Source organism: Agrobacterium sp. V1, assembly GCF_030518355.1.
GTDB classification, from domain to species: domain Bacteria; phylum Pseudomonadota; class Alphaproteobacteria; order Rhizobiales; family Rhizobiaceae; genus Agrobacterium; species Agrobacterium cucumeris.
In genome coordinates this window covers 57,672-115,342 of the sequence record NZ_JAULSF010000002.1, presented here as the reverse complement: position 1 = coordinate 115,342, position 57,671 = coordinate 57,672, and the positions used below count along the sequence as shown (strand labels likewise).

55 protein-coding genes and 2 pseudogenes (2 of these 57 cut by a window edge) are annotated in these 57,671 nt (G+C 59.1%); 19 read left to right on the top strand and 38 right to left on the bottom strand.

Annotated features, from left to right (window positions below; translation table 11 throughout):
- The 4 genes from kdpA to QSV77_RS14680 form a co-directional block, all read right to left on the bottom strand.
- On the bottom strand, positions 1–690 hold the start of the coding sequence (kdpA, locus tag QSV77_RS14695) for a potassium-transporting ATPase subunit KdpA (RefSeq protein WP_302734047.1). The gene continues 1,014 nt to the left of window position 1, outside the view; the window shows 690 of its 1,704 coding nt (coding positions 1–690); its start codon is at positions 688–690; its stop codon lies beyond the left edge, outside the window.
- A gap of 33 nt (positions 691–723) precedes the next feature.
- Positions 724–813 (bottom strand): K(+)-transporting ATPase subunit F, encoded by a 90-nt coding sequence (gene kdpF, locus QSV77_RS14690; RefSeq protein WP_035226808.1) that lies wholly within the window; start codon positions 811–813, stop codon positions 724–726.
- A 317-nt stretch (positions 814–1,130) separates the two neighbouring features.
- A complete protein-coding gene (locus QSV77_RS14685; protein ID WP_302734043.1) occupies positions 1,131–2,084 on the bottom strand; it encodes an asparaginase in 954 nt (317 codons plus the stop codon).
- Complete coding sequence (locus QSV77_RS14680; protein ID WP_302734042.1) at positions 2,081–3,541, bottom strand: amino acid permease; 1,461 nt, start codon at positions 3,539–3,541, stop codon at positions 2,081–2,083. The genes QSV77_RS14685 and QSV77_RS14680 overlap by 4 nt, the downstream gene beginning before the upstream one ends.
- Positions 3,542–3,808: 267 nt before the next feature.
- On the opposite strand from QSV77_RS14680, the gene QSV77_RS14675 reads away from it, so the two are divergent.
- Entirely contained in the window at positions 3,809–5,236 is a 1,428-nt protein-coding gene (locus QSV77_RS14675) for an aspartate ammonia-lyase (RefSeq protein WP_237681411.1), read from the top strand.
- Here the strand turns inward: QSV77_RS14675 and QSV77_RS14670 are convergent.
- The 4 genes from QSV77_RS14670 to QSV77_RS14655 all read right to left on the bottom strand — a co-directional run bounded on the left by QSV77_RS14670 (position 5,205) and on the right by QSV77_RS14655 (position 11,313).
- Positions 5,205–5,921 carry a FadR/GntR family transcriptional regulator gene (locus tag QSV77_RS14670; protein WP_142841591.1) on the bottom strand — a complete coding sequence of 239 codons (717 nt, stop codon included), beginning with the start codon at positions 5,919–5,921 and terminating at the stop codon, positions 5,205–5,207. The genes QSV77_RS14675 and QSV77_RS14670 overlap by 32 nt on opposite strands.
- Positions 5,922–6,083: 162 nt before the next feature.
- Positions 6,084–9,155, bottom strand: a complete 3,072-nt coding sequence (locus QSV77_RS14665; protein ID WP_302734041.1) for an efflux RND transporter permease subunit — start codon at positions 9,153–9,155, stop codon at positions 6,084–6,086.
- The gene (locus QSV77_RS14660; RefSeq protein ID WP_302734040.1) at positions 9,152–10,237 is read right to left on the bottom strand and encodes an efflux RND transporter periplasmic adaptor subunit; all 1,086 of its coding nucleotides are present in this window, start codon (positions 10,235–10,237) and stop codon (positions 9,152–9,154) included. Before QSV77_RS14660 ends, QSV77_RS14665 begins: the two co-directional genes overlap by 4 nt.
- Entirely contained in the window at positions 10,237–11,313 is a 1,077-nt protein-coding gene (locus QSV77_RS14655; RefSeq protein ID WP_302734038.1) for an efflux RND transporter periplasmic adaptor subunit, read from the bottom strand. Before QSV77_RS14655 ends, QSV77_RS14660 begins: the two co-directional genes overlap by 1 nt.
- Before the next feature lie 300 nt (positions 11,314–11,613).
- On the opposite strand from QSV77_RS14655, the gene QSV77_RS14650 reads away from it, so the two are divergent.
- Positions 11,614–12,228, top strand: coding sequence for a TetR/AcrR family transcriptional regulator (locus tag QSV77_RS14650; RefSeq protein ID WP_271361871.1), 615 nt, complete (start codon positions 11,614–11,616; stop codon positions 12,226–12,228).
- Between the two features lie 17 nt (positions 12,229–12,245).
- Here the strand turns inward: QSV77_RS14650 and QSV77_RS14645 are convergent, their stop codons facing one another.
- From QSV77_RS14645 to QSV77_RS14530, 24 genes are all read right to left on the bottom strand, one after another.
- Positions 12,246–13,700, bottom strand: coding sequence for an NAD-dependent succinate-semialdehyde dehydrogenase (locus tag QSV77_RS14645; RefSeq protein WP_302734037.1), 1,455 nt, complete (start codon positions 13,698–13,700; stop codon positions 12,246–12,248).
- An 11-nt stretch (positions 13,701–13,711) separates the two neighbouring features.
- Entirely contained in the window at positions 13,712–14,794 is a 1,083-nt protein-coding gene (locus QSV77_RS14640) for an ABC transporter ATP-binding protein (RefSeq protein ID WP_271361873.1), read from the bottom strand.
- Positions 14,791–15,591 (bottom strand): ABC transporter permease, encoded by an 801-nt coding sequence (locus tag QSV77_RS14635; RefSeq protein WP_302734036.1) that lies wholly within the window; start codon positions 15,589–15,591, stop codon positions 14,791–14,793. The genes QSV77_RS14640 and QSV77_RS14635 overlap by 4 nt, the downstream gene beginning before the upstream one ends.
- 1 nt (position 15,592) lies before the next feature.
- Positions 15,593–16,420, bottom strand: a complete 828-nt coding sequence (locus tag QSV77_RS14630; protein ID WP_302735255.1) for an ABC transporter permease — start codon at positions 16,418–16,420, stop codon at positions 15,593–15,595.
- Between the two features lie 107 nt (positions 16,421–16,527).
- Positions 16,528–17,538 carry an ABC transporter substrate-binding protein gene (locus tag QSV77_RS14625; protein ID WP_302734035.1) on the bottom strand — a complete coding sequence of 337 codons (1,011 nt, stop codon included), beginning with the start codon at positions 17,536–17,538 and terminating at the stop codon, positions 16,528–16,530.
- Between the two features lie 57 nt (positions 17,539–17,595).
- The gene (locus QSV77_RS14620) at positions 17,596–17,910 is read right to left on the bottom strand and encodes an NIPSNAP family protein (protein WP_302734034.1); all 315 of its coding nucleotides are present in this window, start codon (positions 17,908–17,910) and stop codon (positions 17,596–17,598) included.
- A gap of 4 nt (positions 17,911–17,914) precedes the next feature.
- Positions 17,915–19,381: an aldehyde dehydrogenase gene (locus QSV77_RS14615; protein ID WP_302734033.1), complete on the bottom strand. Its 1,467-nt coding sequence runs from the start codon at positions 19,379–19,381 to the stop codon at positions 17,915–17,917.
- 3 nt (positions 19,382–19,384) lie between these two features.
- Positions 19,385–20,425: an LLM class flavin-dependent oxidoreductase gene (locus QSV77_RS14610; RefSeq protein ID WP_302734032.1), complete on the bottom strand. Its 1,041-nt coding sequence runs from the start codon at positions 20,423–20,425 to the stop codon at positions 19,385–19,387.
- On the bottom strand, positions 20,422–21,360 hold the full coding sequence (locus QSV77_RS14605) for a flavin reductase family protein (protein ID WP_302734031.1): 939 nt from the start codon (positions 21,358–21,360) through the stop codon (positions 20,422–20,424). Before QSV77_RS14605 ends, QSV77_RS14610 begins: the two co-directional genes overlap by 4 nt.
- Positions 21,357–22,202: an alpha/beta fold hydrolase gene (locus QSV77_RS14600; RefSeq protein ID WP_302734030.1), complete on the bottom strand. Its 846-nt coding sequence runs from the start codon at positions 22,200–22,202 to the stop codon at positions 21,357–21,359. The genes QSV77_RS14605 and QSV77_RS14600 overlap by 4 nt, the downstream gene beginning before the upstream one ends.
- Before the next feature lie 11 nt (positions 22,203–22,213).
- The gene (locus QSV77_RS14595) at positions 22,214–22,816 is read right to left on the bottom strand and encodes an amino acid synthesis family protein (RefSeq protein WP_006316014.1); all 603 of its coding nucleotides are present in this window, start codon (positions 22,814–22,816) and stop codon (positions 22,214–22,216) included.
- A 117-nt stretch (positions 22,817–22,933) separates the two neighbouring features.
- Complete coding sequence (locus QSV77_RS14590) at positions 22,934–24,112, bottom strand: iron-containing alcohol dehydrogenase (RefSeq protein ID WP_302734028.1); 1,179 nt, start codon at positions 24,110–24,112, stop codon at positions 22,934–22,936.
- Between the two features lie 98 nt (positions 24,113–24,210).
- The gene (locus tag QSV77_RS14585; RefSeq protein WP_302735254.1) at positions 24,211–24,942 is read right to left on the bottom strand and encodes an amino acid ABC transporter ATP-binding protein; all 732 of its coding nucleotides are present in this window, start codon (positions 24,940–24,942) and stop codon (positions 24,211–24,213) included.
- A gap of 29 nt (positions 24,943–24,971) precedes the next feature.
- The gene (locus QSV77_RS14580; RefSeq protein WP_046799979.1) at positions 24,972–25,661 is read right to left on the bottom strand and encodes an amino acid ABC transporter permease; all 690 of its coding nucleotides are present in this window, start codon (positions 25,659–25,661) and stop codon (positions 24,972–24,974) included.
- A gap of 75 nt (positions 25,662–25,736) precedes the next feature.
- Positions 25,737–26,597 carry a transporter substrate-binding domain-containing protein gene (locus QSV77_RS14575; protein ID WP_065117328.1) on the bottom strand — a complete coding sequence of 287 codons (861 nt, stop codon included), beginning with the start codon at positions 26,595–26,597 and terminating at the stop codon, positions 25,737–25,739.
- A gap of 183 nt (positions 26,598–26,780) precedes the next feature.
- Entirely contained in the window at positions 26,781–27,476 is a 696-nt protein-coding gene (locus QSV77_RS14570) for a GntR family transcriptional regulator (protein WP_065117327.1), read from the bottom strand.
- A 158-nt stretch (positions 27,477–27,634) separates the two neighbouring features.
- Entirely contained in the window at positions 27,635–28,519 is an 885-nt protein-coding gene (purU, locus tag QSV77_RS14565; RefSeq protein WP_302734027.1) for a formyltetrahydrofolate deformylase, read from the bottom strand.
- Between the two features lie 88 nt (positions 28,520–28,607).
- On the bottom strand, positions 28,608–29,915 hold the full coding sequence (gene glnT, locus QSV77_RS14560; protein WP_302734026.1) for a type III glutamate--ammonia ligase: 1,308 nt from the start codon (positions 29,913–29,915) through the stop codon (positions 28,608–28,610).
- Between the two features lie 85 nt (positions 29,916–30,000).
- Positions 30,001–31,329, bottom strand: a complete 1,329-nt coding sequence (locus QSV77_RS14555; RefSeq protein WP_046799983.1) for an FMN-binding glutamate synthase family protein — start codon at positions 31,327–31,329, stop codon at positions 30,001–30,003.
- A 16-nt stretch (positions 31,330–31,345) separates the two neighbouring features.
- The gene (locus QSV77_RS14550; protein WP_302734025.1) at positions 31,346–32,032 is read right to left on the bottom strand and encodes a GXGXG domain-containing protein; all 687 of its coding nucleotides are present in this window, start codon (positions 32,030–32,032) and stop codon (positions 31,346–31,348) included.
- A 37-nt stretch (positions 32,033–32,069) separates the two neighbouring features.
- A complete protein-coding gene (locus tag QSV77_RS14545; protein ID WP_302734024.1) occupies positions 32,070–32,975 on the bottom strand; it encodes a glutamine amidotransferase family protein in 906 nt (301 codons plus the stop codon).
- A gap of 100 nt (positions 32,976–33,075) precedes the next feature.
- Entirely contained in the window at positions 33,076–33,882 is an 807-nt protein-coding gene (locus QSV77_RS14540) for a hypothetical protein (protein ID WP_302734022.1), read from the bottom strand.
- A 25-nt stretch (positions 33,883–33,907) separates the two neighbouring features.
- On the bottom strand, positions 33,908–34,573 hold the full coding sequence (locus QSV77_RS14535; protein ID WP_302734021.1) for an XRE family transcriptional regulator: 666 nt from the start codon (positions 34,571–34,573) through the stop codon (positions 33,908–33,910).
- Positions 34,574–34,621: 48 nt separating this feature from the next.
- Positions 34,622–35,596: a GlxA family transcriptional regulator gene (locus tag QSV77_RS14530; RefSeq protein ID WP_302734020.1), complete on the bottom strand. Its 975-nt coding sequence runs from the start codon at positions 35,594–35,596 to the stop codon at positions 34,622–34,624.
- A 90-nt stretch (positions 35,597–35,686) separates the two neighbouring features.
- On the opposite strand from QSV77_RS14530, the gene QSV77_RS14525 reads away from it, so the two are divergent.
- The 4 genes from QSV77_RS14525 (at position 35,687) to QSV77_RS14510 (ending at position 40,791) form a co-directional block, all read left to right on the top strand.
- Positions 35,687–36,937: a sarcosine oxidase subunit beta family protein gene (locus tag QSV77_RS14525; RefSeq protein ID WP_302734019.1), complete on the top strand. Its 1,251-nt coding sequence runs from the start codon at positions 35,687–35,689 to the stop codon at positions 36,935–36,937.
- A gap of 77 nt (positions 36,938–37,014) precedes the next feature.
- Complete coding sequence (locus tag QSV77_RS14520) at positions 37,015–37,290, top strand: sarcosine oxidase subunit delta (protein ID WP_065117318.1); 276 nt, start codon at positions 37,015–37,017, stop codon at positions 37,288–37,290.
- The gene (locus tag QSV77_RS14515; RefSeq protein ID WP_302734017.1) at positions 37,287–40,250 is read left to right on the top strand and encodes a sarcosine oxidase subunit alpha; all 2,964 of its coding nucleotides are present in this window, start codon (positions 37,287–37,289) and stop codon (positions 40,248–40,250) included. Before QSV77_RS14520 ends, QSV77_RS14515 begins: the two co-directional genes overlap by 4 nt.
- Complete coding sequence (locus QSV77_RS14510; protein WP_302734016.1) at positions 40,243–40,791, top strand: sarcosine oxidase subunit gamma; 549 nt, start codon at positions 40,243–40,245, stop codon at positions 40,789–40,791. The genes QSV77_RS14515 and QSV77_RS14510 overlap by 8 nt, the downstream gene beginning before the upstream one ends.
- A 10-nt stretch (positions 40,792–40,801) precedes the next feature.
- Here the strand turns inward: QSV77_RS14510 and QSV77_RS14505 are convergent, their stop codons facing one another.
- On the bottom strand, positions 40,802–41,842 hold the full coding sequence (locus QSV77_RS14505; RefSeq protein ID WP_110758178.1) for a LacI family DNA-binding transcriptional regulator: 1,041 nt from the start codon (positions 41,840–41,842) through the stop codon (positions 40,802–40,804).
- A gap of 148 nt (positions 41,843–41,990) precedes the next feature.
- Here QSV77_RS14505 and QSV77_RS14500 point away from each other — a divergent pair, with 148 nt between their 5' ends.
- The 7 genes from QSV77_RS14500 (at position 41,991) to QSV77_RS14470 (ending at position 49,086) form a co-directional block, all read left to right on the top strand.
- A complete protein-coding gene (locus QSV77_RS14500) occupies positions 41,991–42,956 on the top strand; it encodes a substrate-binding domain-containing protein (protein WP_302734015.1) in 966 nt (321 codons plus the stop codon).
- A gap of 105 nt (positions 42,957–43,061) precedes the next feature.
- The gene (locus QSV77_RS14495) at positions 43,062–44,066 is read left to right on the top strand and encodes an ABC transporter permease (RefSeq protein ID WP_302734014.1); all 1,005 of its coding nucleotides are present in this window, start codon (positions 43,062–43,064) and stop codon (positions 44,064–44,066) included.
- 9 nt (positions 44,067–44,075) lie between these two features.
- A complete protein-coding gene (locus QSV77_RS14490) occupies positions 44,076–44,897 on the top strand; it encodes an ATP-binding cassette domain-containing protein (protein ID WP_302734013.1) in 822 nt (273 codons plus the stop codon).
- Between the two features lie 23 nt (positions 44,898–44,920).
- A complete protein-coding gene (locus QSV77_RS14485) occupies positions 44,921–45,823 on the top strand; it encodes a sugar phosphate isomerase/epimerase family protein (protein ID WP_302734012.1) in 903 nt (300 codons plus the stop codon).
- An 80-nt stretch (positions 45,824–45,903) separates the two neighbouring features.
- Positions 45,904–47,076 carry a Gfo/Idh/MocA family protein gene (locus QSV77_RS14480; protein ID WP_302734011.1) on the top strand — a complete coding sequence of 391 codons (1,173 nt, stop codon included), beginning with the start codon at positions 45,904–45,906 and terminating at the stop codon, positions 47,074–47,076.
- A gap of 82 nt (positions 47,077–47,158) precedes the next feature.
- Positions 47,159–48,100: a sugar phosphate isomerase/epimerase gene (locus QSV77_RS14475; RefSeq protein WP_302734010.1), complete on the top strand. Its 942-nt coding sequence runs from the start codon at positions 47,159–47,161 to the stop codon at positions 48,098–48,100.
- Between the two features lie 56 nt (positions 48,101–48,156).
- Entirely contained in the window at positions 48,157–49,086 is a 930-nt protein-coding gene (locus QSV77_RS14470; protein WP_302734009.1) for a sugar phosphate isomerase/epimerase, read from the top strand.
- Between the two features lie 164 nt (positions 49,087–49,250).
- On the opposite strand, the gene QSV77_RS14465 is transcribed toward QSV77_RS14470, so the two are convergent.
- Entirely contained in the window at positions 49,251–49,634 is a 384-nt protein-coding gene (locus QSV77_RS14465; protein WP_302735301.1) for a hypothetical protein, read from the bottom strand.
- Here QSV77_RS14465 and QSV77_RS14460 point away from each other — a divergent pair.
- A complete protein-coding gene (locus QSV77_RS14460) occupies positions 49,524–50,456 on the top strand; it encodes an agmatine/peptidylarginine deiminase (RefSeq protein WP_302735253.1) in 933 nt (310 codons plus the stop codon). The genes QSV77_RS14465 and QSV77_RS14460 overlap by 111 nt on opposite strands.
- A gap of 132 nt (positions 50,457–50,588) precedes the next feature.
- Here the strand turns inward: QSV77_RS14460 and QSV77_RS14455 are convergent, their stop codons facing one another.
- Complete coding sequence (locus QSV77_RS14455) at positions 50,589–50,951, bottom strand: hypothetical protein (RefSeq protein WP_302735252.1); 363 nt, start codon at positions 50,949–50,951, stop codon at positions 50,589–50,591.
- Between the two features lie 319 nt (positions 50,952–51,270).
- Between QSV77_RS14455 and QSV77_RS14450 the strand changes: the two are divergent.
- Positions 51,271–51,491: pseudogene (locus QSV77_RS14450) on the top strand (IS6 family transposase); the annotation flags it as partial.
- 291 nt (positions 51,492–51,782) lie between these two features.
- On the opposite strand, the gene QSV77_RS14445 reads toward QSV77_RS14450, so the two are convergent.
- On the bottom strand, positions 51,783–52,157 hold the full coding sequence (locus tag QSV77_RS14445) for a VOC family protein (RefSeq protein ID WP_302734008.1): 375 nt from the start codon (positions 52,155–52,157) through the stop codon (positions 51,783–51,785).
- Positions 52,158–52,196: 39 nt separating this feature from the next.
- Positions 52,197–53,003 (bottom strand): helix-turn-helix domain-containing protein, encoded by an 807-nt coding sequence (locus tag QSV77_RS14440; RefSeq protein ID WP_302734006.1) that lies wholly within the window; start codon positions 53,001–53,003, stop codon positions 52,197–52,199.
- A 432-nt stretch (positions 53,004–53,435) separates the two neighbouring features.
- Here QSV77_RS14440 and QSV77_RS14435 point away from each other — a divergent pair, with 432 nt between their 5' ends.
- The 3 genes from QSV77_RS14435 to QSV77_RS14425 are packed head-to-tail and all read left to right on the top strand — an operon-like array spanning position 53,436 to position 56,547.
- Positions 53,436–55,466 (top strand): FUSC family protein, encoded by a 2,031-nt coding sequence (locus tag QSV77_RS14435; RefSeq protein ID WP_302734005.1) that lies wholly within the window; start codon positions 53,436–53,438, stop codon positions 55,464–55,466.
- A complete protein-coding gene (locus QSV77_RS14430; protein ID WP_080843179.1) occupies positions 55,463–55,672 on the top strand; it encodes a DUF1656 domain-containing protein in 210 nt (69 codons plus the stop codon). Before QSV77_RS14435 ends, QSV77_RS14430 begins: the two co-directional genes overlap by 4 nt.
- Positions 55,669–56,547 carry an HlyD family secretion protein gene (locus QSV77_RS14425; protein ID WP_302734004.1) on the top strand — a complete coding sequence of 293 codons (879 nt, stop codon included), beginning with the start codon at positions 55,669–55,671 and terminating at the stop codon, positions 56,545–56,547. The genes QSV77_RS14430 and QSV77_RS14425 overlap by 4 nt, the downstream gene beginning before the upstream one ends.
- Positions 56,548–56,760: 213 nt before the next feature.
- Here the strand turns inward: QSV77_RS14425 and QSV77_RS14420 are convergent.
- Positions 56,761–57,206: pseudogene (locus QSV77_RS14420) on the bottom strand (transposase).
- 127 nt (positions 57,207–57,333) lie between these two features.
- Here QSV77_RS14420 and istA point away from each other — a divergent pair.
- On the top strand, positions 57,334–57,671 hold the 5' end (the start) of the coding sequence (istA, locus tag QSV77_RS14415; protein ID WP_302734003.1) for an IS21 family transposase. It continues 1,183 nt past the right edge of the window; the window shows 338 of its 1,521 coding nt (coding positions 1–338); the start codon lies at positions 57,334–57,336; its stop codon lies beyond the right edge, outside the window.

The following is a 57,671-nucleotide window of genomic DNA, read 5'->3' as shown; positions in this document are numbered from 1 at the left end:
CTTGATCGCCAGCTGCGATGCCACCGGGCCGACCGCAATCGTCTGCTGCGCACCTTCGAGCGTTTGTGCCGTGACATAGGCACCGAGCGTCTGCGGCACGCCGAGCCACACATAGACAAGGGTCAGTACGATGCAGAGGGGCAAAAGCACGTAGAGCGTCGCACGGATCATATCCACCCAGAAATTGCCGATGGCCTTGCCCGAAGCACGCGAAAAGGCGCGGATGAGGCCGATGGCAATTGCCATGCCCGTGGCGCCGGAAACAAAATTCTGCACGGTCAAACCAGCCATCTGGGTCAGATAAGACATGGTGCTTTCGCCGCCATAATTCTGCCAGTTGGTATTGGTGACAAAGCTGACCGCCGTGTTGAACGACAGTTCCGGCCCGACGGCCGGCATTGCCTGCGGATTATAAGGCAGCACGGCCTGAAAACGCATCAGTGCGTAAAGCAGGGCAAAACCGAGGAGGTTGAAGAGCAGCATGGAGAACGCATAGGTCGTCCAGTGCTGTTCCTCGCGCTCGCTTGTTCCGGCAAGGGCATAAAGGCCGCGCTCGACGGGGACAAGAACCGGCGAAAGCAGGGTGCGTTCACCACTAAAGACACGCGCCATATAGAAGCCGAGCGGCTTCACCAGCGCAAAAATGATCCCGCAAAACAGCAGAATCTGAAACCATCCATTGAGGGTCATTGTATTGGACTTTCAATAGCCGCCGCTTCCCGATCAGAAGCGTTCGGGGCGAATGAGAGCATAGGTGAGATAGGCGGCGATAAAGACGGTGACGGCACCGCTGAGGACATAGTCGAATATCATCGCAGCCTCCGTCTAAAGCCGGTCGCAGGCGCGCGTATAGGCAAAGCAAAGAGCGAAAAACACCGTCGCTGCGCCGATCAGAACAAGGTCCATCATGATGGGACTCCTTTTTTCCACGAGGAGCCTGACAGGAAGAAAAGCGCCGCCATGTGGGACGTCGCTTTTCATTCTTTCTGGCTCAGGAAGGGAACACCATCCCTTCCCGAACAGAAGAATGCACCCGAACCGCATAAAGGTTCGAGACGGCCAAAATGGGAATAAAATAGGAATCCTATAGGAATTTCGATGCCCGCAGACGCGGGCACCGCTGCCGTTTCTTAGAGAGAAAGCGGCTCGCCGAAAGCGGAAACAATGGTTTCCGCGGTGCTTTTACCGGCCAGCAGCGCCGCCAGCAGAATGCGGGCCTGGCCCGGGCGAAGCGTGGAAGAATGCACGGCACCGGCCGCGACAAGGTCATGTCCGCCACCGCCGCCGCCATAACTTGCGACGAGACGGCCTTCCGGCACACGGCTGGAAACGACGACAGGGACGCCACGTTCCGCGCAGCGTTTCACCGCCTCGGCAATATCTGGATTGGCGTTACCGGAACCGAGCGCCGCAAGTACGATGCCTTTAGCCCCCGCCTGCAGGCTAGCGTCGATATGGGTGGCGTCACAGCCGGGATGGATGGCGACGATATCAACCCTGATATCGGCGACGGGTGCAGCAAGGTTTGGCGCTGAGGCCTGAAGCACCGGTCGCGCCGAGCGAAAGGCGTCCGCCGCATCCGCACTCAGCTTGTAAAGCCCCCAGGCCGGCAGACAGCGACCGCCGAAAGATAGAAGCACGCCCTTTGCGGTATTCTGCGGATCGAGCGCCGTTTCTATGGCCTGCGCCAGATTGGCCGGTCCGTCCGCATCCGGGTGGTCTGCCGTAAACTGTGCACCGGTGAAGACCACCGGCTTGGTGAGGCTATGCTGCAGATTGACGAGTAGCGAGGATTCTTCCATGGCGTCGGTGCCATGCAGAACAACGACGCCCGCCACCGCGGGGTCGTTAAGTTCCAAGCCTACCGCATCGCTGATGCGCTGCATGTCTGCCAATGTCAGGCTGGAGGAATCCTTGGCCATCAGATCGACCGGCTTCAGCCGGGCCCTGATCTGCGGCACCAGCGACAGTAGGTCCTCGCCGGAAAGGCTGGGCGTACTGGCGCCATCGGCACCACGCCGGCTGGCGATGGTGCCACCGGTGGCGATGACCGCCACCAGTGAAGTTTCACCCTGCCCGCTCAATGCGACGGCCCCGCGCCGGCCGCACGTTCAGCCGCCAGACGGTGGATACGGTCGCGCAGCAGATACCAGCCAATAATCAGCGCCGGGATGATGACCAGCAAAGACGCGATGGTCCAGGAGCCGACGGGATAATCAAACGCCATCAGCACAAGTACGCCGAACAGGAAGATGAGCGTGAGAATGCCGGTATAGGGCGCGCCGAACATGCGGAAATCCGGGCGCGCCAGTTCGCCACGCTGCGAAAGCTGCCAGAGCTTCAGCTGGCAGAGCACGATGACGGCCCATGCGCAGATGATGCCAAGTGCCGAGAGGTTAAGGGCAATTTCGAAGGCCGAAGCGGGAACGACGGCGTTCAAGGCCACGCCGAGAACGGTGATGACGGCGGTGACCGCAATGCCGCCATAGGGCACGCCGGCCTTGTTCATCTTTGCCAGCGCTGCCGGAGCCGAGCCGGAAACGGCCATGGAGTGCAGAATGCGGCCGGTGGAATAAAGACCGGCGTTGAGCGAGGAGAGCACGGCGGTCAGAACCACGAGGTTCATGATGACGTCAGCACCCTCTACGCCGATGGATCCGAAGAAGGTGACGAAGGGGCTCTCACCGGCCTTGTAGGCGGTATAGGGCAGAAGCAGCGTGAACAGCAGCACCGAACCGACGTAAAACACCACAAGGCGCAGAACGACGGCGCGGATGGCGCGGGGCATGACCTTGCGCGGGTCTTCGGTTTCACCCGCCGCCGTGCCGATCAGCTCGATCGAGGCATAAGCGAAAACGACACCCTGAATGATGACGAAGGCCGGCAGAATGCCGTTCGGGAAAAAGCCGCCATTATCGGTAATGAGGCTGAAACCGGTGACATGGCCCTCGATGGGCGTGCCGAAGATGACGAAATAAACGCCGACGACGAGAAAAATGGCAAGCGCCAGAACCTTGATCAGGCTGAACCAGAATTCAAGCTCGCCAAAGACCTTCACCGACAGCATGTTCATCGCCAGCACGACCAGAAGCGCCGTCATCGCGAAGACCCATTGGTCGATGCCCGCCAGCCACGGAACATATTGCTTGAAGAAATTCATGTAGAGGGCAACGGCGGTCACATCCGCCACCGAAGTCATCGCCCAGTTCAGCCAATACATCCAGCCGGCGGCAAAGGCCATTTTCTCGCCGTAGAACTCACGGGCATAGGATACGAAGGAACCGGAGCTCGGGCGGTGCATGATCAGTTCGCCAAGCGCGCGCAGCACCAGGAATGCGAAGAAGCCGCAGAGCGCATAAACAAACACCAGCGCCGGACCTGCCTGCGCCAGCCGGCCGCCGGCGCCAAGAAACAGGCCGGTGCCGATCGCGCCGCCAATGGCGATCATCTGGATCTGACGCGGCTTGAGGGCCTTGTGGTAACCGAGGTCCTCTTCGACAAAGACCTCACGTTCGGCAGGCGCCGTTTTCCCAGAATGCATGGATTTATCCTCCCGATAAACTGCTTTAGTCGGCGATAAGCCGGAAATCAAAATGAAACTGGCACAGTCCGTGCTGGAAATATGGCCAGCATGCGCATGCATGCTGTAAAGCTGCATGACAGATTTTCGCCCCTCATAATGGCAGATAATGCCGTTCGTCAAGGGTATTCGATATGATTGACCTTCTCCTCAGCCCAGATTAAGGTCGAAAAATCTGTAAGACAGCTTTACAGATATAGCAACACTTAAAAGCCAGTGGAGGAAAAAGTGAGTGTGACGCGCAGGGAGCATGATTTGCTCGGAACGAAGGAAATTCCGGCTGATGTCTATTGGGGTGTGCACACCGCACGCGCGGTAGAAAACTTTCAGATCACCGGGGTGACCATCGGCCACAACCTCTATCTCGTCCGGGGATTAGCCTATGTGAAGGAGGCGGCGGCGCGCGCAAATCACGAACTCGGTCTGCTCGATACCGAGCGAATGGAAGCGATCGCTGCGGCCTGCCGCGAAATCCGCGCCGGCGCGCTGCACGAGCAATTCGTGGTGGATGAAATCCAGGGCGGAGCCGGCACTTCCACCAACATGAATGCCAATGAGGTCATCGCCAACCGGGCGCTTGAACTGCTCGGCCACCAAAAAGGCGATTATGCCCGCCTTCACCCCAATGATCATGTCAATCTCAGCCAGTCCACCAACGACGCCTATCCGACGGCGGTCAATGTCGGCCTGATTGAATCAATCGACGATCTGGCGGTCTCCATGGGCGTGCTGAAGGACGCTTTTGACCGCAAGGCGCAGGAATTTGCCGGCTTCATCAAGATCGGGCGCACGCAATTGCAGGACGCCGTGCCGATGACGCTCGGCCAGGAATTCCGCACTTTCGTGGTGATGCTGGGTGAAGATCAGGCCCGCCTGATCGAATCCGCGGCCCTGCTGCACGAGATCAATCTTGGCGCCACCGCCATCGGCACCGGCCTTAATGCGCCGCGCGGTTATGCGGCGCTTGCCTGCCAGCATCTGGCAGCGCTGACCGGACGGCCGCTGGTGACCGCGGTAGACCTTATTGAAGCGACACAGGATCCCGGCGCATTCGTGCATCTGTCCGGCGTGTTGAAACGCGTGGCCGTCAAGCTGTCGAAAACCTGCAACGACCTTCGCCTGCTCTCCTCCGGTCCGCGCGCCGGCATCGGCGAAATCACCCTGCCGTCGGTTCAGGCGGGTTCCAGCATCATGCCGGGCAAGATCAATCCGGTCATTCCCGAAGTCGTCAATCAGGTCGCCTATGCGGTCATCGGCAACGATATCACCATCACCATGGCCGCCGAAGCCGGGCAGCTGCAGCTGAACGCCTTCGAACCAATCATCGTGCGTGCCCTTTCCCAGAGCATCAGCCAGCTCAGCGCCGCCTGCCGGACACTGGCAGAACGCTGCGTTGACGGTATCGTCGCCAACCCCACCATCATGGCGCAGCGTGTGGAAGAATCGATCGGCCTTGCCACCGCACTCAATCCGCTGATCGGCTACTACGCGGCAACGGAAGTGGCCAAGGAGGCGCTCGCCAGTGGCCGCACCGTGCCGCAGGTGGTTCTGGAACGTGGATATCTGACGGAAGCGCAATTGCAGCAGGCGCTGAGCCCGCGGCACCTTGCCAACCTGCCGGCACTTACGGTTGACGAGCCCGATCTTCTCCAATGATCGTCGTCACCACCTGCTTCACCTGCCCAAGGTGAAGCTCCATCGCCTCGCGCGCCTCGGGTGCTGAACCCCGCCGGATCGCCTCAACGATCCGGCGGTGCTCGTAATTCGACGCAACGCGACGGCCCGCCATCAGATTGACCATCTCGGATTGCTGGGACACAGCCTCGCGGGCATCAGCGACCACCTTGGCAAAGAGAGCATTGGCGGAAGCTTCCGCAATCGCACAGTGGAACTGCCCGTCCAGCAACACCCAGGGGTGCGGCCTTTCTTCGGCGTCCATCCGGTCGCAGAGGTGCAGCAAAACCTGCAACTGGGCATCCGTGCGCCTGAGCGCCGCCCAGCCGGCCGCCGGCACTTCAATGAAAGGGCGGGCCTCGATCAGATCGCGGGCGGAATAAGCGCCGTAATTCAGTTCGGAAGGCGGCGTCGGCGTCATTACATAGGTGCCGCTTCCAGTGCGGGTCTGCGTCAGCCCCAAAGTCTGGAGAGACCGCAACGCCTCGCGAATGATCGGCCGGCTGACGCCGTATCTTTGTGCCAGATGCGCCTCGGACGGCAGCCGTGTGCCGACCGCAATCTGCCCCGAAGTAATCGCTGAGCGGATATCTTCAAACACCGCTTCCGCGGCATTCTTGCGATTGATCGGCTGTGCATCCGCAAGCCAATCCGACAACCCGCCCATCTTTAAACCCTCCGCACCCTCAATATGCCTGCCATCCAGCATGAAAGGACGGCTGCCGCACACGCGGCTAAGCCGACCTTCCTAACACTATCCGGCCGGATGGAACAACGACGGCGGATATTTTTATCGGAGGAAGGAAGCGGCGGCCGCTTCCCTCCAGTATCACGCCTTCACTTCCTGTCCCTCCGGCTCGTCATCCTCACGCGGAATGCGAAACCAGGCGACATAAAGCGCCGGCAGGAAAAGCAGCGTCAGCGCTGTGCCGACCACGATGCCGCCCATCATCGCATAGGCCATCGGCCCCCAGAAAATCTCCCGCGATATGGGAATGAGGGCAAGAGTGGCCGCCGCCGCCGTCAGCATGATCGGCCGCATGCGGTGCTCCGTCGCCTCGACCACTGCGCGCCAAGCCGAGACGCCCTCGCTTCTCAGATGCTCTATCTGGACGACGAGGATGACGGAGTTGCGGATCAGGATGCCGATCAGCGCCAGCACACCGAGAATGGCGACGAAGCCCATCGGCGCATTGGAGAGAAGCAGCGCCACCACCACGCCGATCAATGCAGTCGGCGCCACGGCGAAGACGAGGAACAGCCGGCTGAAGCTTTGCAGCTGCAGCATGAGGATGGTCGCCATCGCAAACAGCATCAGCGGTACCACGGCAATGATCGGCGCTTGCGAATCCGCACTCGATTCCACCGAACCACCCGTTTCCAGCTTGTAGCCGACGGGAAGCGTTTTCTGGAACGCCTCGATCTTCGGCTTCAGCTGCTCGACGATCGTTGCGGGCTGCGTCGGGCCTATAATGGCGGCCTTGACCGTGATCGTCGGGATCCTGTCGCGGCGCCAGATGGTCGGCTGTTCCAGCTCGTAGCGGAAATTGGCGATGGCCGACAGCGGCACGGCCTTGCCGTTGGTCGCCGGCAATTGCAGGTTCTGCAATGTCTCGATGGAGCCGCGCTCCGACATCTGCGCCCGCGCCACCACATTGACGAGATAGATATCGTCCCTGACCTGCGTGACCGTAGACCCTTCGACAATACTGTTCATGGCATTGGCGATGTCTTCCGACGAGACGCCAAGCTGGCGGGCCTTGTCCTGCAGAACGTCAACCTTGACCACACGCGTCGGCTCGTTCCAGTCCATGACCATGTTGGACAGCAGCTGATGTTCGCCGACGATACCCGACAATTGTTGTCCAAGCTCACGAACCTTCTGGATATCGGGACCGCTCAGGCGATATTGCACCGGTTTCCCAACCGGCGGGCCGATATCAAGCAATTTCACGAAGGCATCGGTGCCGGTGAAGGTCCGGTTCAGGTAATCCTGCAACTCGGCACGCACCTTGTCACGCACATCCAGCCCCTTGGTGACGATGACCGTCTGGCCGAAAGTCACATCAGGCGTCTGCACGTCGAAGGACAGGATGAAACGCGGCGCGCCTTCGCCAACATAGGTCGTCCAGTGATCGATATCCGTATTCTTGGCCAGCATCTCCTGTTCGAACTGCGCCATCTGCCTGTTGGTTTCGGCAATCGAACTGTTCTGCGGCAGGTTCCAGTCGACAATCAGTTCCACGCGGTCGGATGACGGGAAGAACTGCTGCTGAACGAGGCTCATGCCTCCGACGGAAAGACCGAACAGAGCAATGGTCAAGATGATCGTCACCCAGCGCCAGCGCAGCGCCCGGCCGAGAAGCCAAGAAAAGCCGGAGGCAAAACGGCCCTTCTTTTCATGATGCGATTTCATCGTCTTCGGCAGGATCGTCACGCCGAGCAGCGGCGTGAACAGGACCGCGACGATCCACGACACGATCAGCGAAACCGCAATCACCACGAAGAGCGTAAAGGTGAACTCACCCGCCGCGCTGTTGTTGAGACCGACGGGAATGAAGCCGGCGACGGTGACCAGCGTGCCCGTCAGCATGGGGAAGGCAGTCGAGGTGTAAACATAGGTCGCCGCCTTTCTGAGATCATCGCCGACCTCCAGACGCGCGACCATCATCTCGACGGCAATCATCGCGTCATCGACAAGCAGCCCAAGCGCAATGATGAGGGCGCCAAGCGAGATGCGTTGCAGCGAAATGCCGGTATATTCCATGTAAACGAAGGTGATCGCCAGCACGAGCGGGATGGAGACGGCAACCACCATGCCCGCCCTGAGGCCAAGGCTGATGAAGCTGATGACGAGAACGATGGCGATCGCTTCGAAGAGCGCCGAAGTAAAGCCCGATACCGCCTCGTCAACCACGGCCGGCTGATCGGATACCCGGTGCAGATCGACGCCGATTGGCAGGTCCGCGACGATGCGCTTCATCTGCGCATCCAGCGCCTCGCCGAAATGCACGAGGTTCGCACCGGTTTTCATGCCTATGGCAAGACCGATGGCCGGCTGGCCGTTAAAGCGGAACAGCGAAGATGGCGGATCGACATAACCGCGCCGGATCGTCGCCACTTCCGTCAGCGGGAAGAACCGGTTGTTGACGCGCAGGTTGATGGACCGCAGGCTGTCTTCCGAGGTGAACTGGCCGCTGACCCGCAACGCCACACGCTCAGGTCCGGCATTAACGAAACCAGACTGGGTAACGGCATTCTGGGACTGCAGCGTCTTGATGATCGACTGCTGATCGATGCCGAGCACCGCGATCTGCCGGGTGGAAAATTCCAGATAGATTGCCTCGTCCTGCGCGCCGATGACATCGACCTTGCCGATATTGTCGACGGTCAGAACTTTTGCGCGGGCATCTTCCACCAGATCGCGCAATTGCCGCTGGCTGAGGCCATCGCTGGTGAAAGCGTAGATATTACCATAGACATCGCCGAAACGGTCGTTGAAGAAAGGACCGACGACGCCCGAGGGGAACTCGCCCTTGATATCGCCGATCATGTTGCGCACCCGCACCCATGTCGGTTCAACGTTCCTGGCCTTGGTTTCCGGCACCAGCTCCACGAAGATCGTGGTGCGGCCGGCCACCGTCTGGCTGCGCAGATGGTCGAGATTGTCGAGTTCCTCGAGTTTCTTCTCGATCCTGTCGGTCACCTGCCGGGCCACGTCTTCTGCCGAGGCACCGGGCCATTGCGCACTGATCACCATCGTCTTGATGGTGAAGTTCGGATCTTCCTCACGGCCGAGATTGAGATAGGAGAAAATGCCGGCAAGAACGAACACCAGCATGAAGTACCAGACGAGCGAACGGTGTTCGAGCGCCCAGTCGGAAAGATTGAATTTCTTCACTGACGGACCTCCTGATCGATCCTGATGGCTTGTCCATCCTTAAGCTTGTGAACGCCAGCGCTGGCAACACGCTCGCCGGGTTTGACGCCGCCGGTAATGCGCACGCTGCCGCCGTCAACCGGCTCGCCTGCTATCGTAACCGGGCGCAGCGTCACCGTTGCCGTATCGGCATTGACGATCCAGACGCCCCATCCATTATCTGTTTTCAGCAGGGCTGATGCGGGAAGCGCAATCTGCGGTTCGGATGCGGCAAGCGCCGAGGCCGTGACGACGGAACCCAGCCGGAAGGCTGCGGGCGCATCCTGCAGGCTGATCTTCGTGCGGCGCGTGCGCGTCGCCGTTTCGGCCTCGGGAGCGATTTCGCGCACCACACCGGTGGTGCGGATTTTCGGATCGAGCTGCAGGGCGATATCGAAGGTCGAGCCGATCTCCAGCCGCTGCGCCGCAAATTGCGGAACATCCACCACAACATCACGCACTTCCGGGCGGGCGATCGTCACGACCGTCTGACCGGCCGAAACGACCTGGCCGATTTCGCCCGATGTGGCGGTGACCACGCCGTCAAATTCCGCACGCAGCTGCGCATAACCCAGCTGCTCTTCGGCCTTGTCCAGATTTGCCCGCGCCTTGGCAACAGCGGCATTGGCGGTGCGCGTGGCCTGTTCGGCCTCTTCCAGCGCGGCTTCGGTGCCGCTGCGGGCTTCGGCGAGCACACGCTGGCGCTGTTCGGTCGTCACCGCATTGGCGAGCTGCGCTTCGGCATTGGAAAGATCGGATTGCGCGCTTTTCACCGACAGTTCGAGTGCCAGCGGATCAATCGAAGCGACCACATCACCTTTCTTGACCAGATCCGCCACATCAACATTGCGGGCGATGATCCGGCCGAGAACGCGAAAACCGAGATCGGTCTGGATGCGCGATTCCACCGTGCCGGTGAGCCGCAGCGCATCGGGCGACTTCTCCTCCACCACAACGGAGAGTACCGGGCGCGGTGCCTCGGCGGCGGCTTCCTGCTTTTCCTGGCAGGACGAGACGGCGATTGCCGCAGTGAGCAAAAACAAGCTTCTGTTTATCCTGAACATTATTGTGCCTGCCCCTTTTCATAGGCGACCTTTTCACCGGCCCGCAAAAATTTGGTCCCGACGGTGACGACGACATCGCCGGGGTTGAGCCCGTCCGCGACGACGAATTGGCCGGTCTCGTAGTCGGCGATGGCGATCCGGCGCATGGCGATTTCCGATGATTGCGGATCGACAACCCAGACGGCGGGAAAGCCGTTCTGCGATGTCATCGCCGACCATGGAAGCTCGATGGCATCGACCTGTTTGAAGCGGAAATGGCCGGATACGGGCGCGCCGAGCGGCATGGTCAGATCGCCGTTGAGGCCAACCTTGACCCTGATCGTCCCATTGTCCGGATCGATCGTCGGGGAAATCTCCCGCACCGGTGCCGCAACCGTGCGGGACGGATCCGACAGGAGGCTGACATTGACGAGATTGTCGATATCGCGCTCAAGGAACAGCGATTCGTAGACATCGAAAACCGCATCGCGTGGCCCGTCATGCGCCAGCGTGAAAACAAGCTGCGCAGCCTGCGCCACCTGGCCGACCTCGACATTACGCGCCGTGATCACTCCGTCAGCATCGGCCCTGAGTTCGGTGTAGGAAAGCGCATCGCGGGCCGTATCGAGCTGCGCCTGCGCCGATCTCACCGCGCCCTGCGTGGTGAGCAGGGTTTCCTGGGCCTTGTCGACCGCCGAACGCGAAGTCACCTGTGTCTTGAACAGGCTCTGCTGGCGGTCGAACGTCAGTTGCGCCTGCGTCTGCTGCGCTTCGGCCGATTGCAGGTTGGCGAGCGCGACATCGATGTCGGCCTTCTGCTCTTCGGGATCGATGCGGGCGAGCAGTTGCCCCGTCGTTACCCGCGCACCCACATCCACAAGCCGCTCGGTGATCTTGCCGCTGACCCGGAAGGACAGGTCCGTCTGAACCCTTGCCCTCACTTCGCCGGTAATGACGCTGCCGCGATCGACCGGCTTTTTCACTGCCGTGACCACGTCGACGGTCCGCAGCGGCTTTTCGGCCGGCGGCTCTTCATTGCTGCAGGACGACAGGGCAAAAACACCGCCAACCGCAAGCGCGATAAGAATGGTTTTCATGGTGACCTCTTGATCTTCGCCCAATCCTATAATATTTGACTGACTGAATAGTCAATGAAATTCTTATGCCGCCAATCCGGGAACCGTTCAGGCTCAACGCCGGGCTCCCGGATGATTATCGAAGATTTACCCGGGCGTTCTTGGGAGACACCGGGAATAAGGCTGAAAGAATGAACCACGCACCACCTGCAAAAATCGATTCCGGTTTTTGCGCCGGTGCGATAGGCAGGCCACCAATGACGTCCGCCGCTCACGACGGATAGAAGGGCACGCGCCGAAAATACGTAAGGAGCCGGGGTCATGACGAAAACAAAACTGACACGTGCAGAACAGAAGATACAACGTCCGTTGCAAATTCTCGATGCCGCATTTGAGGAATTCACCAAGAGAGGATTTACGGCAACACGGGTCGAAGACATTGCCGACCGGGTGGGGGTGACGAAGGGGACGGTCTATGTCTATTTCGAAACCAAGGAAGCCCTGTTTGCCGCGATGATCGAGCATGTCGGCCGGCCTTTTCAGGAGGCTTTCAAAGCCTATGCCCGTACCTCCGACGACCCCGTCGACGAGCTTCGCATGCTGCTCGAATTCCTGTTCGAAACCCTTGTCGATGACAGGCGAATGCGGGAGCTGTTCCGCTTCGTCGTTGCGGAGGGCGCGAAGTTTCCTGATCTCATCGACCACCACCATGATGTTCTGATGGCGCCGGTGCTGGAACGCATCAATATGATCCTCGATGAGGGCGTGGCGAAAAAAAGGTTCAGGGCCAATCCGCCCGAACTCGCCAAGGTCGTCATGTCACCCATGGTCGGAACATTGGTGTTCCGGCTGATTTTCGATGATCGGCGCAGTCTGGACAGGCAGGCGGTTCTGAAAGTTCATCTCGACCTGCTCATGCGCGGACTGCTGGCATAACCCCCGGCAGCCTGCTTTCAGCTGATGCCGCCAATACAGACATATTTGAGTTCGGTATATTCCTCGATACCGTGGCGAGACCCTTCCCGTCCGAGCCCCGACATCTTGACCCCGCCGAACGGCGCTTCGGCAGTGGAAATTGCCCCCGTATTGACGCCGACCATGCCGTATTCCAGCGCCTCGGCAACCCGGAAGACGCGCGAGAGATCACGCGCATAAAAATAGGAGGCGAGGCCGAAATCGGTATTGTTGGCCTGCGCGATCACATCCGCTTCATCCTCGAAACGGAAGAGCGGGGCAAGCGGCCCGAAAGTTTCCTCACGCGCTACCTGCATGCCGGCATCGACATTGCGCAGGATCGTCGGCTCGAAAAAATTGCCGCCCAGCGCGTGTCTTTTGCCGCCTGTGGCGATCTCGGCGCCCTTCGAAAGCGCGTCGGCAATATGTGCTTCCACCTTGGCAACGGCGTTGCCATCGATAAGTGGACCGAGAATGCTTGCCTCCTCCAGCCCGTTGCCGACTTTCAACTGCGAGACGGCGCGTGCGAATTTTTCAGCGAAGGCCTCATACACACCGCCCTGCACATAAAGACGGTTGGCGCAGACGCAGGTCTGGCCATTGTTGCGGAACTTCGCAAGGATAGCGCCTTCCACGGCAGCATCGAGATCTGCATCATCAAACACGATGAAGGGCGCATTGCCGCCAAGCTCCAGCCCCAGTTTCTTGATGGTCGGCGCGCATTGTCTGTAAAGGTGTTCTCCCGTGCGGGTAGAGCCTGTGAAGGTCAGAAGACGGATATCCGGGCTTGCCGTCAGCACCCCGCCTATTTCAGCAGCGGGACCGGTCACGATGCTGAAAAGTTCAAGCGGCAGGCCGGCGCGCTCGGCGAGAATGGCAAGTGCTATGGCCGAAAACGGCGTCTGCGGCGCAGGTTTCAACACCACCGCGCAGCCGGCGGCCAGCGCCGGGCCGACTTTACGGGTAATCATGGCATTGGGAAAATTCCACGGCGTGATGGCCGCAACCACGCCGACCGGCTGGCGCAGGACCAGAATGCGCTTGTCTGGCTGATGGCCAGGCACCGTCTCGCCATTGATGCGGCGTGCCTCTTCGGCAAACCATTCGATGAAGCTTGCGCCGTAGGCGATTTCGCCTTTGGCCTCAGTAAGCGGCTTTCCCTGTTCCAGCGTCAGGATCATGCCGAGATCGTCGCGGTTTTCCATGATGAGCCGGTGCCACGTCTTGAGAATAGTCGCACGCTCACCGGCGGTGCGGCGCGCCCATGCCTTCTGGGCAATCACGGCGGCAGCGATAGCCTCCTGCGTTTCCGCTGCGCCGAGTTCGGGAACCTGCCCGAAGATCTCCCCCGTCGCGGGGTTATGAATGGTCGCGGTTTCGCGGCCATCGCAGCCGATCCAGCGGCCAGCCACAGGCACTTTTTCACCCAGAAGTGTGGGATCATTCAGATGCATGGGCAAATCCCTCAACAGAAAACCTGAGCCGACGCTGGATCGAAGGCGAGATGCACGAGATCGCCCCGGTTAAGACCGGAAATCGCTTCGTGGCCGAAGGGCAGACGGACCGCAAGCGGTTCACCGGAACCGGTATGGGCAACCACGTGGACGTTGTTGCCAAGGAAGGTGATGTCGCTGACCGTTGCCTGAAAACCGGCGGAGGACCCCGGCCGGTTGCGGCTGAGCTGCAGGCGCTCCGGCCTTAGCATCAACGCCGCCTTCTTGCCCGGCGCGGCCTCGCCATGCATCGGAATATGATCGAAGACGATATCCCGGCCCAGTGAAACCGTTGCCTTGCCACCCGATGCGGCGAGGAGATCACAGGCGATAAAATCACTGTCGCCGATGAATTCGGCCACGAAGCGGGTAGTGGGGTGGGCATAAAGCTCCGGCCCCGTGCCGATCTGGTCGATCACCCCTTTCGAAAAAACGGCGATCCGGTCGGAAAGACGCAAGGCCTCTTCCTGATCATGGGTGACATAAAGGATCGTCACTTCCGTCTGCTGGTGGATGCGGCGGATTTCGAACTGGATTTCTTCGCGCAGCTTCTTGTCGAGCGCCGAAAGCGGCTCATCCATCAGAAGTACCGGCGGATCATAGGCAAGTGCGCGCGCCAGCGCCACGCGCTGCTGCTGGCCACCGGACATCTGCGCGGGCTTCCTGTCCTCGAAACCTTCGAGGCGGACAAGCCGCAGCATTTCCTTCACCTTGGCATCGATTTCCGCCTTGCTTTTGCGGCGGACCTTCAGCGGGAAGGCGATGTTCTCCCCGACCGACAGATGCGGAAACAGGGTGTAGCGCTGGAAGACCATGCCGATATTACGCTTGTGCGACGGAGTGGACAGCAGGCTCTCGCCGTTCAGCAGGATGTCGCCCGCGGTCGGCTGCTCGAAGCCGGCCAGAATATAAAGCGTCGTGCTCTTGCCCGAGCCGGAGGGCCCGAGAAATGTCATGAACTCGCCCGGCTGCACGTCGAGATTGACGTCCTGAACGGCGACGACCGGCCCATATTGTTTGCGGATGCCGCGAATTTGCAGGAGCGGTTTGGTCATGTTTTCAGTCCTTTTCGCACAGCCGCGACGAGCAGCATGAGAATGATGGTCACCGCGATGAGAAGCGTGGAGGCAGCGGCGATGACAGGCGTCAAATCCTGACGCAGCGTCGCCCAGATTTTCACCGGCAGCGTCTGCAATGTCGGGCTTGCCATGAAGATAGCCAGCACCACCTCATCCCAGGAGGTGAGGAAGGAAAAGATCGCCGCCGAAAACAGGCCGTGACTGATGGCGGGCAGCGTGATGCGGATTTTCGCCTGTAACGGGCTTGCGCCGCACAGCACCGCCGCATCCTCGATCGATTTGTCGAAACCTTCCAACGCACCGGTCAGCGCCAGAATGGAAAACGGCAGCGCCACGACAAGATGGGCGATGACGAAACCGGTCGTGGTGCCTGCAAGACCGAACTTCAGGAAAAAGGCGTAAAGCGCCACCGCCAGCACCACGACGGGCAGGATCATCGGCGTCATGAACAGCGCCCGCAAAGTGCCGCGCCCGATGAAACGGCCGCGCACCAGCCCGAAGGAGGCGACAAGACCGATGAGCACGGACAGCACGGTTACCATCAGCGCGATGCACAGACTCGTCCAGGCGGCATCCAGCCATCTCGGGTCCGCGAAAAAATCCGCATACCATTTCAGCGTCCAGCCGGGCGGCGGAAAGATCAGCCATTGTGACGAACCGAAGGACAAAGCGGCGATAAAGATGATCGGGAGGATCAGAAATGCCGAGGTCAGTACGGTGATGAGGAGGAGCAGCCATTTCCAGAGGCCGAGGCTGTTATAGTTCAAAAGCATGTCAGCGCCCCCCTGCCCCGGCCGCGCCGAAGAATTTGAGCTGCACGGCGTAGAGAGTGAGCGTCACCACCAGAAGCACCAGTGCAGCGGCCCCGCCCATGCCCCAATTGACGAGCGACTGCACGAATTGCGCGATGAGTTCGGCCAGCATCATGTTTGCCGTGCCGCCGAGCAGCGCGGGGGTGACGAAATAACCGAGCGACATGACGAAGACCATCAGCGCGCCGGAGATCATGCCGGGTGCGGCAAGTGGAATGAGAATACGGGTCAACGCCTGCCAGCGGGTTGCCCCACACAGCGAAGCCGCCTGCAGAATGGCCGGGTCGATCTTGCGAATGACGCCGTAGAGCGGAATGATGATGAAGGGCAGCATGATATAGGTCATGCCGATGGTAACCCCGGTGAGATTGTTGACCAGCGGCAGAGGCTGATCGATGATACCGAGGCTCATCAGTGTCTTGTTCACCACACCCGTGCGCTGCAACAGCACCATCCAGGCATAGGTGCGCGCCAGAAGATTGGTCCACATCGAGAGCAGCAGGATAGCGAAAACGATGGAGGCAAGCCGCGCCGGCATGATGGCAAGCGCCCAGGCGACGGGAAAGCCGATCACCAGCGACACCACCGTTACCAGCGCAGACACCACGAAGGTGTTGAAGAATATCTTCAGATAGGTGGAGCTGCCCAGCAGTGCCGCATAGTTGCTAAGGCCGAAGACAGGCTCGGTAATGCTGCGCGACAGCAGGATCAGAACCGGCACGACGAAGAACAGGACAAGCAGAACCAGCGCCGGAAGGATGGCGGCAAAATTGCCGGGCCGGAAGGGCATTCGCGCCCTCGCGTTCGTGCTGACTGTTTCATCGGTTAGCGAGACCATGTCCAAACCTCCCCGGACGTGGAAAATCGCGCGGGCGTTTCGCTGCCCGCGCCGTTATCTTATTTCGCCTGCCAGGCGTACCAGCGCTCGCCGATTTCATCGCGATGCTGTGCCCAGTAGCTCATATCGGCATCGACCTGGCTCGCGGTCTGCTGGTCCGGCAGAGTCTTGGCCGTTTCCGGATCCATCAGCTTGGCAGACTCGATGTTAACTGGAGCGTATCCCGTCGCGGTCGCCATATCCGCCTGCGCCTGCGCGGAGGTGGCGAGTGCGATGAACTTCATCGCCGCATCCCTGTTCTTCGTTCCCTTGGGCACGACGAGGGAATCCGCTGCGGTGATGTTCTGTTCCCAGGAGGTCTCCACCTTCACGCCGCTTTTCTCAAGCGCCGTCATGCGGCCGTTCCAGACGCTGCCGAAGGGCGCTTCCGCCGACGCGATCAGCTGCTGAGACTGTGCGCCGCCCGACCACCAGATGATATCGGATTTGATCGTATCGAGTTTCTTGAAAGCGCGATCGAGGTCAAGCGGATAAAGCTTGTCGGCGGCTACACCATCCGCAAGAAGGGCAGCTTCGATCACGCCCGGTGCGGACCACTTGTAGAAGGTACGCTTGCCGGGAAACTTTGCCGTGTCGAACAGATCGGCCCAGCTCTTGGGGCAGGTTGCCACGGCATCAACATTGCAGCCGATGACGAAGGAGTAATAAAAGCTGCCGACGGAATAATCCGTCACGAAACGCGGATCGAGTTTCGTCTTGTCGATGACGCTGAAATCCAGCTTTTCAAGCAGACCCTTGGGCCCAGCCTGTGCGGCATAGTCGCCTTCGACATCGACCACATCCCATGTCACGCCGTTTGCCTCAACCATGGCCTTCAGCTTGCCATAATCGGTCGGGCCATCCTGAAGCACGTTGATGCCGCTCGACACCATGAATTTTTCGGCCCAGGCCGCCTTCTGGGCGTCCTGCGTGGTTCCTCCCCAGCTGGAAAAGACCAGATCATTCGCCTGTGCGGCCGTGCCGAGGGCGAAAAGTGCTGCGCATGTCGTCAATACCAGTTTCGATCTCATGTTCCCTTACTCCGTTTTAGAGCTTGTCGTTGGCATGCACGTCGCGGCCAGTGGCTTTCACACAAGCGGAGAAAAACGCGCCGGCTTCATCATCTTGTTTTCGGCGACTTCGATGAGGTCGCGAATTTTCGGCAGAAACGATAACCAGCGCGGATCGGCCATCAGCTTTGCGCGCCGCTCCTCCCGGTCATCAAGGCTTGCAAAAGCCCAGATATGGACAATTTCGTTGATCGGGCCGATCTCGGAAAAGAAGTAACCCACCAGTTCGCCGAGGTGGCTTTTCTGGATTTCGATACCCTCTTCCTCCACGACCTTGAGATAGGCCGGGATGGCGCCGTTCTTCAGCCTGTAGGTGCGGATCTCGTAAAACATCGGCTCACCGCATCACGAAAGGATCGGGGATCGGGTCGTCGGAGGTACGCAGCCATATGGTCTTGGTACGCGTGTAATCGAGCGCCGCCGCAAGCCCGCCTTCGCGTCCATCACCCGAGAGGCCAAAGCCACCGAAAGGCGCTATCGGTGAGACCGCGCGATAGGTGTTCACCCAGACGATGCCGGCACGGATCGCCTTCATCAGCCGATGGGCGCGTGTCAGGTTCTGCGTGAAAACGCCGGAGGCGAGGCCGTAGACGGTATCATTGGCGAGCGCGATGGCTTCGGCCTCGGTCTCAAAGGAAACGACCGAAAGAACGGGGCCGAAAAATTCCTTTTCCATGGAAGGAGAACGGATGCCATCACAATCAAGAATGGTCGGCCTATAGAAATAGCCGTCACCATCCAGAGGCTCACCACCGGTAACCACTTTCGCACCGGCATCCACGGAAGCGGAAACCAGTGAGACGATGTGCTTGCGCTGGCGCTCCGTCGCCAATGGCCCCACTTCCGTCGCCATCTCCAGCGGTGAACCGATACGGATCGCCTCGGCCTTCCCAGCCAGAATCTGGAGGAAACGGTCCTTGACGCTTCTTTCGATAATCAGCCGCGAGCCGGCGACACAGCTCTGGCCGGTCGCGGCAAAAATGCCCGCCACCTGCGCATTGGCGGCGCTCTCAAGATCGGCATCGGCGAAAACGAGGATCGGCGACTTGCCGCCGAGTTCCAGCGACGTCGAGGCAAGGTTTTCAGCCGAATTACGTACGATGTGACGCGCCGTTTCCGGCCCGCCGGTAAAGGCGATGTGCGCCACCTTCGGATGTGTAGTGAGCGCGGTGCCGCAGGACGCACCGAAACCGGTAACGATATTAACGACGCCAGCCGGAAAACCGGCCTCATGCACCAGCCGGGCAAATTCCAGCAGCGGTGCCGGTCCATCTTCTGAGGCCTTGACGACGATGGTGCAGCCGGCGGCGAGCGCCGGGCCGATCTTGACGGCGGCGAGAAACAGCTGGCTGTTCCACGGCACAATCGCCGCCACCACGCCAACCGGCTCGCGCCGCAGCCAGACATCCATATCCGGCTTGTCGATCGGCAGATAAGCGCCCTCGATCTTGTCGGCTAGCCCGGCATAATAGCGGTAATAATCCGCGACATAGGCGATCTGCGCGGAGGTTTCGCGGATGATCTTGCCGGTATCGCGGGTTTCGAGCTCGGCCAGCGTCTTTGCATTTTCCGCAACCAGATCGGCCAGCCGGTAAAGCAGCTTGCCGCGCTGCGTCGCCGTCAGCTTCGACCAGGCCACATCCTCATAAAGCGCCCGGTGCGCGGCATTGACGGCGCGGCCGATATCCGCTTCCCGGCTTTCCGGCATTTCGGCCCATGCCGTGCCGGTTGCCGGATCAAGGCTTGAAAAGCTGGCCTCGCCATCCTCGAAACGTCCGTCGATATAGCACTGAAAACGGCGCATCACTTACTCCTTGAAAGCCGGCATGACATCGGAAAGGAAACGCTCCAGTGAGGCTTTCTTCCGCTCGAAGCTCATGCCGGTGTCGATCCAGAAGGAATATTCGTCGTAACCCATGGCCTCGTAGGCTTTAAGCCGGGTAATGACTTCATCTGCATCGCCGACGACATTGTTCTTGCGCATGACGTCGCCGGAAAGCATGGCATTTCCGGCAATATCCTCCAGCGCAATGCGCTCGATCAGACCCTGATGAACCGGCTTCTCGTTTTTGAACCAGGCGAAGAAGTAATTGTAATAAACGCTCATCTCATGTGCCGCCTGGGCGATATCGGCTGCATCGGACCCCACATAGGTGTGGCGCAGCAGCATGATTTTCGGCCGCTGTTTTTCCGGGTTTTTGGCGCATGCATCGTTGAAGCGGCCCATCAGGGTTTCCACCTCGTCATCGCCCTGCCACAGCGGCGTCACCTGCACGTTGCAATCATTGGCGACGGCGAATTCATGCGAATTCGGATCACGCGCCGCCACCCAGATCGGCGGAAAGGGTTGCTGCAAGGGCTTCGGGGCCGACGTGGTGGCCGGAAATTGGAAGAACTCGCCGTCATGGGCATAATCGCCCGCCCAGACACCTTTAACGGCCGGGATCAGCTCGCGCATGCGCTGGCCGGCACCCCAGGCGTCGAGGCCGGGAAGCAGCCGTTCATATTCAAAGGAATAGGCACCGCGAGCAATGCCGATATCAAGGCGGCCATCGCAGATGAGATCCGTCATCGCCGCTTCACCCGCCAGTTTGATCGGATGCCAAAAGGGCGCGATGACCGTGCCGGTGCCGAGACGTGCCGTCTTCGTGCGGCGCGCGAGATCGGCAATCGTTACGAAGGGGTTCGGGGCAATGGTAAAATCCATGCCGTGATGTTCGCCGGTCCAGATGGCATGCATGCCGCCGCGATCGGCAATCTCGCAAAGGGTGACGAACTCTTCATAAAGCGTCTTGTGATCCTGCGAGGCGTCCAGCCGTTCCATGTGGACGAAGAGCGAAAATTTCATGGGTTTGCCCCCTTCATGGAAATGGGATGGACCTTGCCGGCGGTCTCGTTGCCGACATAGACACCGAAATTGCCGATGGAACTTTCCAGCGCGAAACGATTGACGATGTCCGCAGTCGCGGCGGAATCGAATTTTGTGGAGCCAAGCGCACTCGGCAACAGGAAACGACCCTGTTCCGGCGCGTCGTCACCGTCGGCAAGTGCGTGGTAGACGATATGCTGGCGTCCATCCGCCTTGTTTTCATAAACGGAGTAGAGGAAGCCCGTCCTGACGGAGAGGCCCGTCAGCTCCTCAAGGCGCGATGTCAGCGCCGCAACGGGATCACCGCCTGCGACGACGCAGCCGGGCAGCGACAGCACGTCATCACCAACGAGGTAAATCTCGCCGCGCCGCTCCAGCACCGCGCCAACCGTAATTTCGCCCTCGGCTGCCGCCGAGACCGCCTTGGCGGCCAGCATCGGCGTGAAATAACCGCCACGCGCGTAGCCCAGACCGTTCAGGCCGCTATTGTCGAAAGCACCAATGCGCCCAAGCAGGATGACGTGATCGCCCGCCTCGATAACCTCCTGCATGGAGCACTCAAACCAGGCCGCAACATCAGCGAACACAGGCGACCGCTGCGGCGCATCCGACCAGGCGGCGGCAGCAAAACGATCCTCCACCGGGCGGGCGAAGGTGTTGGACAAGTCCTTCTGGTTTTCCGACAGAATGTTGACGGCGAAGTTTTTTGCGCCGGTCATCGTCGCGAAATTGCGCGAGGTGCGTGCGAGGCAGATCAACAGCAGCGGCGGATCGAGCGAAACGGAAGTGAAAGAATTTGCGGTGAAGCCCACCGGCTTTCCCGCGTCATCCCGCGTGGTCACGATCGTTACGCCCGTCACGAAAGCGCCGAATGCGTCGCGCAAGGCGCGCGGGTCAAGGGTTGCAACAGTCATTGCGGCTCCTCCTCAATAGCCAGCCATTCGGCCATCAGTGCATTGACAGTTTCAGGTGCGGTCAGATTGACCATATGCCGGTGCGCCTCAACGATGCGAGCGTAACCGCGCGGCGTGATTGCCGCCATCTGCTCGGCCATCTGCGGCGTCGAATTCGGATCATCAGAACCAGTCAGGAAAAGCGCGGGGCAAGCGACCGAAGGCCAGCGATCCGCATAGGTCTCATCCCCGCCCGCAAAGGCCGTGTAAGCAACTGCGTAACCTTCCGGGTCGACCATTTCCAGCCAACCGCGTGTCAGTTCGCGCGCATGCTGGCTCTTGGCATCATCGCCGAACCAGCGAAGCAGCGGACCTTCCTTGTCCACGCCCTCGGTGCGAATTGCCGCCGCACGGGCAAGCACCGCTGCTTTTGCCACCGGATCACGGCGATAGACGCCGTTCAGGTAACCGACGCGCGCAATGCGATCTCCGAAGGTTGCTGCCGCTCCACCGGAAATCAATGCGCCCATAGAATGGCCGGCAACATTGGCGCGTGCAATCCGCATATCGTCAAGAAAACGGCCGAACCAGCCGACAAAATCCGTAAGCGTGCTGCCCGCGGCCAAACGTGCGCTGCCGCCATGGCCCGGCATATCGACCGCGATGACACGGTGCGTCCGGGAAAAAACTTCGATCTGCGGCTCCCATGCTTCAAGCCGCATGCCGACGCCGTGGATGAGGATCAGATCCTCACCCGCACCGGCTTCGAAATAAGCCGCCCCGCCCTCGGTCGTCTTGCGAGGGAGCGCGGCAGCACCTGCCTTTGCAACATTGACCCGTGAGGTGGTGGCGGCCTCCTGCATTGGCGTCACCCTCAAACGCCGGCCGGGTTGGCAACATCCTGACCGAGATCCTGCAGATCCTGGTAACGATCGCCAATGCGGTGGTGAGGCCGACCGCCAACCGAAGCGCCGAGTGCGACGACGATCTCATCGGCGGCCGGGGCATCAGGAATGGCGGTCTGAATGGTCAGATAATGCGAACGGCGGCCTTCATCATTCTTGTCCATCAGCGGGATCATGATCGGTGCATTGCCCGGACCACGGGTGTTACAGAAGGCTAGGTAAGATTTCGCGCCAACCGCCTGGCGATAATGATTGCCGAACCGCAGCGTGTGGATGAGTGCGGACGCATGCTCGATCTCGCCATCCAGCCCGACGACCGCCGCCTTGCCATAGGCCTCCACAGCTTCGCCCGAGCCGACGGCATCAAGGATCATCTTCGTCAGCAACTCGCCAAGCACGGGCGCACCGGCATGGATTTCCGGCTTCAGGTTTTCGACGAAGCCTTTTCCCGCCCAGGGATTTTTCACGACCGCAATCGCGCTGAACAGCTTCAAGGGCGTAGCGGCAGCCTTGCCTCCCTCAATCAACGTCGTTTCGACCTGCAGCAGGGTCTTGCGGATCTGGATGGACATGGACGTTCTCTCCGTAAATATGATGTCTTATGGTATGCCATAATACATTAGTGTCAAGGGCCAGATGATTTTCGTTTTCAGAATCGAAAATCATTAATTTTAACAGTATGTTATAGCTTAAAATTCCGCGATTCTTCCGTCATAGGCGAGCTCGTACAGACGCGTCATTTCAGCAATTGTGGGCACCCGGGGGTTATTGGCGGGCGTGCCGGACGCGAGGCCCTGACGCACCATTTCCGGCAACAGTTCGAGATAGCGGCTCCTGTCGATGCCGAACTCTTGCGGGGTCGGCACCTTCAGCCGCCTGTTCAGGCCGATGAAGGCCTCCACCAGCTTTGTGCCGGCAATCTGGTCGCTATCCGCCGCGCTGGCACAACCCAGCGCACGGGCGGCAGCGGCATAGTGCGGCAAAGCGAAATTCAGCGAAAACTGCGTGACCAGTGGCAGCACCATCGCATTCGACATGCCATGCGGCACATGGAAAAAAGCACCGACCGGCCGGCTGAGACCATGGATAAGCGCAGTCGATGTGTTGGAGACGGCAAGCCCGGCATGGGTTGCGCCCAGCATCATCGCTTCGCGCGCATCCCGGCCATCAGGATTATCAGCCACTTTTTCAAGATTTGCGCCGATCAGCTTCAGCGCGGAAAGCGCCAGCGCTTCGGAATGGGCATTGCCGTTACGGTTGACCAGCGCCTCCAGCGCGTGGGTCAACGCATCGATGCCGGTATCGACGGTGACGCGGTAGGGGCAGGTCAGCGTCAGCTCGTAATCGATGATGGCCGCGACAGGCAAAGCGGCGGTGCCAAGGATCAGCATTTTTTCGCTTGCCACCGTATCGGTAACGACGGCGGCGCGGGTCACTTCCGATCCGGTGCCGGCGGTGGTGGGGATAGCAATCACCGGCATGACGGCGAAATCCACGATCCGCGGCACCTTCAGGGTGCGCAACTCTTCGCCGCTGGTCGCGACGATGGCGCCTGCCTTTGCGGTATCCATGGCGCTACCGCCACCGAGGGCGACAAGACCGTCATGTCTGCCATCGGAAATGCGCTTCACCAAAGCAGCGATCGATATGTCCGTCGGGTCCTCAACGACTTCGGAGAAAATGGCGCCATTTATGCCTTCGCCTGAAAGCGCCTGCAAAAGCGCATCGGCATGGCCGAGCTTCTTCATCACGGGGTCACAGACGAGCAGAGGACGATTGACGCCGAGCGATTTCAGCATGGCCGGCAATCGGAAACGGCTGCCGCCGCCGATCAACATTTCGCGGGGCATCAGGACACGGTTTATCATTGCAGTTCTCCGCCACTCTCATTCTGCATTGTTCGGAAAGGCCGAAGGCCCGATGACCTAGAGCGAAATATCGTTATCCCGCTCAGGCCGAGATGAGCCTAATGCGCCAGGATTTTCGACAGGAAGGAGCGGGCACGCTCCGTCTTCGGATGGGTGAAGAAACTGTCGCCCTCACCGATTTCGACGATTTCGCCGCCATCCATGAAGACGATGCGGTCCGCCACCTTGCGGGCAAAACCCATCTCATGCGTCACCACCATCATCGTCATGCCCTCCTGCGCGAGTGAGACCATGACGTCGAGGACCTCATTGATCATTTCCGGATCGAGCGCCGATGTCGGCTCATCGAACAGCATGGCGACCGGGTCCATCGCCAGCGCACGGGCAATGGCGACGCGCTGTTGCTGACCGCCCGACAATTGCCCCGGATATTTCCTGGCATGCGCCGTCAACCCCACCCGTTCGAGAAGGGCACTGGCCTTGGCAAGCGCTTCCGCCGGCGAACGGCCCAGAACCTTCTCCTGCCCGATGCAAAGATTTTCAAGAATCGTCATATGCGGGAAAAGTTCGAAATGCTGAAACACCATGCCCACCCTGGAGCGCAGTTTCGGCATATCGGTCTTAGGATCTGTCACCTCCACACCGTTGACCGTGATGACGCCGTTGCCAATCGTCTCCAGCGCATTGACGCATTTGATCAGGGTAGATTTTCCGGAACCGGAAGGCCCGCAGATCACGACGACTTCGCCCTTGGCGACATTCAGGCTGCAATTGGTCAGAACCTGAAAATTCGGGCCGTACCATTTGTTGACGGACTGTAGTTCGATCATGCTGATTGCTTGCGACATCGGACCGCTCCTTAATGCACGTCAGTCGACATGGGGCCATAGGCCTTGCCGAACCGCTTTTCGATCCGGCGCTGGATCAGTTCCCAGGCAGTCGTCATGGCGAGATAATAAAGGGCTGCGACCATGAAGAGTTCGAGAACCAGGAACTTTTCCTGAATGAGCACCTGCGTGCGGCGCAGAAGCTCTTCCATGGAAATGATCGAAGCGATCGACGTCGTCTTGAGCACGCCGTTGACGGAATTGCCGAGCGGCGGAATGATGATGCGAAAGGCCTGCGGCGCAACGATGTACCGCATCACCTGCGCCTCGGTCATGCCGATGGCGCGGGCCGCATTGATCTGGCCCTTTGGAACCGCAGCAATGCCCGCCCGGACGATTTCCGACAGATAGGCCGCTTCACAGAGCGACAGGCCAATCAGCGTTGATTGCAGAACCGTCAGCTTGATGCCGATCTGCGGCAGACCGGTATAGATGATGATGAGTTGCACCAGAAGCGGCGTGCCGCGAAAGATCCAGGTGTAGAAATAGGCCGGCCCGGACAGGAACCGGTATTTCGACATGCGCATCACCGCAATAACGAAGCCCAGCGCCAGACCCGCCGTCATGGCGAAAACAGTGAGGCCGAGCGTCACCAGCGCGCCCTCGAACAGATAATAATTCGTCAGATATTCGAAGAAACCTTCCCAGTTCCAACCCTTCACGTCTTTCTCCAATTCATGCGGGAACGGTCGCGGCGAGAGCTTTCCCGCCGCGATGACTGTTCAGATGGATGGAATTCAGCCTTCCGGGCCAAGAACGGCGAGATCGCCCGGCGCAATGCTGACGCCATACCCGCCCATCAGCTTCTCGAGTGCACCATCGGCCTTCATCTCCTTCAGAGCGGCAGAGACGGCGTCGGCGACGTCCTTGTTACCGAAGGAAAGCGAACCGGGTGTGGGATACATGCCGGAAAGCGCATGGGTGAATTCACCGCGATCCTGATATTGTTTGGCAACCGGATCGATCGATACCGCTGCCTGCACCTGGCCGGCGCGCAACGCCTGATAAACCGTCGCATAATTGTCGAAGAGGTTGATCGTCATCGGCGCCAGACCGCGCTTCTTGAAGTCTTCGTTCAGTTCCTTGATCTTGCGTTCGGCATAACCGCCAATATCGGTGCTGACGGCCTTGCCGGCGAGATCATCGACCTTGGTGATGGGATCGGACGCGCCGACCGCCGTGGAAATGCTGATGGCGAGGTTTTCATAGGGGATCATGAACAGGATCTTGCGTCGCTCTGCCGTTACGAACAGGCCGGCATTGATCATGTCCCAGCGGCCACCCTGCAGGCCCGGCACCATGGTCGCATATTCGGTGCTGATATATTCCGGCTTCAGGCACAGACGCTTGGCGATTTCATAACCCAGCTCAATGCGCAGCCCTTTAAGGACACCCTGCTGATCCGCATAGGCCATGGGCGGCAGGGTCGGGCTGGTGGCCATGACGAGATGACCGGGCTTGATGAGATGATCGTCGGATATTTTCGGTGTGCAGTCCTGAGCAACAGCAGCACCGGCAAAAAGAGTGATGGCAACGCCGGCCAGGAAGGTTTTGGCGCGCACGGCTGTGCATTTCCGGGAAATCGGATTCCAGTTCATATTAAGCTCCGCTCTTTATATTATTTATTATGGCATACCATCACACCAAACGGTTTGCCCTGTCAAGAAGCGGCTAAGGATTTTTCTAAATTACTGAAAAACAACGGTAAACATAATAATCGCAACCTTGCGGCTCCCAGCAGGGTAGCCACAAGGGCGGGATAATCGGGGCACCGAAAACCGTCAGTCAGCGGTTTTTTGCGCCGTCAGAACGGCTTCGGCGATGGCGCAGGCGCTTGTGACGTGGTCGAGCGCGGCCTTGTAGGCAGCGTCACCGTCACCCTTTCGGATGGCCTCAACGATCTTTTCCATCTGCGCCGGACCGTCGGTATCGCGGCTTTTCGTCTTGATGGTCATGGAGCGCAGATGGTTGATCCGAACCGTCAGCAGATTGACGACGCCCCAGGCGACATGCCGGTCGATCTTGCTGAACAAGGTCTGGTAAAAGGACGAGGTATGTGCCAGCACGCCCGGCATATCCTTCGCGAGATAACTTTCACGGATGTGCCTGAGCGAAACCTCCAGCGCCTCGACGATGGCGGGATCGCGGCGTTCGGCGCAAAGGCGTGCCGCCATTCCCTCCAGCGCACCGCGAATTTCGTAGATCTGCTTGGCCTCATCCAAATCGAGCAGCGCGACCATGGGCCCCTTGTTGGGCAAATTCGCCACCAGCCCCTCGGATTCCAGATGCCGCAAGACCTCGCGCACAATGGTGCGGGAAACGCCGAGCTGGGCGCAGAGATCACGCTCCACCAGACGGTCTCCCGGGCGGAAATAACCATTCACGATGGCATCCCGCACCTTGTCGAGCGCAAGTTCCCTCAGCGTCTTCGTCGGACGCTCAACGCGAATGGCAGTTCCCTGCAAAGCACCGGTCATGGTATCACCTCGTTTGGCACATTCCGCTTCGGCTCGCCGCACGCCAAAGCAGGTTCTGGCTCTTGATATTATGGCGTACCAACTTATTTAGCCGCGCATCATCTTTATGGCAACAGCAGACCGCACGGCAGAACAGCCTGCCGCAGCACCGGGAAACCTTATCCCATTCTTTCCGAGGCATAGGAGCCGGGACCGGGCGGAAACACCACGGTTCGGCTGCCGTTCAGGAATACCCGCCGGTGGATGTGGGCGTGAATGGCGCGGGCCAGCACCTGTGCTTCCACATCGCGGCCAAGCGACACGTAATCCTCCGCACTCTGCGCATGGGTGATGCGCACGATATCCTGCTCGATGATCGGGCCTTCATCCAGATCCGCAGTCACATAATGCGCCGTCGCGCCGATCAGCTTCACACCGCGCTGATAGGCCTGTTTATAGGGATTGGCGCCCTTGAAGGATGGCAGGAAGGAGTGGTGGATATTGATGATCTTTCCCGACATCGCCGCGCACATCCTGTCGGATAGCACCTGCATGTAACGGGCGAGCACGATGAGTTCCGTTCCGGTGCTTTCAGCGATCTCCATGATCCGGGCTTCGGCCTGCGGCTTGTTTTCTTTCGTCACCGGAATGTGGTGGAAGGGAATGTCGTGGTTGACGACGACCTTCTGGTATTCGAAGTGGTTGGAGACCACGCCGACAATATCGATCGGCAGGGCGCCGATGCGCCAGCGATACAGCAGATCGTTGAGGCAATGGCCGAAGCGCGACACCATCAAAAGAACCTTCATCCGTTCGGACTGGTCGTGCAGCGCCACCTCCATGCCGAACTTTTCCGAGATCGGTGCAAGCCCGGCCATAAGCTCGTCGCGTTTTGCTCCCTCCTCCGAAATGAAACCCACACGCATGAAGAAGCGACCTGTGCCCAGATCATCGAACTGCGAACTGTCGATGATGTTGCAGCCCTTGTCAGCCAGAAAGCCTGAAAGGGCGGCGACGATGCCACGGGTGGACTTGCATGTTACGGTCAGGACGAAATTCGTCATCTGGCGTTCTCTCTGTCATCAATAAGGGAAAAACCCGCGCCGTTTGACGAGCGCGGGAAGAGCCGCAAGGGCGGCGGGGAAAACCGGGTCAAACGTCGAGCGTGGTCTGATGCTCCCAGGCGGTGAACTGCGAGCAATAGCTGTTCCACTCACCCTGCTTGAGCTTGAGATAGGCCTTCGAGAATTCAACGCCCAGCGCCTGCTGCAATTCCGCATCCTTCTCATATTCGCGCAGCGCATCGAGAAGATTGAGCGGCAGCTTCGGAGCATCCGTGACCTTGTGGCCCTCGCGATACATGTCGATGTCGTGATGCGGACCGGGATCGGCCTTTGAACGGACGCCGGAGAGGCCGGCGGCGATGATGATGGCCTGCAGCAGATAGGGGTTCACAGCGCCATCCGGCAGGCGCAGTTCAAACCGCCCCGGCCCCGGTACGCGCACCATATGCGTGCGGTTATTACCGGTCCATGTCACCGTGTTTGGCGCCCAGGTCGCACCCGAAATGGTGCGCGGCGCGTTGATGCGCTTGTAGGAATTGACCGTGGGGTTGGTGACCGCCGCTAGAGCGGAGGCATGTTTCATGATGCCACCGAGAAAAGTCTTGCCCTTGGCAGAAAGCCCGAAAGGCATTGCCTTGTCGGCAAAGGCATTGATCTTGCCGTCGAGATCCCAGACCGAGATATGGGCATGGCAGCCATTGCCGGTCAGGCCCTTGAAAGGCTTCGGCATGAAGGTGGCGCGCAGCCCGTGCTTTTCGGCGACGGATTTGACCATGAACTTGAAAAAGGAATGTTTGTCGGCGGTCTGCAGCGCATCATCATATTCCCAGTTCATCTCGAACTGGCCATTCGCGTCCTCATGGTCATTCTGGTAGGGCTTCCAGCCCAGTTCCAGCATGTAATCGCAAATCTCGGCGATCACATCGTAACGGCGCATCACCGCCTGCTGGTCGTAGCACGGCTTTTCCGCCGTATCATATTCGTCGGAGATTTTCGCACCGTCAGGCGAAATCAGGAAAAATTCCGGCTCAACGCCGGTCTTGACCCGCAGCCCCGCACTTGCCGCTTCCGCGATGAGCTTTTTCAAAACCACCCGCGGCGCTTGTTCCACCGGCTGGTCTTCCATGACGCAATCGGCAGCAACCCAGGCGACATCCCTTTTCCACGGAAGCTGGATGACCGACGAGGCATCGGGTACGGCAAAAAGATCGGGATGGGCAGGCGTCAGATCGAACCATGTGGCAAAACCGGCAAAACCCGCCCCGCCCTTCTGCATATCGGCAATGGCTTCCGCAGGTACCAGCTTGGCGCGCTGGCCGCCGAAGAGATCGGTATAACTGATCATGAAATATTTGATGCCCTTTTCGGCAGCAAATTTGGAGAGGTCCAGTGTCACGTCATTCCCCTTTTTTTGGTATCAGACACTTCATTGAAAAAAGACGGGCACATCCTCCCAAATGCGCCCGTCCGTTCTTTATGGCTTAAAAGCTGCCTTTCCCCGGGAACCAGTTCGTTCCCGCCAGCGGAACCTGCGCCATTGCCGCAGCCTCCATGGTCAGCGCCACCAGATCTTCCGGCTCCAGATTGTGGAGATGGTTCTTGCCGCAGGCGCGCGCGATGGTCTGCGCCTCGAGCGTCATGACCTTCAGGTAATTGGCGAGGCGGCGGCCGGCGGCGACGGGATCAAGGCGTGCTGCCAATTCCGGGTCCTGCGTGGTGATGCCGGCGGGGTCTTTGCCCTCATGCCAGTCATCATAAGCGCCGGCGGTGGTGCCGAGTTTCTGATATTCCGCTTCCCAATGCGGATCATTGTCACCCAACGCCACCAGCGCCGCAGTTCCAATCGCAACCGCATCAGCACCGAGCGCCAACGCCTTGGCGACATCAGCGCCTGAGCGGATGCCGCCGGAGACGATGAGCTGCACCTTGCGGTGCATGCCGAGATCCTGCAACGCCTGCACGGCTGGGCGAATGCAGGCAAGCGTTGGCATGCCGACATTTTCGATGAAGACATCCTGCGTGGCGGCCGTGCCGCCCTGCATGCCGTCAAGCACCACCACATCGGCACCGGCCTTCACCGCCAAAGCCGTGTCGTAATAGGGGCGTGCACCACCAACCTTGATGTAGATCGGTTTTTCCCAGTCGGTGATTTCGCGCAGCTCGAGGATCTTGATTTCGAGATCATCAGGGCCGGTCCAATCAGGGTGGCGGCAGGCGGAGCGCTGGTCGATGCCCTTCGGCAGGTTGCGCATGTTGGCGACGCGATCGGAAATCTTCTGGCCGAGCAACATGCCGCCACCGCCCGGCTTCGCGCCCTGGCCGACCACGACCTCGATGGCGTCCGCACGGCGCAGGTCTTTCGGGTTCATGCCGTAACGAGAGGGCAGATACTGGTAAACCAGCGTCTGGCTATGGCCGCGCTCCTCATCCGTCATGCCGCCATCACCAGTCGTGGTGGACGTGCCGGCGATGGTCGCGCCACGGCCGAGCGCTTCCTTGGCATTGCCCGAAAGCGCGCCGAAACTCATGCCGGCAATGGTGATCGGCGTTTTCAACGTAATCGGCTTTTTGGCGAAGCGCGTGCCGAGCGTGACGGTCGTATCACACTTTTCGCGGTAGCCCTCGAGCGGATAACGCGAGATCGACGCGCCGAGAAACAGCAGGTCATCGAAATGCGGCACCTTGCGCTTGGTGCCGGCGCCGCGAATGTCATAGATGCCGGTCGCCGCTGCGCGGCGGATTTCCGCCAGCGTGTGATCATCGAATGTTGCGGATTTACGCGGCGGGGTGAAGGGGTTGTGATAGCTCATCGGAATATCCCTCGCCTCAATACGCGTCGGCGTTGTCGATGTTGAAATTGTAGAGCGTGCGGGCCGAGCCGTAGCGCTTGAACTCACCGGGGCTGACATCGGTGACGCCGGCCTTTTCGAGGAGTTCGGCAAGCTTTTCGAGATGTTCGGGCCGCATCTCCTTTTCGATGCAATCAGCACCGAGGCTTTTCACCGAACCGCGCACGAAAAGCTTCGCCTCATAAAGGGAATCGCCCAGCGCATCCCCCGCATCGCCGCAGACGACGAGATGGCCGGACTGGCCCATGAAGGCGGACATGTGGCCGATATTACCCTTCACGACGATATCGATGCCCTTCATGGAAATGCCGCAGCGGGAGGCGGCATTGCCCCTGATAACCAGAAGCCCGCCGCGACCGGTGGCGCCGGCATATTGCGAAGCATCACCCTCGATGACGACGGTCCCGGACATCATGTTTTCCGCAACGCCCGGCCCGGCCGAACCGTGCACGGTGACGGTGCCGCCATCATTCATGCCGGCGCAATAATAACCGACCGAGCCGCGTACATCGACGATAACAGGGCTCTCGATGCCGACAGCAACGGCATGGTGGCCGCGCGGATTGACGACTTCGAATTCAGTGTCGTTGGCTCCAGAGGAAAGGCCGTGGAGCGCACTGTTGAGTTCACGCAATGGCGTGTGGGAGAGATCGAAAACTGGCATGGATTATGACTTTCAAAACAGGCGCCGATGACGGGTCTCAGGCAGCCTTTTCATGGTCCCAGAAATAGACGGTCGCCGGTTCAGGCTCCCAGACGCGGGCATTTTCGATGCCGGGCAGATTGACCAGCGCGCGATATTCCGAGCCGAAAGCGACATATTGGTCGGTCTCGGCCATGACAGCGGGCTTGCAGGCGATGGGATCGCGCACCACGCCAAAGCCGGATTTGGTGCCGACGACGAAGGTAAAGAAGCCGTCGAGATCATCGAGTGCACCCTCGAGCGCCTCGCCTAAATCCTTGCCCTTGGCCATCTCAGCCGTGAGATAGGCGGCGGCGACTTCCGAGTCGTTCTGGGTCTCGAAGCTCATGCCTTCGCGCACCAGTTCGCGGCGCAGATTATTGTGGTTGGAAAGCGAGCCGTTATGCACCAGGCACTGGTCGGCGCCGGTGGAGAAGGGATGCGCGCCGAGCGTCGTCACCGCTGATTCCGTCGCCATCCGGGTGTGGCCGATGCCGTGGCTGCCCGCCATGGAGCGCACGTCGAACCGCGCAACGACGTCTTTCGGCAGACCAGTTTCCTTGTAGATTTCGACGTTGTCGCCGGAGCCCATCACCCGCACATTCGGACGGATGGCGGAGAGAACCGCGCGAATGCCATCAAGCTTCCCGGCGGGAATATCGAGAACCGCATGGGTGCTTTTCACCGTGACGGCGGCATCAACGCCATTTTCCTTCAGCGCTTCGGCAAGGCCGGAGAAATCGGCGGCGGGATCGGCCGACTGGATCGTCACCTTCGCCCTTCCATCGGCAGCGCTGCCATAGATCGCGATCCCGGCCGAATCCGGCCCGCGATCGGTCATGGTGACGAGCATGTCCGAAAGCAGCTGACCCAGCTGCGGTTCAAGGCTTTTGTCTTTCAGGAATAGTCCAACAATGCCGCACATCGACAGGCACCTCCATTCGTTTCTGAATGAAGGGCTAACATATGGAATTCCGCCCCGTCAACTATCAGGAATATTTTTTTCTTCTAAGGCAAATTACGCGCTATGGATCATAGCGAGGTATATCCATGAAAGCTGTGGGCTTTTCGTGGAAAAGAGAGACAATTTTTTCCAGTGTACTCTGCTGAACAAAATCGTTCACCGATGCGGGCTCAACATTTGGATACCAAGTGCCACGCAGCCCTGCACCATTTAAATCCTCTTCCTTCGAGGCTAAAAAGGCAGCAGCAAGGCCTAAATTCTTTGAACTTCGAGCGGACTTCATTTTTCCCATGGCACGCTCCATGAGGTCAATTGGCATCCAGTCCACATTCATTTCGGGCAACATCTTGCAATTGCCGAACTCATCCAAAATTTCAGCGATACCCATGGGCCGCCAAGCATGCTCAGGGCTTTCATCCGAGACAATTAGGTGCGCTACTGCAACGTAGGGAAATCCCATCTTTAGTAGGCCATCCGCTTGCGTCATGCCCATAGAATTTGGAGATCTGCCTTGATTGAAGAAAGAAGCCCTGACTACTTTGACTTCAATAGCCAATATTTGGTCCAAAACCAGGACATCATCTTGATACGGAATAACAAGTATATCTATGTCACCAGGCTTACTTATACCCATATTCAATTCATCAGTAGGCACAACCAATGACACAAACACACCACTTCCCACACCCATACTGCGAAAATATTGGGGACAAAGACCGCTGTAAACTAACCCAAAGAGATAACGATTTGTGACGAGAGAAACTGTAAGAAGTAACTCATGCCTTTCTTTGACGTAGGAATGAGGGAGGACGTATGCCAATTCGCCCGAGCGAAGGTATTTGGGTCTCCTAATGATTTTTCGAAGCACATAACCTCCTAGCCTTCTCAAAGGATTACTGGTCCCCCGCACCTCTCTGCGGATAAGAAATAATCGATAGATAACGGGCGGGAAGTTTCACCAGTTCTTCCGGCCCATGCGGTGCATCCGCATCGAAAAACAGACTGTCGCCGGTCTGCATGGTGAAAAGCTGCTCGCCGTGGCGATAAACCACCTCGCCCTCCAGCATGTAGAGAAACTCCATGCCCTCATGCTGGAAGGTCGGAAACACATCCGAATCCTTGGTCAGGGTGATGAGATAGGGCTCGACGGTGACGCCGCTGGTATTGTTGTCGATATGGCCGAGCAGGCTGTATTGATGGCCGGCGCGGGTGCCTCTGCGGTCAATATTCACCCCTTGGCCCGCCTTGACGAAGGTGGCGCTGCGCGGCTCCTCGAAACCACGGAAAAAGGCCGTGATCGGCACACCCAGCGCCTTTGAGAGCGTCTGCAACGTGGTGAGCGACGGGGAGATATTGCCGTTTTCGATCTTCGAAAGCATGCCGACGGAGACACCGGTGGCCGATGCAAGATCGGTGACCGTGATGCCGAGTTTCTTGCGATAGGCGCGCACCTCATGGCCGATCGCCATTTCCAGATTATTGACCCTCGGCTCGCGAACGGCGTGCGGGTCCTGCGACAGGAACTGCGCTTGTTCGGTCTTGGTGGTGTCCTTTGCCATGGGTCCTCCGGCAGTATTGTGTTTTTCCTTCTTTACAGGAAAACTATCTTAACTCGGAGGAAATCTTTGTCGCATGGCATTCGGCGTGTAACCGAAGCGGGCCTTGAAGCTTCCCGAAAAATGACCGGCGCTGGAAAAGCCTGTCGCGAAGGCAACTTCGGCGATGGACAGCGGGCTTTGTTCCAGCAGCCGCCGGGCGTGATCGAGACGGATTGCGCGATATGTCTCCAGAAACGTCGTTTTCAGATAGGTGGCGAAAATCCGATCGAGATGCCGTGGGCTCGTTCCCCCCAGCTTCGCCATGGTCCGCCGGTCGAGCGGGCTTTCGATGGTCGTTTCCATTTTCTCCAGAACGGTCAGCAGCGCCGGGTGATTGGTGCCGTAGCGTTCCGCCGTGGAGCCGCGTTGCGGCGCGCCGGGTTCGGCCACAGCCGTGTGCAGATACCAGTCGCTGACACGCCTTGCGAAATGCGCACCCATCCTCTCAGAAATCATCGCATGCATCATGTCGAGAGGTGCGACACCGCCAGCGCAAGTGATGCGATCTCCATCAATGACAAACCGCGCCTGCCGGGGCGCGAGGTGGCCGAAAGCTTCCCTCAGCACCGGCGCGTGTTCCCAATGGATGGTGAAATCACGATTATCCAGCAGTCCGGCCGCCGCCAGCACATAAGCGCCGCTGGAAATTCCCCCGATCCTGACACCCTGCCGCGCCAGCCTCCGCAATGTGCCGAAAGAACTCTCCGCAACCGCCCAGTCCTGCGGCCCGCCGCCTGCGCAGACGAAGATCGTATGACACCGCTCGCCAGCAACGGTGAGCGCTTTGCAATCGACAAGGATTCCGGACGAGCTTCTGACCGCCTCACCATCGAAGGAGAGAGGCACGATCTCGTAGAGATCAGTTCCGGCAATCAGATTGGCGGCCCGCAGCGGCTCCGCCGCCGAGGCATAGGACATCAGCGCGAAATTCGGAACAAGGACAAAACCGATGCGCTGGACATTCTTTTGTTCAGATGTCGTCATGTCCTTTTTCTATATCTGAATGTCTCTTTTTTGCAATGACCTTTAGAAAGATGGGGCTAATCTCCTGCGATATCGTTCGAGGTAGGCCAGATGCGCTATTCCGCTTTTTCCATTTTCATGAACGGCCTTTTCGGCAACAAAGCGTGGAAGCCCGCATGGCGGGATGAGTCGCCGAAACCGCATTATGACGTCATCATCGTGGGCGGCGGCGGGCACGGGCTGGCCACCGCCTATTACCTTGCCAAGGAATTCGGCATCACCAGTGTCGCGGTGTTGGAGAAAAACTATATCGGCTCCGGCAATGTTGGCCGCAACACCACCATCATCCGCTCCAATTACCTGCTGCCGGGCAACAACCCATTCTACGAGCTTTCAATGAAGCTGTGGGAAGGGCTGGAGCAGGATTTCAATTTCAACGCCATGGTTTCCCAGCGCGGCGTGCTGAACCTTTTCCATTCGGATGCGCAGCGCGATGCCTATACAAGGCGCGGCAATGCCATGCGGCTGCACGGCGTCGATGCCGAACTTCTGGACCGCGCCTCGGTCAAGGCGATGCTGCCGTTTCTCGATTTCGGCAATGCCCGCTTTCCGGTTCAGGGCGGCCTGCTGCAAAAGCGCGGTGGCACGGTGCGACATGATGCCGTTGCCTGGGGTTATGCCCGCGGTGCAGACAGCCGGGGCGTCGATATCATTCAGGGCTGCGAGGTGACGGGTATTCGCCGCGAAAACGGCATGGTCGTGGGTGTGGAGACAAGCCGCGGCTTCATCGGTTGTGGCAAGCTGGCGCTGGCGGCAGCGGGCAATTCCTCGCAGGTGGCCGCCATGGCCGGGTTGAAACTGCCGATCGAAAGCCATGTGCTGCAGGCTTTTGTGTCGGAAGGGCTGAAGCCCTTCATCGATGGCGTCGTCACCTTCGGGGCGGGCCATTTTTACGTTTCGCAATCGGACAAGGGCGGCCTCGTCTTCGGCGGCGATATAGACGGTTACAACTCCTATGCCCAACGCGGCAATCTGGCGACGGTCGAACATGTCGCCGAAGCCGGCAAGGCGATGATACCGGCGCTTTCCCGCGTCCGGGTCCTGCGCTCCTGGGGCGGCATCATGGATATGTCGATGGATGGCTCACCAATCATCGACCAAACCCCGATCAACAATCTCTATCTCAATGCCGGCTGGTGTTACGGCGGCTTCAAGGCGACGCCCGCTTCAGGTTTTTGCTTCGCCCATCTTCTGGCGCGCGGCACACCGCAGGAAACAGCAACAGCGTTCCGGCTGGACCGCTTCCGACGCGGTTATCTCATCGATGAAAAGGGTCAGGGCGCACAGCCCAACCTTCACTAAATCTGTAGCGGGATTTCAGGCGAAAACCGCTCACACTTTTCGGCATCCCGCTATCTGGCGGATCAAGGACATCTGAAATGGCAAGTCTCGTGCCCTGCCCGCATTGCGGGCCAAGACCCAGGCAAGAATTCACCATCAAGGGCGCTGCCCTTCAGCGACCGGCAGCGGATGCCGGTGCTGAGGAATGGTTCGATTATGTCTATCTGCGTGACAATCCGCGCGGCGCCTATGAGGAATATTGGCACCACACCTCCGGCTGCCGCCGCTGGCTGATCGTCGCCCGCGACACCGTCACCCATGAGATATCCGCCTGCCGGGACGCCGCCGGAGAAAAGGAAGTGACAAGCGCATGACATCCAGCCGCCTGAAGACCGGCGGTCTGATTGACCGCACCCACCCGCTTTCCTTCACCTTCGACGACAAGGTGATGCAGGGTTTTGCAGGCGACAGTCTCGCCTCCGCCCTGCTCGCCAATGGCCAGCAGCTCGTCGGCCGCAGTTTCAAATATCACCGCCCGCGCGGCCTATTGACGGCGGGTGCCGCCGAGCCGAACGCCCTGATGACGATCGGCAGCGGCGGGCGCACGGAGCCGAACACGCGCGCCACCATGCAGGAGCTTTATGACGGGCTGGAAGCGAAAAGCCAGAACCGCTGGCCCTCTCTCGATTTCGATATCGGCGCATTGACCGGCCTTCTTTCGCCCTTCCTCGGCGCGGGTTTCTATTACAAGACCTTCATGTGGCCTGCCGCCTTCTGGGAAAAAATCTACGAGCCCTTCATCCGCAAGGCGGCCGGTCTCGGCAAGGCAAGCCACGCGGCAGACCCGGACGCCTATGACAAATGCTGGGCGCATTGCGACCTGCTGGTGATTGGCTCCGGCGCGGCAGGACTTGCCGCAGCCCTTGCCGCTGGGCGCGCCGGCGCGCGCGTCATCATTGTCGATGAACATTCCCTCGCAGGCGGCGGACTTCTTTCCGAAACGGCAGCCATCGGCGGCAAGAGCGCACCGGATTTCGCGGCGCAATGTGTTGCCGAACTCGAAACCCTACCGAATGTGACGGTGCTGACGCGAACCACGGCTTTCGGCTGGTATGACGGCAATGTCTTCGGCGCGGTGGAGCGGGTGCAGAAACATCTGCCCGATCCGGAAGCCCACGTGCCGGTGGAGCGCCTGTGGCGCATCGTCGCCAAACGTGCGCTGCTTGCCACGGGCGCGGAAGAGCGGCCGCTGGTCTTCGGTGGCAATGATATTCCCGGCGTGATGATGGCCAGTGCCATGCGCAGCTATCTCAACCGTTATGCCATCAGTCCCGGCACGGCGACGGCGATTTTCACCACCAATGACAGTGGTTATGCCCTTGCCCGCGATCTGGAAGCACAGGGTGTCACTCTCGCAGCAATCATCGACAGCCGCGAGCAGGGTAACCCGGGCTACGAAGGCAAGGCGCGTGTCATCAAGGGTGGCGTCGTCTCGAATGCAAAGGGCGGCAAGGCACTTTCCGCCATAGAAATTTATGCCAATGGCCGCACGGAAAGCATGAATATCGATGCGCTCGCCATGTCGGGCGGTTTCAGCCCCATCATCCATCTCGCCTGCCATCGCGGTGGAAAACCGGTCTGGTCGGAAGACAATGCTGCCTTCCTTGCCCCCGCCAATCTCAAGGGGCTCGAACTTGCCGGTGCGGTATCAGCGATCAATGGCATCGCCGCCTGCCTTGAAGACGGCGCGCGAAAGGGTGCGGCGCTTGCGCGGGATCTCGGTTTTGCAGCGAGGACACCAACATTTGGCGTCGTGGAAAATGATGTCGTCGCCCCGCCTGCAAAGCCACTCTGGTCCATCTCTGGCATCAAGGCCAAAGCCTTTGTCGATTACCAGAATGATGTTCACCGCAAGGATCTCGGTCTCGCCGTTAGCGAAGGTTACGGCCATGTGGAACTGGCCAAGCGTTATACGACGAACGGCATGGCGACTGATCAGGGAAAGCTTTCCAACGTCAACGCCATCGGGCTACTGGCCGAGGCGCGCGGCGTTTCGCCGGCCGAAGTCGGCACCACCACCTTCCGGCCTTTTTATACGCCCGTCTCCTTTGGCGCGCTCACCGGCGCTTATCACGGCCAGCATTTCCAGCCGGTGCGCAAATCGCCGCTGCATGGCTGGGCCGAGAAAAACGGGGCGATCTTCGTTGAAACCGGTCTCTGGTATCGCTCCTCCTGGTTTCCCCGCAAAGGTGAAGACAGCTGGCGGGAAAGTGTCGATCGCGAGGTTCTGAACGTTCGCAAGAATGCCGGCCTCTGCGATGTATCGATGCTCGGCAAGATCGAGATTTGCGGCAAGGACGCCGCCGAATTCCTCAACCGGGTCTATTGCAATGCCTTTCTCAAGCTGCCGGTCGGCAAGGCGCGATATGGCCTGATGCTGCGTGAAGATGGCATGATCTATGATGACGGCACCACCAGCCGGCTGGAGGAGAATCGTTTCTTCATGACGACCACCACGGCCTATGCGGCGGGTGTCATGAACCATCTGGAATTCTGCGCCCAGGCGCTCTGGCCGGATCTGGACGTGCGGCTTGCCTCTGTCACCGATCAATGGGCGCAGATGGCGATTGCCGGACCGAAGGCGCGCACAATTCTGCAAAGAATCGTCGATGAAGATATTTCCGACGAGGCTTTCCCGTTTCTTGCGGCCAAAGACGTCTCACTGTTTGGCGGGCAATTGCACGGACGCCTGTTCCGGATTTCCTTCTCCGGCGAGCTGGCCTACGAGCTTGCCGTTCCGGCCGGTTACGGTGAAAGCGTTGCCGATGCGCTGATGGAAGCAGGAAAGCCGGAGAACATCATGCCCTATGGTGTCGAGGCGCTTGGTGTGCTGCGCATCGAAAAGGGCCATGTCACCCACAACGAAATAAACGGCACGGTGGTGCCCACCGATCTCGGCTTCGGCAAAATGGTCTCCGCCACCAAGGCCGATTTCATCGGCCGGCGAATGCTGGAGCGCGAGGGGCTTTCCGCTGCCGACCGTCCGAGCCTTGTCGGCGTCGTGCCGCTGGATAAAAACCAGTCATTCCGCACCGGTTCGCATATTCTCGAAAGGGATGCGGCGGCAACGCTGGAAAACGATCAGGGTTATGTGACCTCAAGCGCGTTTTCACCCCATCTCGGTTCGACCATTGGCCTCGCCCTCGTCAAGAATGGCCCTGCGCGGCATGGCGAGGAAGTCGTGGTCTGGAACGGTCTGCGCAATGAATTCACCGCCGCCCGCCTGTGCCATCCGGTTTTCTTCGACCCTGAGAACGAGAAGCTCCATGTCTGATTTCAAGCCCAATTTCAAATCTGGTTTCCGGCCGATGCTCCGCCCGGTGCTGGGCAAAAAGAGAGCGATCGCTTCCACCGCCATCAAGCTCTCTCCCCTGCCGGAAGGCGCGATCATACATGTGCTGGCCGCGCCCGGCGCAGCGGATATGGAAGTTCGTCTGCGCAGCTTCGCAAAAGGCGATGTGCGGGCGGTCTCTCCCGGCCAATGGTTCATCGTCCGCGAAGAGCCGCTGTCCCAGGCGGAGATGAAGGCGTTTCTTGCGGCGCTTGAGCCGCAGGCGACGGGTGTGGACCAGAGCCAGGGACGCGTGCGTATTCGTATCGAAGGCAGGATGGCGGAACGGGTGCTGGCAAAAGGAACGGCGGTCGATCTTTCCACCACGGCTTTTCCGGCGGGACGCTCCGCCACGACGCTGATCGGCCATATCGCCGCGCATCTCACCCGGCTTGAGGGGCAGGTGTTCGAAGTCATTGTTTTACGCAGTTTCGCCGAAAGCCTGTGGGACGATCTTGCCCGGATGAGCCTTGAATTCCAGTGATCTTATCGGCCTAGGTCCAGATGCTTTCGGGCGTCAGGATTTCAAAGGGAACGATCCGCTGCTCGACAGAGGATGTGTCGCCATTCTCGACGCGCCGTAACATCACGTCGATCAATTGCTGCGGCATCCTGTCGAGGGGAAGCGGCAGCGAGGCGGTAATCAGCCCCTCATTCAGACCCTTGCGCGTTTCCGGGCCGATATCGTTGCAGACGATCTTTATGCCGCGCTGCTTTTCCGTCGGCAATTCCCGAAGTGCCCGCAGAACGCCGGATATGCCACCGCCATTGACATAAATCCCCTTGAGGCCGGGTTCGGAAGCGATCATGTCGCGGATGATGACATAGGCATTTTCAGGCTCTTCGAAGGTCAGCAGTGTTTCCGCCACCTGCAATTCAGGTGTATTCTCACGGATATAAGAGCGGAAGCTGGCATCCGAAACATCCTGACATTGATAGCGGTTGCTGCCGATCAGCGGCACGACCACCCCCTCGCCCTTTACCGTCTGGCTGAGGAACCAGGCCGCAGTCCGACCGCGTTTCCAGCTATCGGTTCCAACAAACCCCGCGCGGCTCGCCGCCGACAGATCAGACACGTAGGTTACCACGGGAACGCCCCTGCCCCGCAGCTCGTCGATTGCCTGGCTGACGAGCGGATGATCGGCCGTCACCACCGCGATCGCGCTGCAGGATTGCCCCATCTTCAGGAGATTGGCGGAAACGGCCTCCGGTGAGAGGTCGTCCTCAAACACGACATCCGGCTCGATGACGCTGTCCGGCCTCTGGCGTGCGGCGGTAACGATCCCCTCCGCCCACAACCGGTAGAGCGGCCGATGGGATTGCTGCAGCAGAAAACCCAGCCTGTAATGGGGCATGGCCTCACGACGGCGGTCCTTGATGGTGCCGAGACCATAAAAACCGATTTCCTCTGCAGCCTTGAGAATCTGGTCGATCGTATCCTGACGCACGGCGGTCGAACCGTGCAGCAACCGGTTGACCGTGGAGATGCTGACACCGGCTGCCTTGGCGAGATCGGTAATGGTCGGGCGGTTCATGGCACCTCACAATCGTATCATCAATGAATGACATTGAATGATACGAAATGCAACATTAAATGAAATACAAATTCCATTTTCAAGAAAATGAAAGATATAAATCATCCTGTCATTTTGGCCCATCGGGAGAATGGGCAGGGAGGAAACAATGGCATTTTTCAGGAAATTTCTCATCGCGGGTGCTGCATCGCTGGTGATGGCATCCGGCGCATTTGCGGCCAATATTGCCGTTGTCGGTGGCAAGAATGACGACGCATTCTGGAACCTCATCAAAAAGGGTCTGGATGACGCACGCCTTGTGGTCGAGGCAAATGGCGGCAAGGTCAATTATCTGCGCCTGCAAACCTACGACAATTTTGCGCCCGATGTGGTGCAGCTGATCCAGACCGCCATCAGCCAGAAGGTCGATGGTCTCGTGATCCCGAACTGGGTGCCCGAAGGCGAGGACCCGGCGATCCGCGAAGCCATTAATGCCGGCATCAAGGTCATTCTCATGAATGCCGGTGGGCACGAAAAGGCTAAGGAACTCGGCGCGATCAACTACGTCGGCTCCGACGAATATCTGGCGGGTGTGGCCGGCGGCGAATATTTCGCCAAGCAGGGCAAAAAGAACGTCATCTGCGTCAATACCGTTCCGGGCGCCGCCAATCAGGAGGCGCGCTGCAAGGGCGTCATCGACGGCATCACCAAGGCTGGCGGCGCCGGCAAGCAGCTGCCGCTTCCGGCCACCAGCTTCGGCGACGCCACCGCCGTCGCCGAGGCCATCAAGGCGACATTGCTACAGGACAGCAAGATCGACGGCGTCCTGACCATTTCGGCTGGCGATGCCGATTCCGCCGCCATCGGCATCATGCAGGCCGGCAAGACCGAAGCCGCCCTGCTCGGCACCTTCGACCTCAACCAGTCCGGCCTCGACCGGATCAAGGACGGGACACAGGGTTTCGCAATCGACCAGCAGCCCTATCTGCAATCATTGCTGGCCGTAACGCTGCTGGCCTCGGCCATCGATTTCGGAACCGATCTGCCGACCGCCCCACTGCTGACGGGACCGAACATCGTCGACAAATCCAACATCCAGACCACGCTTGCCGGCGTCGCCAAGGGAGCGCGCTGAGCGATTATCCGTAGCCATCTCCGATCCCCAAGGAAACCGGGGGTCGGGGTTTGACGGCAAAAGGATATCCCCTCGGCACTTAGGGCCAATATTGGAGTGAACGACGTGAAAAATCTCTCTTTGGGCGACCTTCTGCGCCGCCCGGAATCAGGCGCCTTTCTCGGCCTTGTTTTCGTTCTTGTCTTCTTCGTTGTCTTCGGCAGCATCGAATTCCTGAAACCGGCGGGTGCCGCAAGTTGGCTGAATGTCGCCGCCAATCTCGGCATCGTCGCCATTCCCGTCGGCCTTCTCATGATTTCCGGCGAGCTGGACATTTCCATCGGCGCGATGATCCCGGCCGGCGCGCTGACGGTCGCCATCATCACCGGTTATTACGGCATGCCGATCTGGCTTGGCATCATCGGCGCGCTTGGCCTTGGGGTGCTTGTCGGGCTGATCAACGGTTTTCTGGTGATACGGACCGTGGTGCCGTCACTGATCGTCACGCTCGGCACGCTCTTTGCGGTGCAGGGGCTGATCCTCGGCTTTTCCGTGCTGTTAACCGGCACGACCAGTGTGGCGCTGAGCCCGGCGCAATCCGGCCCCATCGCCAAATTTCTCTTCGGACATTTCATCGGCGGCAGTTTTCAGGTCAGCATCGTCTGGTGGCTGCTGCTGACGGCGATCTATATCTTCTACGTCCATTATTCGCCCTTCGGAAACTGGATCTTCGCCATGGGCGGCGACCGCGTAAGTGCCCGCAATGCCGGTATTCCCACAGACAAGCTGACGGTGACACTTTTCGTCCTTTCCTCCGTCAGCGCCTCCTTCGTCGGGGTCTGTCAGGCAATCCTCTTCAATGTCGCCCAGGTTTCAGCCGGCATGACCTTCATCTTCAACTCCATCATCGCGGTCGTCGTGGGTGGAGTGCTGCTGACGGGCGGTTTCGGTTCGGTGATCGGCATTTTTCTCGGCACCATCACCTTCGCCATCGTCAACCAGGGCATCTATTTCACTTCGTTTGACCGCAACTGGTCGAGCCTCATCATCGGCGTCATGCTGCTGCTCGCAGTGCTGATGAACAACACCTTCCGCGTCATGGCGCTCACCTATTCGCCGAAGAAGAAGTGAGGCTGGACGATGACCACACCCATTCTCGAACTCAGAAACGTCAACAAGTCCTTCGGTCCCATCGATGTTCTGCACGATATCTCGCTGAAGGTGCGCGCCGGCGAGGTGCTCTGCCTGCTGGGCGACAACGGTGCTGGAAAATCCACACTGATCAAGACACTGGCCGGGGTTTATCAGCCCAGTTCCGGTGAGTTGCTGATGGATGGCAAGCCGGTCGATTTCGACGGGCCGCGCGATGCGCAGCGCATGGGCATTTCCACCGTGCACCAGTTTGGCGGAACCTTTCCGCTGATGAGCATCGGCCGCTCCTTCTTCATTGGCGCAGAACCCACGAAAGGCTTTTGGCCTTTCCGCATCTACGACCGCAAGAAGGCCAATGAAATCGCCGTCAAGGCGGTGCAGGAATTCGGCATCACCCGCATCGATGACGGCGACCGCCTTATCGGCGGGCTCTCCGGCGGCGAGCGGCAATCGCTCGCCATCGCCCGCGCGGTGCATTTTGGCGCACGCGTTCTGATCCTCGACGAGCCGACGGCGGCGCTGGGCGTGAAACAGGCGTCCCACGTCCTGCGCATCGTGCTGGAAGCCCGCAAGCGGGGGATCGCGGTGATCTTCATCACCCATCAGGTCACCCACGCCATCGCCGTCGGCGACCATTTCGCCGTCCTCATCCGCGGCGCAGTCGCCGCCAATTTCCGCAAGGGCGAAAAATCCCGCGAGGAGATCACCGACCTGATGGCCGGCGGTGAAGCGCTCGCCGATCTCGGGGCTGAGGTGGAAAATTACATGGCCAGCCATGAGGGCCATCCGCCGCAGCCGCCATCCAGTTAAGACATAGAGAAGGATCAAGACCGATGAAAATCGCCATCGACCCCCACATGCACCGTTTCACCAGCCTCGATGAGCTGCCCGCCAAGGTGAAGGAGCTTGGCTTCGACTGGATCGAACTCAGCCCCCGCGCCGATTTCCTCGAATGGTTCAAGGCGCCGCGTGTCTTTCCCGAGCGCATCAGAGCCTTCAGGAAGGCGCTGAAAGACGCCGATGTCGGCATCGCTGCGCTGCTGCCGATGTATCGCTGGGCCTCAAATGACGAGACCGAACGGCAAGCGGCGGTAAAACACTGGAAGCGGGCCATCGAGATCGCCATCGAACTGGAGGTCGACACGATGAACTCCGAATTCGGCCGCGGCCCGCATCCCGACAAGGGCTCCTGCTACTGCTGCCATACCGGCTCGATGATCGAGGCCTGCGAGGATGCCTGGTGGCGCTCGATGGAAGAACTGGTGCCGATCTTCGAACGTGAAAACATCAACCTGCATGTCGAGCCGCATCCGGAAGACTGGTGCGAGACGCTGCAGCCGGCGCTGGACATCATCCGCACCGTCAATTCGAAAAACGTCAAATTCCTCTATTGCGCGCCGCACACCTTCTACTTCGGTGACGACACCAAGGCGATGCTGCGCGAAGCGAAGGATGTGCTCGCCCATGTGCATGTCGGCGATACCTTCAACCACAAGGCCAGCTCCGGGCTTCGTTATATCCTCAACCCGCCGGGCACGCAGGCGCGAGTGCACCAGCATCTCAATATCGGCCAGGGCGAAGTTCCATGGGACGACTTCTTCAGCACGCTTTCCGAAATCGGCTTCGACGGCATCATGACCTCCTGCGTCTTCGCCTGGGAAGACAGGGCCGATGAATCGAGCCGGTTCATGCGCAGCAAGATGCAGGACTATATCGACCTCTATTTCAAGAAATAACGCGGCAAACCGGCGCTGAAGCTGAGGCGGACCCTGCCTCCGGCCAGCCATTGGCAACATCAAATGGAAAGACGACTGACATGATCAACGGAGAAAGACTGATTTCACGCCCGCTGCGCTGGGCCATGGTGGGCGGCGGACGCACGGGACAGGTGGGTTACAAGCACCGCACGGGCGCCCTGCGCGACGGCAATTACCAGCTCGTCGCCGGCGCATTCGACCTCGATGCCGAAAGAGGCCGAGACTTCGGCGTCAATCTCGGCGTTGCGGCGGAACGCTGCTATGCGGATTACAAGGCGCTGATTGCCGGCGAAACGGCACGCGAAGACGGTGTTGACGTCGTCTCCATCGCCACCCCCAATTTCACGCACTATGAAATCACCAAGGCCTGCCTTGAGGCAGGGCTGCATGTCATCTGCGAAAAACCGCTATTCTTCACCGTGGCGGAATGCGACGAGGTGGCGCGGCTGGCTGAACAGAAGGGCCTGATCGTCGGCGTTACCTATGGTTTTACCGGGCACCCGCTCGTCCACCAGATGGCGGCTATGGTCAAAAAAGGAATGCTGGGCGACATCCGTATCGTCGACCTGCAATATACCCACGGCTTCAACGCCGGTGACGATGTGGACGCGGGCGAAGCCGTAAAATGGCGCACTAATCCCCGCACCGCCGGCCCAACCTTCGTGCTGGGCGATATCGGCACGCATCTTTATTATCTCTCGGAAGTCGTGCTGCCGCATATGAAGGTGAAACGCCTGCTGTGCGACCGCAAGGCTTTCATCCCCACCCGCGCGCCGCTGGAGGACCACGCCACCGTTCTGATGCATTACGACAATGGCGCACGCGGCCGCCTCTGGGTCTCCTCCGTCAATGCCGGTAATATGGGATCGCAGCGTTACCGCTTCGTCGGCTCCAAGGCGTCGCTCGAATGGTCCGATTCCCATCCCGACCAGCTGATCTACGAGGTTCAGGGCGAACCCGGCCGCATCCTGCATCACGGCATGCCCTATCTGGAACAGGAAAGCCTCGCCATCGACCGCATGGGCGCGCTCCATACCGAAGGTCTCGGCGATAGCTGGTCGAATATCTATCTCTGGATTGCCCAGGCGATCGATGCGGCAAATCGTGGTGACAGGGCCTTTCTGAAGACCCACCATTATCCCGGCATCACGGCTGGCACCGAAGGCGTTCGCTGGCTGGAAAACTGCGTCCGCTCGGCCGATGCCGGCGCCGCCTGGGTCGATTTCGCATGACCAGTTTGGGGGCGCGCCGGACCACTCTCCCGTCCTCCTCCTCATCAAGCGCGTCCCCATGCCTTTTTAGAAAGACAACACGATGAAACTCGCAATTTGTACTGATGTCATGGCAAACCTGCCCTTCACCGATATGCTCGACAAATGTGTCGCGCTCGGCGTCGAGGGCATCGAGATGACCGGCGGCGGCTGGTCCAGCGGCCCGCATTTCCGCGCGGACGAACTTCTGGCGGACAGGGGGCTGCTCAAATCCAAGCTGAAGGAAATCGAGGCACGCGGCCTCGAAATCGCTGCGCTGAATTGCTCCGCCAATCCGCTCGATCCCGGCGACATGGGCAGGCGCCACCTTAAGGAAATGCAGGACACCGTCCGGCTGGCCGGAGAGATCGGCGTGACGAAGATCGTCACCATGTCCGGCCTGCCGGAGGCAGCGCCCGGTGATACGGTGCCGAACTGGCTCGTCTACACCAAGAGCTGGCCGACCGAGATGCCGGAGCGCGACCGTTATCAATGGGAGGACCGCGCCTTCCCGCTCTGGCACGGGCTCGTGAAGCTCGCCAAGGAAGCCGGCGTTGAAAAATATGCGCTCGAGAATTTCTCGGCCATGCTCGTCTGGAACCCGGAAACCCTGTTTCGGCTGCGCAACGAGGTTGGCCCGGCGGTGGGCATGAATCTCGATCCGTCACACCTGATGTGGATGGGTGCCGATCCCATCGCCTCTGCCCGGGCACTCGGCGACGCTATCCACCATTGCCATGGCAAGGATACCCGCATCGAACGCGGGTTGGCGGATGTGAACGGCCTCTTGGAGCTGAAAGAGGTGACTGACGTCGCCAATCGCAGCTGGAACTATGTGGCTGTCGGCGCCGGCCGCGATCTGCAATGGTGGAAGGAGTTCTTCTCCGTCGTGCGCATGGCCGGCTACAATGGCTGGGTGAGCCTCGAAATGGAGGATTTCACCATGTCCACCGAGGCGGGCATCCAGTCCTCCATCTGCGCCCTGCAAGCGACCATCAGCCGCTGAGACGAGATCCCGGGCCGCAAAATGCGGCCCGGCACCGATCGCACTACGAGGATGCCATGACCAACCCGATCACCATCACCACCGCTCCCTGCTGCTGGGGCGTCGATGACGTCAAAAACCCCTATCTGCCCCATTGGGAAAAGGTGCTGGATGAGGCGAAGGCCACCGGTTTCGGCGGTCTGGAACTTGGCCCTTATGGCTATCTGCCGCTTGATCTCAAGCGCGTTTCAGAGGCGCTGGACGAGCGCGGCCTGAAGATCGTTGCCGGCACGATCTTTGACGATCTGGTCTCACCTGACAACCGCGACAACCTGCTGCGCCAGACCGACGAGATCTGCGCACTGATCACCCGCCTGCCGAAGCCGGAAACCCATGCCGGCCAGCGTTTTCCCGCCCCCTACCTGACGGTGATGGATTGGGGCCATGATGAGCGAGACTATGCCGCCGGCCATTCCGACCGCGCACCACGCCTCGATGAGGCCGCATGGCGGGGCATGGTCGAAAACATCCGCGCCATTGCAACGCTTGCCCGTGACACCTACGGCGTGCGCGCCACCATCCATCCCCATGCTGGCGGCTATATCGAATTTGCCGACGAGTTGCAGCAGATCGTCGAGGACATTCCCACCGATCTCGCGGGCTTATGCCTCGATACCGGCCATATGGCCTATTCCGGCATGGACCCCATCGCCACGCTTCGCCGCTATTGGGAGCGTGTCGACTATATTCATTTCAAGGATATCGACGCTGCTGTTTTCAAGGAAGTGATGTCAGAACACATCCGTTTCTTCGACGCCTGTGCCAAGGGCGTGATGTGCCCGATCGGTCGCGGCTCGATCGATTATCCGGCGATCCGCAGCCTGCTGACGGAACTCGGCTACGGCGGTTACATCACCATCGAACAGGAACGCGACCCGCGTAATGCCGGCAGCATTCTGAACGATCTGGCGGCCAGCAGGGCGTTTCTTGCCAAAAGCGGTTTCTGAACCGAACGGAGTAAAACCGTGACGCCCCGCGGGAGGTCTAGCCAACACACTATCGCGATCTAATTAGTGATCATTCCCGACACACAAGAATCCTACAGTCTGAAAACCCATGCTTTTATCCGTCACATCCATGTAAAAGCCACATTGGAATATGAGCAGAAGTTTCAGAACGAATTGGCTTTGTTGACAGCAGCTTTGGGCAAATCCAAGATGCGCACCCATAAGCTGAAGCGATCGTTTCTTTGTGTTTTCATGGTGATACGATGATGACCCGCCGCCAGACACTGCTTTTTGCCGCTGCTGCCACCGCCGGCCTTTCGGCCTCGTCCCATCAGGGCCGGACGGCAGGCCCATCGGCCCGTGCCGCCGGATTTTGGTATCCTGAGGAAACCGAGCCGCATGAACGCACTTTCATGCAGTGGCCGGTGAACCCCGCCGTGCATGACGATCCCGATTTCCTTGACGACCTTCAAAAAACCATTGCGAAAATCGCCAATACCATCGCGGAGTTCGAGCCGGCCGTGATGCTGGCCGCAGCGCAGTACCATGGCGCGATCCGCAAACAGGTGTCGCGCAACGTCGAATTATGGGACATTCCGACCGATGATCTGTGGTGTCGCGATTCCGGGCCGTCCTTTGTTGTAGACGGCAAGGGCGGGCTCGCCATCACGCAGTTCAACTTCAACGGCTGGGGCAACAAGCAAACCCATAATGCCGACGGAAAGATTGCCGCGCGGATAGCCGAACGTATGGGCCTTCCGGTTTTTGATGCAGGGCTGGTGGGCGAGGCTGGAGGGGTGGAAACCGACGGCCACGGTACGTTGATCGCCCATGAAAGCAGCTTCATCAATGCCAATCGCAACCGCGGCGACAAGGCAGAAGTCGAACGGCTTCTCCTCGACACTATGGGCGCACGCAAGATGGTGTGGGCACCCGGAATCATCGGAGCTGACATCACCGATTACCACATCGATGCGCTCGCCCGTTTCGTCAAGCCGGGGCAACTGCTGATCCAGATGGGAGACAAGATCGACCACGACGACCCGTGGTCGGTGGCAGCCTTCGAAACCCATGATATTCTGGCCGCAGCCACCGATGCCGAGGGCCGCAAGCTGGATATAATCATTTTGCCGGAACCCTACGACATTCGTGTCGACAGCGCCGATTTCGTATCTTCCTATGTCAATTATTATGTCTGCAACGGTGCGGTCATCGCCGCCGAATTCGGCGATCGGGAAGCCGACGAACGAGCCGCAGCGATTCTTGGCAAGCTTTATCCCGGCCGGGAGATCATCACGTTAAATATCGACCCGGTAGGCGAGGTAGGCGGCGGCATCCATTGTGCCACTCACGAGCAGCCCAAGGTCTGATCACGTAGGGCTCACGTGCCTTTGACGGTGAGATGTGCCGGAGATCGAAACCGGCACGAAAATGGCGTCGAAGACTGAAATGACCTCGACGCCACTCGACCAATCCACTGGCAAGAACCGCCACTACGACCTTCAGGCTTCGACAGGCTCGTGAACATCATCCAAAAGAAAATGCACGGTCACATAACGTGTCGTGTATTTCTGGCCGCTATCGGACACGCTCTCGACGCTACCGCCGTCGGAGGGGTGCCATTTCTGGTAATGAGGGTTGTTGGCAATCAGCGTGATCGCCTTGCCCGAAAACCGGCCGCTCAACCGATAACGAGCCTCTGCCAGGGGCCAGATTTTCTCAAAATCCTGTTGGCTGATACGGGCTTTCAAGGCCTTCCGGGATATCGTTTCCCCGGACGAACCATCTTTGTGCTCCATCGTTGGAATATGCAGGTCAACCTCTTCCGCGCCATCAAGCAGAAAGGCAAATTCATCTGGCCACATCCGTCTCACGTATCGCTCCTCCCAAAGCCTACCACCTTACAACACGATTATGATAACGCCTCCGCCGCGAGAGGCAATGGCGGATATGAACCTGCGCGCGCCAGCGTCACCCTATTCTTCCAGGTCGATGCCGCATGATCTTCAGATTATTATGAGAGATCGCGCATCGAATGCCCTAGCATGGCATCGATCTTCACTAAGGGGGACGGCGCATGCTCCCATCAGCGACTTCATATAGTGCGGGGTATGGCCATAGCCATTTCCGCCATCAGTATCAAATAAACGGAGTTCATAAATTACGGAGAAACCTTGCCTGTCCAATCATCGGACGCACAATGAGCTGAACAACCGAATTGAAAACTCCCACCGGCAGACCCGAAAGTGCGAGAAGATCACGGGTCGGTTCAAACACCGCTTCAGGCACAGCGCTTCCTCTCGGCGGACGATCAAATCAACACGATCTTCCGCCCCCGCCGCTTACACTCTACCCGCCATTTCATACCGCACGCCCGGGCTGATGCGCTCAGCCTGTGGGGCTGAGCATGCCGCTGAAATGACAGTCTGAAACTGGCGACACCGCGCCGCTGGCACCCAACGCCAATCAACGTGGCAATTCCGATTCAAGATGCCCCCGCGAGAACGTAGTCTCCAGCTTTTGAAGGGACCTGAACTTACCACACTCAGATGAACACTATCATTATCTGGACCAGGGATTGACCCTGCAGCCTCGAAATGGCTTGTGTCACGAGTTGCGATCACTAGGGCGTTTGCTGCCGCTGTGGCCAATGTAACCCTCCTGTCCTTGATCACCAAGGGCGACGCAGAGCAACCTCATTTCAGCTGATGCGTCCGCGCGGAAAGTTTGTTTCCGTCGGGGTCGCGAAGATATGCGACGAACGCGCCGTTCGGACGTTCCGTGGGCGGGCTCTCAATTGCCATGCCGCCATGTGCGACACCAGCGGCATGCCATGCCACGACATGGTCGGGGGTCGTCGCCGCAATACCGATCGTTCCGCCGTTGGCAGCGGTCGCCGGCTCCCCGTCAATCGGTTTCGTTATCATCAATCGCCCTCCTTCATGCGCGTAGATCAGTCGACCTTTCGCATCCATCTCGCCGGGCTTGCCCCCTAGGGCAACAAAGGTTGCGTCGTAGAATTTTCTGGATCGTTCCAGGTCGTTACTGCCGATCATGACGTGGGTGAACATGCTTTATCTCCTCTCAGGTGATAGCTGAATTTCATGATGCTACCGCTCGAAGTTACCTAGATATCTGGCCGGCGATGTGCCGAGTGCTTTCTTGAACATGGTGATAAATGCAGACACGGATTCATATCCAAGGTCGCCCGAAACCTGCTGAACTGTCGACCCGGCCGCAAGACTGCGGATTGCGACGATCAATTGTAGCTGCTGTCGCCAACGACCGAATGTGAGGCCGGTCTGGTGCTGGACGAGACGTGCGAGCGAATTCTCACTCATCCCGACCCGCCTTGCCCATAGCGCCATAGTACTGCGATCGGCGGGATCTTCGGCCAGCTCCGATGCAATTCGCACAAGCCGGGGCTCATCTGTAAGCGGGAGATGAAGATGCTCTATCGGCATCCGCGGCAATGCCGACAGAAGCAATGTTGCCATGAGTTCTGAATCTGCGGTCACTGCTGCGGGCTGATTAGCCATCTCAATGATAAGTTCCCGGATGAGCGGGGATAGAGACAGTGTGCAGCACCGGTCCGGCAGATCGGCGGCGCCCGGCTCGATGAACAGAAAAAACAAACGGGCGTTGGCGGTTGCCACGTTGCTATGCGGCATGCCGCCGGGAACCCAGACGCCGCAATGGGGCGGCACCATCCACATCCCGCTTGGAACGCGACATGTCACGCCGCCCCGTGAGGCCATGACAAGCTGCCCTTTTTGGTGGCGGTGTTCAGGTGCCTCCCGTTCGTTCTGGGATACGTCGATCCTCACAGCGTGCACTCGCGCCGCGGACTTTTCTAGTTCGTGGTCGCCCAGGGCTGCAGAAAGGGATAAGGACGGATGGTGGAATTTAGTCATCATTTGAGAGGATATCTAAATTCATCAACAGGCTTTGTCGATAGAGTCATCCCAGATAATTCGGAGAATGACGATGTCAGTGCAACATCATGAGCCTGGATACTGGTCTGATATCTTTCAGACAGAAATTCGATTGCCTCAGACGTGCGATTCCAAGCATTGCATCATGCTTTCAGACAGCGTGGGGCGCAGGGTCAGCCGCATAGCTATCGCACAAATGGCCGTGAAAGCCTTCCTTGAGAGAGTTGGCGTTTGGTTTGCCCGCCGATCACGGACACCGTCGGTCGTTTCAAGCGCTGATCTGTCTGATGCTTATATGCATGCATGCTTAGCGACGCCGTTTTTTTGCTACGTCTCGCCTGAACTCTACGGACTGACCACCTCCATGGGTGACAGAGGCGCGACGCAGGTCGACGCTCACGCGGTGGATGACTTATGAGCGTTCGAACCTTTGTCACCCCCGGGAACGTGATCTTTTCATTGAAGACATTCCTGGCGGCAATGCTTGCTTATTACATCGCGATACGGTTCGATCTGCCGCGACCGTTTTGGGCCGTTTCAACCGTCTACATCGTTGCTCATCCCCTCTCGGGCGCCATCTCATCAAAATCATTCTATCGACTGCTAGGAACGCTGATCGGGGGCGGCGCGACCATCATCATGGTCCCAAATCTCGTGAACTCACCCGCATTGCTTTCCGCAGCGATTATCTTCTGGGTGTCGGGATGCACGTTCATCAGCCTTCTTGATCGCACACCCCGCAGCTATGTTTCCCTGCTGGCCGGATACACCGTGCTTCTCGCAGGATTGCCACTTGTCACGGCGCCGGCAAGCACGTTTGACACTGTCGTTGCGCGGATCGAGGAGATCGGACTTGCGATCCTGTGTGCCTCGATCGTGAGCCACGTTGTTTTTCCAGTCCATGTCGGCACTGCACTGCTCGGGCGGATCGATGCTTGGATGGCAAGGGCGCAGGCGCTCCTTGCGGCAACTGCAACCGCCAAGCCGGATCAAGCCCGAAACAGAGCGGAACGATACGCCTTGGCGGCAGAAGCGGCGGACCTGCGGTCGTTCACAGTTCATCTTCGATATGACCGATCGAGATATCGATCTGCCGTTTCGCTTGTGAGGTCACTGCAGCACCGCATGGTCGCCATTCTTCCGTTGTTGAGCGAACTCGAGGATCAGCGAAGGGCATTGGCTAGGCTCGATACTCCGGGCACGGAGCAGGCCATGTCGATGATTACGGCGATCGGATCAACATCGTTAAGCTCCCCGGAATTCTTCGGGATCAAAACCGATGCGCCAGCCTCTTTCGAAGCGCCTCGATCATGGGAAGTGCTTCTTCTTGCCAATGTTTCGCGGAACTTGCGGAATATTGCTCTAATTTCTCATGAGTATCAGTCGCTTCGAGACGCTTTGAAGGAAGAGAATGCAGCGAGGGCAGTTGGTCGCTTGGCGTCTCGGGAAAACATCCCAGCCCAGCACGCTGACATCGCCATGGCGTTGCTTTCCGCACTGACGGTTGCGATCTGCCTCACCACATCAATCACCTTCTGGATCGCCAGCACGTGGCCCGATGGCATGGCATTTGCCCAGATTTCCGGCGTACTTTGCTGCCTTCTGGCGACGATGGACGATCCGGTGCCAGCCATGCGCAAATTCGCGTATGTCACCCTCTGGTCGGTCATCGCTGCGTCCGTCTATGCCTTCGCGATCCTTCCGCTGATCGATGGTTTTGTGCCGCTTGTCGCTGCACTAGGCCTCTTCCTGATACCTGCAGGGATTTGCCTTGCCGTGCCTTCGCTTGCGATCGTCGGCATGGGCCTTTGTATAAACTTTCCACTTCTTCTTACTCTTCAGGCACATCAGAGCAGCGACTTCATAATGTTTGCAAACTCGGATACCGCGACTGTTCTTGGGATGGTCTGGGCGATCGTGGTGTGCGGCATCTTTCGATCTGTGAGAGCAGAGACGAATGCCAGGAGGCTTTTCTCAGTGACACAGGCGCATGTTGCCGGGATCGCGGCGGGCCAGCATGCAGACGCGCATGTCACGCGCCATCACGTCATCGACGTGGCAGGCATGTTTGCAGTCAGGGCGGCGAAACTACCCGCCACCTCCGGCGCCTCCGATGCCGACCTGATGAGGGACCTGCGCGCGGGGCTGCACATAACGGCAATGCAGGTGCGTTCGGATGAAGCCTCGATACCTGTTTGTCTCAGGGCCGAAGTCATCTTCTCGGCGTTGGAGCTCTTGTATCGGATTACACCCGCCAAGCGTGGTGAGGCCATGGAGCGTGCACTTGGTATGCTGGACGCCTTTATGCTTTCAACCGCGGGCCTTTCCTTAACGGACGCCGACACGGAACTCATGGTGCACGCGGCCGCTCTTCGTCTGTGCCTTGCACCGGAGACGGATCCTCCGGTTTCGACAACGTCTCCATCGAATAGGAATACCAGGTGACCGGACAATTCGACCTCTATGGTGTCTTCCTGCCTTGGTTATCCGCGCTCGCGGTGTGTGCATACGGTCTGCTCCGGGTACTCATACCGGTGTTCGGCAGGCTGGGGCTTTATTCAGCGGTGTGGCATCGCTCGCTGTTCAACCTCGCGCTTTATATCACCCTCCTTGGCGTGCTTTCCGCTATTCTCAACTGGTTGCAGACATGACAAATTTTACCATCACCTTGGGCAGAGCCCTGTTGACCTTATCCATGGTATGTTGCGCAGCGGTACTAAGCTGGCACCTGTGGTCTTTCTACATGGAAGCGCCGTGGACACGCGACGCTCATATCCGGGCAGATATCGTTCGTCTGGCACCAGATGTGTCGGGAACCGTCACGGAGGTTTTGGTATCCGACAACGCGCAAGTCGAAAAAGGGATGCCCCTGTTTCGGATCGAAGCAGACCGTTTCGAACTCTCGCTGCGCCAGGCAGAGGCCCAAGTGCGGAGCAGTAAGGCCGCAGCGGATCTGGCGAAGATCGAATTTGAACGATATCAACTGCTCGCCTCTAAAGAAGCCGCCAGCCTCAAGGAGCGGCAGCATGCAGAAAGCCTGCGGTACCAGGCAGACGCCGCTTACCAATCGGCACTCGTCGCCCTTGATCTGGCGAAGCTGAACCTTGACCGGACAACCGTGAAAGCGCCAGTCTCAGGCAAAATCACGAATTTCCCTTTACGTCGGGGCACCTATGTCTCCGTCGGAAATGCGGTCGGCGTGCTAGTAGAAAGTGACGCCATCTACGTTGCGGGGTACTTTGAAGAAACAAAACTCCCGCGGATCCACGTCGGAGATCGCGTGAAGATCGAGATCATGGGAGAACGGCAACCGATTATCGGCCATGTCGCAGGTGTTGCCGCCGGGATTGAGGATCGCGAGCGAAGCGATACTGCAGGTTCGCTCGCTAGCGTTGCTCCAACATTTTCATGGGTCCGTCTGGCTCAGAGGATTCCGGTGCGGATTGAGATCAATGATGTTCCGAAGTCGGTCAGCCTGATTGCGGGGAGGACTGCAACAGTTTCTGTTGAACCGAGGGGCAACTGAGGCGTAAAACCATCCCCTGCATCGGAATGCGTAGATCGAGGTGCACGCGCGTCCCAGCGCCTTCGTGATCCCGATCTGTCAAGAAGAGACTTGCGGACCCGTCGGCACCCCATTTATCGTACGTCTCCCTCTCCGCAGGAGGATATAGCGAGGGGCCCCGCGGGTATTGCCAAGTTGTTTGAGTTTGGTGTCGAGTTGGCAGGTCCGCTGTTTTCAAGCTACCATTTCCGCGGTGTATTCGGCCCACAGGCAGAATGCGTCAGCCCTTGCGTTGCGATATGAGGCGGCTGAGAGATTGTAGCGGCGGGGCCGAAAGATCGTGTTGATTTGGTCGTGGGCTGACAGGAAGCGTTGCGCCTGGGGTAATTTGAACCGACCCATGATTTTCTCTCGCTTCCTGGTCTGGCGGTGCGAATTTTCAATTCTGTTGTTCAAGCCCTTATGCGCGCGATGATCGGCATCGGGCGCCAGGTTGTGTATTTGCTTGACGTAGCTGCCGAGCTTGTCCGTCACGATGACGCGCGGCCTACCAAATGCCGCACCAGCCTTGAGAAGAAACGCGTGGCAGCCTTTGTGTTGCGGCGGGTTTGAACCAGGATGTCGAGAACATCGCCGTCGGCATCGATCGCCCGCCAGAGCCAGAATTTCCGTCCGCTCATCGTAATGACGGCCTCTGTTGGTTTGCACGCAGAACTGAGCCGGTTAGGCGCATAATTTCCATTGAGAATTGAGCCATGTGAACCTTCCCCCAACGCGGAGAGCGACGGGGGCAACGGAGTGATCCACATGGGACTTTTAAACATCATCCGTCGGATGGCACTGCGTGAGAAGCTGTCAGTGCGGGAGATCAGCCGACGCACCGGGCTGTCACGTAACACGATCGCGAAGTATCTGAGCGCGGGTACGATCGAGCCGACGTTCACGGTACCGGAACGACCGAGCAAGCTTGATCCGTTCGCCGACAAACTCTCTGGCTGGCTGAAGACCCAGGCCGGAAGGTCACGCAAACAGCGCCGAACGCTGAAGCAACTTCATGCCGATCTGACGGCTCTGGGCTTTACCGGCTCCTATGGCCGTGTCGCCGCCTTCGCCCGTGAGTGGCGGGTTGAGCAGCAGACGGCTGG

Coding starts and splice junctions, on each gene's coding strand:
- QSV77_RS14570 (WP_065117327.1), bottom strand. CDS start 27,476: ATGACCGGTGCTTTGCAGGGAACTGCCATTCGCGTTGAGCGTCCGACG.
- QSV77_RS14485 (WP_302734012.1), top strand. CDS start 44,921: ATGAAAATCGCCATCGACCCCCACATGCACCGTTTCACCAGCCTCGAT.
- QSV77_RS14635 (WP_302734036.1), bottom strand. CDS start 15,591: ATGCTTTTGAACTATAACAGCCTCGGCCTCTGGAAATGGCTGCTCCTC.
- QSV77_RS14500 (WP_302734015.1), top strand. CDS start 41,991: ATGGCATTTTTCAGGAAATTTCTCATCGCGGGTGCTGCATCGCTGGTG.
- QSV77_RS14575 (WP_065117328.1), bottom strand. CDS start 26,597: ATGAACTGGAATCCGATTTCCCGGAAATGCACAGCCGTGCGCGCCAAA.
- kdpF (WP_035226808.1), bottom strand. CDS start 813: ATGATATTCGACTATGTCCTCAGCGGTGCCGTCACCGTCTTTATCGCC.
- QSV77_RS14600 (WP_302734030.1), bottom strand. CDS start 22,202: ATGCAGGAGGCCGCCACCACCTCACGGGTCAATGTTGCAAAGGCAGGT.
- QSV77_RS14670 (WP_142841591.1), bottom strand. CDS start 5,921: ATGGGCGGGTTGTCGGATTGGCTTGCGGATGCACAGCCGATCAATCGC.
- QSV77_RS14445 (WP_302734008.1), bottom strand. CDS start 52,157: ATGTTCACCCACGTCATGATCGGCAGTAACGACCTGGAACGATCCAGA.
- QSV77_RS14605 (WP_302734031.1), bottom strand. CDS start 21,360: ATGACTGTTGCAACCCTTGACCCGCGCGCCTTGCGCGACGCATTCGGC.
- QSV77_RS14555 (WP_046799983.1), bottom strand. CDS start 31,329: ATGAGCTATCACAACCCCTTCACCCCGCCGCGTAAATCCGCAACATTC.
- purU (WP_302734027.1), bottom strand. CDS start 28,519: ATGACGAATTTCGTCCTGACCGTAACATGCAAGTCCACCCGTGGCATC.
- QSV77_RS14645 (WP_302734037.1), bottom strand. CDS start 13,700: ATGCATCTGAATGATCCCACACTTCTGGGTGAAAAAGTGCCTGTGGCT.
- QSV77_RS14510 (WP_302734016.1), top strand. CDS start 40,243: ATGTCTGATTTCAAGCCCAATTTCAAATCTGGTTTCCGGCCGATGCTC.
- QSV77_RS14680 (WP_302734042.1), bottom strand. CDS start 3,541: ATGCATTCTGGGAAAACGGCGCCTGCCGAACGTGAGGTCTTTGTCGAA.
- QSV77_RS14545 (WP_302734024.1), bottom strand. CDS start 32,975: ATGTGCGGCATTGTTGGACTATTCCTGAAAGACAAAAGCCTTGAACCG.
- QSV77_RS14625 (WP_302734035.1), bottom strand. CDS start 17,538: ATGAGATCGAAACTGGTATTGACGACATGCGCAGCACTTTTCGCCCTC.
- QSV77_RS14505 (WP_110758178.1), bottom strand. CDS start 41,842: ATGAACCGCCCGACCATTACCGATCTCGCCAAGGCAGCCGGTGTCAGC.
- QSV77_RS14590 (WP_302734028.1), bottom strand. CDS start 24,112: ATGATAAACCGTGTCCTGATGCCCCGCGAAATGTTGATCGGCGGCGGC.
- QSV77_RS14455 (WP_302735252.1), bottom strand. CDS start 50,951: ATGTGGCCAGATGAATTTGCCTTTCTGCTTGATGGCGCGGAAGAGGTT.
- QSV77_RS14610 (WP_302734032.1), bottom strand. CDS start 20,425: ATGAAATTTTCGCTCTTCGTCCACATGGAACGGCTGGACGCCTCGCAG.
- QSV77_RS14480 (WP_302734011.1), top strand. CDS start 45,904: ATGATCAACGGAGAAAGACTGATTTCACGCCCGCTGCGCTGGGCCATG.
- QSV77_RS14655 (WP_302734038.1), bottom strand. CDS start 11,313: ATGAAAACCATTCTTATCGCGCTTGCGGTTGGCGGTGTTTTTGCCCTG.
- QSV77_RS14465 (WP_302735301.1), bottom strand. CDS start 49,634: ATGGTACTGCGCTGCGGCCAGCATCACGGCCGGCTCGAACTCCGCGAT.
- QSV77_RS14595 (WP_006316014.1), bottom strand. CDS start 22,816: ATGTCCATCCAGATCCGCAAGACCCTGCTGCAGGTCGAAACGACGTTG.
- QSV77_RS14630 (WP_302735255.1), bottom strand. CDS start 16,420: ATGCCCTTCCGGCCCGGCAATTTTGCCGCCATCCTTCCGGCGCTGGTT.
- QSV77_RS14615 (WP_302734033.1), bottom strand. CDS start 19,381: ATGCGCCGTTTTCAGTGCTATATCGACGGACGTTTCGAGGATGGCGAG.
- QSV77_RS14520 (WP_065117318.1), top strand. CDS start 37,015: ATGGCAAGTCTCGTGCCCTGCCCGCATTGCGGGCCAAGACCCAGGCAA.
- QSV77_RS14585 (WP_302735254.1), bottom strand. CDS start 24,942: ATGATCGAACTACAGTCCGTCAACAAATGGTACGGCCCGAATTTTCAG.
- QSV77_RS14530 (WP_302734020.1), bottom strand. CDS start 35,596: ATGACGACATCTGAACAAAAGAATGTCCAGCGCATCGGTTTTGTCCTT.
- QSV77_RS14470 (WP_302734009.1), top strand. CDS start 48,157: ATGACCAACCCGATCACCATCACCACCGCTCCCTGCTGCTGGGGCGTC.
- QSV77_RS14640 (WP_271361873.1), bottom strand. CDS start 14,794: ATGACCAAACCGCTCCTGCAAATTCGCGGCATCCGCAAACAATATGGG.
- QSV77_RS14535 (WP_302734021.1), bottom strand. CDS start 34,573: ATGGCAAAGGACACCACCAAGACCGAACAAGCGCAGTTCCTGTCGCAG.
- QSV77_RS14440 (WP_302734006.1), bottom strand. CDS start 53,003: ATGATGACTAAATTCCACCATCCGTCCTTATCCCTTTCTGCAGCCCTG.
- QSV77_RS14490 (WP_302734013.1), top strand. CDS start 44,076: ATGACCACACCCATTCTCGAACTCAGAAACGTCAACAAGTCCTTCGGT.
- QSV77_RS14550 (WP_302734025.1), bottom strand. CDS start 32,032: ATGCCAGTTTTCGATCTCTCCCACACGCCATTGCGTGAACTCAACAGT.
- QSV77_RS14515 (WP_302734017.1), top strand. CDS start 37,287: ATGACATCCAGCCGCCTGAAGACCGGCGGTCTGATTGACCGCACCCAC.
- QSV77_RS14425 (WP_302734004.1), top strand. CDS start 55,669: ATGACAAATTTTACCATCACCTTGGGCAGAGCCCTGTTGACCTTATCC.
- QSV77_RS14650 (WP_271361871.1), top strand. CDS start 11,614: ATGACGAAAACAAAACTGACACGTGCAGAACAGAAGATACAACGTCCG.
- QSV77_RS14435 (WP_302734005.1), top strand. CDS start 53,436: ATGAGCGTTCGAACCTTTGTCACCCCCGGGAACGTGATCTTTTCATTG.
- QSV77_RS14525 (WP_302734019.1), top strand. CDS start 35,687: ATGCGCTATTCCGCTTTTTCCATTTTCATGAACGGCCTTTTCGGCAAC.
- QSV77_RS14620 (WP_302734034.1), bottom strand. CDS start 17,910: ATGTTTTACGAGATCCGCACCTACAGGCTGAAGAACGGCGCCATCCCG.
- QSV77_RS14660 (WP_302734040.1), bottom strand. CDS start 10,237: ATGTTCAGGATAAACAGAAGCTTGTTTTTGCTCACTGCGGCAATCGCC.
- QSV77_RS14475 (WP_302734010.1), top strand. CDS start 47,159: ATGAAACTCGCAATTTGTACTGATGTCATGGCAAACCTGCCCTTCACC.